Below are 41795 nucleotides of genomic sequence, written 5' to 3' on the forward strand. Positions count from 1 at the left end.
CCCTCGCCGTCGCGCCCTGGCTGCGCGCCGCCGCCCGCGTCAACCGGGCCTTCATGCAGCGCTCGACCCGGGCGCTCGCCGAGGCCGGCTTCGACCAGTTCCTCGACATCGGCACCGGCATCCCCACCTCACCCAACCTGCACGAGGTCGCCCAGAGCGTCCGGCCCGACGCCCGGGTGGTCTACGCCGACAACGACCCCATCGTGCTCTCGCACGCCCAGGCCCTGCTCACCGGCACCCCCGAGGGGCGCACCGCCTACGTGGAGGCCGATGCCACCGACCCGGCGCGGCTGCTCGCCGCCCCCGGCCTGCGGGAGACCCTCGACCTGTCCCGCCCGGTCGCGCTCTCCCTGAACGCCCTGCTCCACTTCGTCCCCGACAGCCACGGCGCGTACGGGCTGGTCGAGCACCTCAAGTCCGCCCTCGCCCCCGGCAGCGCCCTGGTGGTGACCCACGTCAGCCCGGAGTTCGCGCCCGCGGACATCGCCACGCTGACCAGGATCTACGAGGCCGCCGGCACCGCGGCCCAGGCCCGCGTCCGGCCGGAGATCGCCCGCTTCTTCGACGGCTGGACCCTCCTCGACCCGGGGCTCGTGCCCATCGCCGAGTGGCGCCCGGCGCCCGGCGAGGTTCCCGGCGCCGCCTCGGAGGTCTCGCTGTACGCGGGGGTGGCCGTCCGGCCGTGAAATCCCGGGCCAATTCGCGTTGCTGACGAACCATCGGCACCCGAACCGCGTCCCTCCGACCGAGAAGGCGGCTCACGCCGCGCCAGTCGATCGGAGGAGGAGCATGCACCCGCAGCCTTCGCAGACCCGTCACGGCCGCCGCGCCGTTCTCGGCCTCGGCCTGGGTCTTGGCCTGGGAGCGGCCGTCGCCGTCGCCGCGACCGGCGGACCGGCCCTCGCGGCCACGGCGACCGGCCCGGCCGTCGACCGCGCCGCCGATCCGGGACTCCACCAGGCCCTCGCCGCCCTCGAACGGGAGCACTCCGGCCGCCTCGGCGTCTACGGCCGCAACCTGGCCACCGGTCGCACCGTCCGCTACCGCGCCGACGAGCTGTTCCCGATCTGCTCGGTCTTCAAGACCGTCGCCGTCGCCGCCGTGCTGCGGGACCTCGACCGCGACGGCGAGTTCCTCGCCAAGCGGATCCGGTACACCGCCGCCGACCTCGTGCGGTCCGGCGGCGGGCTCATCACGGGCAAGGACGAGAACCTGGCGAACGGCATGACCGTCGCCGAGCTGTGCGCCGCCACCATCGAGTACAGCGACAACACCGCGGCCAACCTGCTGCTGCGCGAACTCGGCGGACCGACCGCCGTCACCGACTTCGCCCGCTCGATCGGCGACCGGGTCACCCGCCTGGACCGCTGGGAGCCGGAGCTCAACAGCGCCGAGCCCGACCGCCGCACCGACATCACCACCCCGCGGGCCATCGCCGCCACCTACGGCCGGCTCGCGCTCGGCGACGCCCTGCCGCCGGCCAAGCGGGAGCGGATCACCGCCTGGCTGCTGGGCAACACCACCAGCGTCCGCCGCTTCCGCGCGGGCCTCCCGGCGGACTGGGCCCTCGGCGACAAGACCGGCACCGGCGAGTACGGCACCACCAACGACGTCGGCATCGCCTGGACCCCGGCGGGCGCCCCCGTCCTGCTCGCCGTGCTCACCACCAAGCCCGCGGACCAGGCGGCACCGATGGACGAGCCGCTGGTCGCCCGGACGGCCACGCTGCTCGCGGGCGCGCTCGGCTGACCGAGCGCTCCTGCCACGGCCCGCCCCGGCGGCCGGAACAGTCGTCCCGTCACGCCTCCCACCCGGTTCACGCACCGCACGGTGCTCATGCCACTGATGCCCGTCACCCCGTTCGTCCCACCCGTGCGACCCCGTCCCGCCGGGCCCAGACTGGTGAGGGACGATGCTGCCCCGCCAGGCAGGGAGAGGCATGCTGCTAGGGCTCACCACCGCGCTGGTCGCGACCGTCTGCTTCGGCTTCGGGGCGGTCTTCCAGGCGCGCGGGGCGCGGTCCGCCCCGCGCGCCGACCGGGTGCGGGCGGGCCTGCTGGCCGCGCTGGCGCGGTCCTGGCAGTTCGTCCTCGGCACACTGCTGGACATCGTCGGCTTCGTGCTGAGCGTCGTCGCCCTGCGCACCCTGCCGCTCTTCCTCGTCCAGGCCGTCACCAACTCCGGTCTGGCCGTCACCGCCGTGGCCGCCGTCTGGCTGCTCGGCGCGCGGCTGCGCCGGAGCGACATCGCGGCCATCGTCGCCGTGGTCGTCGGCCTGACCCTGCTGGCGCTCGGCTCCGGCCGGGAGGGCCGCGACCACGCCGCGCCCGCGTTCCACTGGGCGCTGCTCGCCACCACCGCCGCCATGGTGCTCGCCACCCTGGTCCTGGTGCGCCGGCAGGGCAACGCGGCCGCGGCCGGCCTGGGGCTGCTCGCCGGGGTCGGCTTCGGGGTGACCAGCCTGGCGGTGCGGGTCCTGGACGTCTCCGGTCCGCTCGCCGTCCTCACCGACCCGGCCGCCTACGCCCTCGTCGTCGGCGGCCTCGGGGGCTACCTCGCCTACGCCCTGGCGCTGCAGCGCGGCACCGTGACGGCCGCGACCGCCGCCGGGACGGTCACCGAGACCTTCGGACCGGCACTGGTCGGGGTGACGGCGCTCGGCGACGCCGCGCGCCCCGGCTTCGAGTGGTGCGCGCTGGCGGGCTTCGCGGTGGCGGTGGGCGGCACCATCGTGCTCTCCCGCTTCGGTGAGCTGGAGGGCGAGTCCGCCGAGCTGTCCGCCCGGCACCGGGGCACCGAGCCCGCCGTCCCGCCCCGGTAGCCCGGACGGCACCGCCATGCGAAGGTGACTTGCCGGACAAAACGGACGGCGACACGGCCACAGAGCGGCAGGTGCCCGATGGCGGAGGAGCCCCACTCCCGACCCCGGCGGTCGGCCCCGAAGGGCCACACGGACCCGACGGACCCGACCGACCGCCCCGTCGCGCTGATCACCGGCGCTTCCTCCGGCATCGGCCGCGCCACCGCCACCCGCCTGGCCGACACCGGCTGGCACACCCTGCTCTCCGGCACCGACCGCCCCCGGCTCGACGAACTCGCCGAGCGCACCGGCGGCCGCGCCCTGCCCGAGGACCTGAGCAAACCGGACGGCCCGGCTCGCCTCGCCGAGGCCGCCCTGGCCGAGACCGGCCGGGTGGACGCCCTGATCGCGAGCGCCGGCCTGGGCTGGCGCGGCCCCTACGCCCGGACGCCCGCCGACACCCTGGACCGGATGATCGAGGTCAACCTCGCCTCCCCGCTGCGCCTGGTCCGCCTGCTGCTGCCCGGGATGCTGGAGCGCCGCCACGGCCGGATCGTGCTGATCGGCTCGATGGCCGGCCAGGTCGGCGTGCGCGACGAGTCGGGGTACGCCGCCACCAAGGGCGGGCTGACGATGTTCGCGGAGAGCCTCTGGTACGAGCTGCGCGGCACCGGGGTGGGGGTGCGCCTGGTCCTGCCCGGGGCGGTCGACACCCCGTTCTTCGACCGGCGCGGCACGCCCTACCAACGCGAGCGGCCCCGCCCGGTCCCGGCGGAGCGGGTCGCGGACGTCGTGGTCGCGACCATCACCACCGAGCGGGACCGGCTCTACGTCCCGCACTGGCTCGGCTTCCCGGCCCGCATCCACGGCGCGGCCCCGGGCGTGTTCCGCCGGATGGCCTCGCGCTTCGGGTGAGTGCCGCCGTCGGGCACCGCCCGGCCACCGTCGCCGCCACGGCCCTCGCCGTCGCCGCCGGGATCGAGTTCCTGCACCTCGCCCCGGCCGCCGTGCGCCTGCCCCCGCTGCGCCGCACCCTCGCCCGCCGCACCGCCGGCCACGGCACCGCGCCCGGCCACGTCGCCCTGACCTTCGACGACGGACCCGACCCGCGCAGCACCCCGTACGTCCTCGACGCGCTGGACGCACTCGGTGCCCGCGCCACCTTCTTCCTGCTCGGCGCGATGCTGGAACGGGCCCCCGCGCTCGGCCGCGAACTGGTGCTGCGCGGCCACGAGGTGGCCGTCCACGGCTGGCACCACCGGCAGCAGTGGTACCCGGCCCCCGCCCGCGACCTGCGCGAACTGCGTCGCGCCACCGAGGCCGTGACCGAACTCTGCGGTGCCCGTCCGCTCTGGTACCGCCCGCCGTACGGGGTCCTGACCGCCGGCCCGGCGCTGGCCGCCCGCCGGCTCGGCCTACGCAGCGTGCTGTGGACGGCCTGGGGCCGCGACTGGACGGCGCGGGCCACCGGCGAGTCCGTCCACGCGACCGCCCGCCCCGGCCTCACCGCCGGCGCCACCCTCCTGCTGCACGACTCCGACTGCACCTCCGCCCCCGACTCCTGGCGCGCCACCCTCGCCGCCCTCCCCCTGATCGCCGCCCACTGCCGCACCCACCACCTCACCCTCGGCCCCCTGCGCGACCACCGCGTCCCGGCGCCGGGCGGGGGCCGCCGGCCGTGACGGGCGCGCCACCCGCCCGGGCGGCGTCGGCGCGCACCGGACCAGCGGCTACCCCAGCCCGACCCGCCGCAGCGCCGCCCCGAACCCCGCCTGCCAGGCCGCCGGTGTCGCGCCGGCGGACGGCGCGGGCTCGGGGCGGCGGAGGGCGGCGAGGGCGTTGCGGACCACCTCGGCGGGGTGGGCGGTGGCGACGTCGGCGTGGCCGAGTTCCAGCTCGTGCTGGAGGTTGTCGCGCCCGTGCCCCTGCACCACGTCGAGGAGCAGCAGCCGCCGGCCCAGCGCCCTGGCCTCGCTGCAGGTGTCGCCCGAGCTGGTGACCACCAGGTCGGCGGCGGCCATCAGGGCGGGGACGCGGTCGGTGTAGCCGAAGGGGTGCAGCCGGGGCTCCCGGCGCGCGGCGGCCCGCAGCCGGCGCTCCAGCTCCGGGTTGCGCCCGGCCACCGCGAGCACGTGCGGCCCGGCGGCGGCCAGCGAGGCGGCGGTGCGGGCGAGCGGGCCGAGCCCCCAGGAGCCGGACATCAGCAGCACGCACGCGGCGCCCGCCGGCACGCCCAACTCCGTGCGCGCCGCGGCCCGTTCCGGCGGCCGGTAGAACGGCTGGCGCAGCGGCGCCGGGACGACGGCGATGTCGGCGTCCGGCCGGTACCGCCGCACCGCGCACGCGGCGACCTCCGAGGTGACCAGGAACAGGTCCGTCCCCTCCTGCACCCAGAGCCGGTGCGGCGTCACGTCGGTGCAGAACACGAAGTGCCGGAACTCCCGCTCCGGGGCCTGCCGCAGCAGCCGGTTGACGGCCGAGGTCGCGGTGGCGAACACCGAGACCACCAGCTGCGGCCGCTGCGCCGCGATCAGCTCCCGCAGCGCCGGGACCAGCCGGGTGCGGGCCGCCGCGTCGGCGAGCAGGGCGAGCCGGGCCCCGGGCCGCAGCGCCGAGAAGTGGAAGGCGTCGTACACCCCGGGCAGGTCGAGCAGCCGGCGGAACACCGCCTCCCCGGCCGCGCCCGAGCGCTGCCCGAGCAGCGCCATGGCGTCGACGGTGCGGGTGGTCCAGCCGCGTTCCCGCAGGGTGTCCGCGCAGGCCTGCGCCATCACGTCGTGGCCCTGCCCGAGCGAGCCGGAGACCAGCAGGGCGTGCGGCATCGGGCGGCCCCGTCAGGCGCCGGCGGCCGAGCCGACGGCGGCCCGGTACCAGTCCGCGTACCGCCGCACCCCGTCGGTGAAGTTGGTGTGCGGCGACCAGCCCAGCAGCCGCTTGGCCTGCGCCGAGGAGATCCGCCGCCCCGTGTAGTCGGCCTTGCGCCCGTCGATGTGCTCGATGCTGACGGGCCCCAGCAGGCCGTCCACGGTGTCGGCGATGTCCCGCACCGAGACGGCCGTCGAGCCCTCCAGTGCGAAGGTCTGGTCCTCGGCGGCGGGGGACAGGGCCCGGACGTGGGCGTCGGCGAGGTCCTCGACGTAGACGAAGTTGCGGCTCTGCCGGCCGTCCCCGGCGATGGTGATCGGCCGCCCGGCCAGCGCGGCCTGGACGAACCGGGCGACGACCAGCTCGTCCCGCATCCGGGGGCCGTACGGGATGCCGTAGCGCAGGATGGTGAAGTGCTGCCCGTAGAGCTCGCGGTAGCTGTGCACCAGCATCTCGGCGGCCAGCTTGGTGGCCACGTAGAGATGGCCGCTGTGCTCCAGCTCGATCGGCACGTGTTCGTCCAACTCCTGTTCCCCGCCGTCGAGTTGGCCGTCGGCGAGAGCGGCGCCGTAGACCCAGACGGTGCTCGCCAGCACGATCCGGCTCAGGCCGCCGCGCCGGGCGGCCTCCAGGACGGCCTCGGTGCCGTCGATGTTGGTCCGCACCGCGCGGACCGGGTCGGCGGACACCTGCTCGACGTCGGCCATGGCGGCCAGGTGGTAGACCACCTCGCTGCCGGCCAGGGCCGCGGTGAGGGCCTCGAGGTCGAGGACGTCGAGCCGCGCGTGCTCGGCGTCCGGGTTGAGGTACTTGTCGGTGGTGTCCACCGCGAGGACGTCGTGGCCGGCCGCGATCAGGTGGTCCACGACGTGTGAGCCGATGAACCCGCAGCCCCCGGTGACGGCTATCCGCACGATCTTGCTCCCTTCGCTCCGGCTATCCGGCCAGTCGCCGGTACACCGTGGAGACGGCGTCGACCACCTGCTCCGTCTCGTCCTCGGTCATGTCGGAGTGCACCGGCAGGCAGACCTGCCGGGCGCAGACGTCCTCGGCCACCGGCAGCGGCCCGCGCCGGTACGGGGCGAGCACCGGCTGGAGGTGCAGCGGCAGGTCGTAGACCTCGCCGGACAGCCGCACCCCGTGCTCCTCGGCCAGCGCCCGCTTGAACTCCGCGCGGTCCACCCCCGACGGCAGCAGCGCCACGTACTTGTAGTAGTTGCCGCGGCAGCCGGGCGGTTCGAGCACCGGGTCGAGGCCGTCCAGCCCGGCCAGCGCTGCGTCGTAGCGGCGGGCGACGGCCCGGCGGGTCTCGATGAACTCCTTCAGCCGGCGCAGGTGCACCGTACCGATCGCGGCGTGCGGCTCGCTCATCCGCCAGGAGTAGCCGAGCTCCACGTGGTGGTTGGTGGTGAAGGACCCCTTCCCCTGGTCGCGGTGGATCCGGGCCGAGTCCCGCAGCTCCGGCGACTCGGTGAGGATCATCCCGCCCTCGCCGCTGGTGGTGACCTTGGTCGGGTAGAAGGAGAAGGCCCCGGCCAGGCCGAAGGTGCCGGCGGCGCGGCCGTCGAAGCTGCTGCCGTGGGCGTGCGCGGCGTCCTCGACCAGTGGGATGCCGCGCCGGTCGCAGAGCGCGCGCACGGCGTGGACCTGCGGGCCGACCAGCCCGCCGATGTGCACCAGGACGACGGCGGCGGTGTCCGGGGTGAGCGCCGCCTCCAGGGTCTCGGGGGAGAGCGCGAGGGTGGCCGGGTCGACGTCGGCGAAGACCGGACGGCCGCCCGCGTGCACCACCGCGCCGGCGGTCGCGTAGAAGGTGACGGCGGGGACGACCACGTCGCGGCTCTGGACGTCGATGCCACGCAGGATCACCTCCAGCGCCGCCGTGCCGCTGCTCACCGCGACGGCGTGCGAGGCGCCGTGCTCGGCGGCGAAGGCCTGCTCGAAGCGCTCGGTCCACGGGCCGAGGGTGAGCGCGCCGGTGGTGAGCATCTCGGTCACCGCTTCGGCGACCGCCGCTCGGTCGCTCTCGTCGAACACGATGCGGGCGGCTGGAACGCCCATGGGGCACCTCCGGCGGCGGGCTGCGAAAGCAGCACCGATCGGGTCGGATCATCCCGAACCGCACGTCAGCGGACGGGTCAGGCACATCACGCTACTTCGCCCACCGGTCCGCGGCCCGCCGTCGCGGCCCGCACGGGTGACCGAATCTGCTTCCGCCGCAGGTCCGGGCGCTGCTTCCGGTGCGGGGCGAGCGCTCCTCCGTGCGGGGGAGGGCACTACTGCGTCCGCAGTACGCAAACGGCCTGCGCAGGGACGACGACGGAGCAGGGGTCGGCGATCAAGGATTGGTCATGCTGCGGCGGACCGCGTCCACCAGGACGTTCCGGTCGGCCGCGGCACGTTCCGTACCCGAGAACCGCATCCGAAGGAGTCCGCTCTCCCGTGGCCACGTTCCTCTACCGTCTGGGCCGATGGACCTTCGTCCGGCGCCGCCTGGTGACCTTCCTCTGGGTCGCCGTGCTGGCCGCCGTCGGGGTCCTGGCGGCCAAGGCGCCCGCCGCACCCGACGACGGCTTCTCGATGCCCGGCACGGAAGCGCAGAAGGCCTTCGACCTGATGAACGAGCGCTTCCCCGGCGGGCACGCCGACGGGGCCTCGGCGCGCCTGGTGTTCGTCGCCCCCTCCGGCCAGAAGATCACCGCCGCACCCAACCAGCAGGTGGTCGAGCGGACGGTCGACGAGGTCGCCCGCTCCGAGCAGGTCACCGGTGCGGTGAACCCGTTCAAGATGCAGGGCGCCGTTTCCGCGGACGGCACCACCGCATACGCCACGGTCAACTACTCCGCCAAGGCGGGTGAGGTGTCCAAGGGCGCCACCGACGCCCTGGAGCAGGCCGCCCAGCACGGCCGGGACGCCGGGCTCAAGGTCGAGATCGGCGGCAACGCGCTGATGGCCAAGCCCGAGGCGGGCGGCAGCAGCGAGGCGATCGGCATGGCGCTGTCCGCCGTCGTCCTGGTGATCACCTTCGGCTCGCTGGTCGCGGCCGGCCTGCCGCTGCTCACCGCCGTCGTCGGCGTCGGCCTCGGCATGGCGCTGATCGCCGCGCTCGGCAGCACGCTGGGGCTCTCCACCACCACCGGCACGCTCGCCATGATGCTCGGCCTCGCGGTCGGCATCGACTACGCGGTGTTCATCGTCTCCCGCTACCGCGCAGAGCTCTCCGAGGGCCGCACGCCCCAGGAGGCGGCGGGCCGGGCCGTCGGCACCGCCGGGTCCGCGGTGGTCTTCGCCGGCCTCACCGTGGTGATCGCGCTCGCCGGCCTCTCCGTGGTCGGCATCCCGATCCTGGCCAAGATGGGCATGGCCGCCGCCGGTACGGTCGTCATAGCCGTGCTGGTCGCCCTCACCCTGGTCCCCGCGCTGCTCGGCTTCCTCGGTCGCAAGGTGCTGCCCCGCAAGGCCCGCAAGGCCCGTACGGACCAGGGCGAGGCCTCGGGCGGGAAGGAGAACGGCGGTGCCCGCTGGGCCCGCTTCATCCTGCGCCGCCCGCTCGCGGTGCTGCTCGGCGGTGTGATCGGCCTCGGCGTGCTCGCGGCCCCCGCGCTCGACCTCAGGCTCGGCCTGCCGGGCGACGAGTCCAAGCCCACCTCCACCACCCAGCGCCGCGCCTACGACCTGCTCTCCGAGGGCTTCGGCCCCGGCTTCAACGGCCCGCTGACGGTCATGGTGGACGCCAAGGGCGTCGCCGACCCGAAGGCCGCCGCGGCCGAGGTCGCCAAGAAGGTCTCCGGTCTGCCCGGGGTCGTCGCGGTGACGCCGCCGATGTTCAACCCGGCCGGCGACACGGCCCTGCTCAACGCCGTCCCGGCGACCGGCCCGAGCGAGGCCGAGACCAAGGACATCGTGCACGCCATCCGCGGCGACGCGGCCGGCCTCAAGTCGGCCACCGGGGCGACGGTCCTGGTCAGCGGCACCACGGCGATGAACATCGACGTCTCGCAGAAGATGTCCGACGCGCTGGTGCCCTACCTCGCCGTGGTCGTCGGCCTCGCCGTCATCCTGCTGATGGTGGTCTTCCGCTCCGTCCTCGTCCCGCTGAAGGCGGCCCTGGGCTTCCTGCTCTCCGTGGTCGCCGCGCTCGGCGCCGTGGTCGCGGTCTTCCAGTGGGGCTGGCTGGCCGACCTGATCGGCGTGGAGCAGACCGGCCCGGTGATGAGCATGATGCCGATCTTCATGATCGGTGTGGTCTTCGGCCTCGCCATGGACTACGAGGTGTTCCTGGTCACCCGGATCCGCGAGGGCTTCGTCCACGGTGAGGAGCCCGGCGAGGCCATCGTCACCGGCTTCCGGCACAACGCCCGGGTGGTCACCGCCGCCGCGTTCATCATGATCGCCGTCTTCGCCGGCTTCATCGGGATGAGCGAGCCGATGATCAAGATGATGGGCCTGGGCCTCGCCGCGGCCGTCGCCTTCGACGCCTTCATCGTCCGGATGACGGTCGTCCCGGCCGTCCTCGCCCTGCTCGGCCGACGCGCCTGGTGGCTGCCGCGCTGGCTCGACCGGCTGATACCGGACGTGGACGTCGAGGGCAGCAAGCTGGAGACCGCAGCCCCCGAGCCGACCCAGGCCCGGGAGTCGGTCACCGTCTAGGCCGGTACCGTCCGGGCCTGGCCCGGCACCACCGAGGCCAGGCCCGGTCACCACCCCGGGCCTGGCCTCGGTGGTGACCGTCCGGTCCGCCGCCGATCGGCTCGGACACCGGTTCGAACTCCAACCGTTACCGTTGCTGTCGGGGGCCACCGCCCGTGCGGAGGCCCCCTGCCCGGCCCGCCGCCCCCACCGCGGCCGGCGCGGCGCGAACTGGCGTGGCCCGGCGAGGGTGCGGCCAGGGCACCCCGACCCGGAGACCACGACCATGAGTGACACCTGGCAGCGCCTGCGCCGCGACCACCCCCGGCTGCTCGACTTCGCCGGCGGCCTGGCCCTGATCGCGGTCACCGCCCTCGGCGCCACCACGGACCAGAGCGCCGGGCGGTTCGTCAAGGCCGACCCGACGACCTGCGTCCTCGCGCTCATCGCGGCCGTCGCCGTCTTCTTCCACCGCCGCCGGCCGCGCGGCGTGGTCGCCGTCACCCTGTTCTGCACCATGCTGCTCGCCTGGAGCACCCCCCGGCTCACCCCGATGCTGGCCGCCCCGCTGCTGCTCGCGCTCTACTTCCTCGCCGTCCGCAGCGACCGTGCCACCGCCTTCCGCGCCTCCATCCTCACCGCCGTCCTGCTCAGCGGGATCTCCCTGCTGCTCGGCCCCAGCGGCCCGCTCGGCGAACGGATCGGCGTCCTGGCCTGGGCCCTGCTGCCCGGCGCCCTCGGCGACTCCATCCGCAACCGCCGCGCGCACCTCGCCGCCATCGAGGAACGCGCCGAACGCGCCGAGCGGACCCGCGAGGAGGAGGCCCGGCGGCGGGTCGCCGACGAGCGCATCAGGATCGCCCGCGACCTGCACGACGTCGTCGCCCACCACATCGCCCTCGCCAACGCCCAGGCCGGCATCGCCGTCCACCTCATGGACAGCCACCCCGTCCAGGCCCGCGAGGTGCTCAGCCACATCACCGACGCCACCGGCTCGGCCCTCCACGAACTGCGCGCCACCGTCGGCCTGCTGCGCCGCGCCGAGGAGCCCGCCCCGCTCGAACCCGCCCCCGGCCTCGACCGGCTGCCCGAGCTGATCACCACCTTCGAGCGGGCCGGCCTGCCGGTGCGGCTCACCGTCGAGGGCGAGGCCCGCCCGCTGTCGCCCGGCGTCGACCTCACCGCCTTCCGGATCGTCCAGGAGTCGCTGACCAACGTGGCCAAGCACGCCCACGGCGCCGACGCCGAGATCACCCTCGCCTACAGCGGCAGCCGGGTCGCGGTCAGCGTCGCCAACGGCCGCCCGACCGTCACCGGCCGACCCCGCGCCGTGTCCCCGCCCCGGCAGGCCTCCAGCGGGAGCGGCTTCGGGCTGATCGGCATGCGCGAGCGGGCCGGCGCGGTCGGCGGCCGGCTCAGCGCCGACCGGCGGCCCGGCGGCGGCTTCCTGGTCACCGCCGAACTGCCGCTGCGCACCGGCGCCCGCGACGACGGCCCCGAGACCGCGGGCGCCTTCACCGCCGAGGACGTCGCCCGGGCGGCCCGGGCCGTCCGCACCGTCCGTGGCGATCGTCCGACGACCGACCGCCCGACGACCGACCGCCCGACACCAGCCGAAGGACAGGAGCGCGCCGCCCGAGCGGACGGCGCCGTTCGAGAGGACATGGACCACGCATGACCATCCGGGTACTGCTCGCCGACGACCAGGCCCTGCTGCGCGGCGCCTTCCGCCTGCTGATCGACGCGGAGGAGGACATGGAGGTGGTCGGCGAGGCCGCCGACGGCCGGGAGGCCGTCGCGCTCGCCCGGGCCACCAGGCCCGACCTTGTGCTGATGGACATCCGGATGCCCGGCGTCGACGGCCTCGGCGCCACCGCCGAGATCTGCGGCGACGAGGAGCTGTCCGGCACCCGGGTGCTCATCCTCACCACCTTCGAGATCGACGAGTACGTGGCCCAGGCGTTGCGCGCGGGCGCCGGCGGCTTCCTCGGCAAGGGCGCCGACCCCAAGGAGCTGCTCGCCGCGATCCGCACCGTGGCGGCGGGCGAGGCGCTGCTCTCGCCCGCCGCGACCCGGGCGGTGATCGACCAGTTCCTGGCCCAGCCCGAGCCGGCGTCCGGAACCCCGACCAGTGAGCGGCTCGCCGTCCTCACCGCCCGCGAGCGCGAGGTGATGTCGATGGCCGCCACCGGCCTCACCAACGAGGAGATCGCGGAGCGGATGTTCGTCAGCCCCTTCACCGTCCGCACCCACGTCCACCGGGCGATGAACAAGCTCGACGCTCGCGACCGCGCCCAGCTCGTCGCCATCGCCTACCAGAGCGGCCTGGTCCCGCCCGGCCGCCCGGCCTGAGTCGCCGGGGACCGGGTCAGGGCTCGATCGGCTCAGCCCGCGTTCGGCTCAGCCCGCGATCGGGCCCGGTCGCGCCTCGGCCCGCTCCGCGCCTGGGCGCGGAGCCCGGACGCGGGGGAGACCGAAGGCGGACATCTCCTTCTCCTCGTAGGAGAGGAACCCCAGCGAGCGGTAGAAGGCGTGGTTCCGCACGCCCTCCGGGGTGGACTCGTGGTCGGTCGAGAGCAGGAAGAACCGGCAGTGGGCGTAGCGGTCCATCAGGTGCTCCATCAGTGCGCGCCCCACGCCCTTCCGGTGGTGGCGCGGGTGCACCAGCACGTCCTGGACGTAGCAGACCGCCTCGTCGTCCGAGACGGTGCGGGCCAGCCCGAGCAGTTCCCCGGACTCGTCGCGCGCGGTCACGACCAGGTGGGAGTTGGCCAGGCCGCGCAGCAGCTTGTCGACGTCGCCGGTGTAGCCCTCCCACCCCACCGCGTCGTACAGCTCGAACATCTCGTCGCGGTCGAACTCCACCTCGCGGGCGATGATCACATTGCCTCCCCGATCATGCGGCTCTCCCCGGAGCCGCCGTTCCTGACGTCCTCGAACCGCCCATCCTTCATCGGACGCCCCGCTCCGCTCAAGGTGGTCTGGACCGCTCGGACCACAGCGTCTGCGGGCCACCCCGTCGTACCTGCCGACGTGGTCGGCGCCGGGGCCCGTGGGCCCGTCGTGCGCCCCCGTCGCTCCCGGCGGAGGATGGGGGGATCCGGGCCGTGGAAGAGCCGGAGGCGGGAGGCCGGGCCATGGGCATCGCAATGGCGGACATCCGGGAGTGGCGCGGCCACGCCGTGGTCGACGAGAAGAGCCGCCGCATCGGTTCGCTGGAGTCGGTCTACGTGGAGACGGCCAGCGACGAGCCGTTCTTCGCGACCGTCGCGGTCGGGTTCGCCGGCCGTCGCCGCCTGGTGTTCGTCCCGCTGGAGGGGGCGGTGGCCGGACCGGACTACCTCCGGGTGGCGTACCCGCGCAACGTCGTCAAGCAGGCTCCGGCGATCGGCACCGACGACGTGCTGCCCGCCGTGGACGAGCCCGCCGTGTTCGCGCACTACGAGCTTCCGTACGCGACCGGCGCCGGCGGGGAGCGCCGCCTGGCCCGCCGCTGACCGGTCCCCGGTTCCGCCGCTGACCTACCCCAGGCCGGGTACGACTTTCGCCACCCGGGAATGAATACCCCGCCGGGTACACTTGTCCATCGACAGTCGATATGAAAGGCGGCCCCGACATGCAGGTGGACGAGGAGGCGGTCGGCGCGGTCCTGAACCGGCTGCGCCGCGCGCAGGGCCAGTTGGCCGGAGTGATCGCGATGATCGAGGCGGGCCGGGACTGCAAGGACGTGGTCACCCAGCTCGCCGCCGTCTCGCGCGCGCTCGACCGGGCCGGGTTCAAGATCGTCGCAAGCGGCATGCGCCAGTGCATGGCCGCCGCCGACGAGGACGCCCCGCCGATGAGCGAGGCCGAGCTGGAGAAGCTCTTCCTCGCCCTGGCCTGACCGGCGGCGCACGCCCGGGGAGCACGGAACGGCGGGGGGGGGGGGGGGGGGGGGGCCCCCCCCCCCCCCCCCCCCCCCCCCCCGGGGGGGGCGGGGGGGGGGCGGGGGGGGGGGCCGCCCCCCCCCGCCCCGGGGCCCCCCCCCCCGGCGCCCCCCCCCCCGGCGCCCCCCGGCCCCCCGCGCGGGGGGGCGCCCGCGGGGGGGGGGGGGGGGGGGCGCCCCCCCCCCCCCCCCCCCCCGCCGCATGCCCGCGGAGGTGTCCGAGGAGGCGTCCGAGGAGGCGCTCGAAGACACGTCCGCGGAGGCGCCCGCAGGCGCGCCCACCGAAGTTCCCGCTCCGCCCGATACTCCGTCACGCGTCGTTCACGTGCTGGTCGCTGACCTTCGGATGAATGAGGGCGCCAGCAGTTGTACAGCCAACTGCGGCACTACCCTCTCTCAGCCTCCGTGACCAGCCCTACCCGGCCCCGGTGCACCGTCCCCCGGCGGGCCCCGGCCCCGGGCGGCGGACAGGAAAACCGTGGCCGCAGGCAGCGCCCTGACGCTCAGCTCCTCCAGCAACCCCACCGAAGGCGACCGGCTCACCTTCCACTGGACCACCGACGCCCCCGACGCCAAGAACTGGGTCGGCATCTACGACGGCGGCCGCCAGCCCGGCACCGGCAGCTCGCTGCTGTGGAAGTACACCCCGGGCACCTCGGGCGACGTCCAGCTCGACACCTCCGCGCTGACCGGCGGCCCGTACACCGCCTACCTGCTCGCCAAGGACGGCTACGGCATCCTCGCCCAGACCGAGCCGTTCGCCTTCCGCCCCAAGCCCGCCGTCGTGCGCCCGCACGCCGCCGTCGACTCCTTCACCGCCACGCCGGTCGCCCCGGGCGCGGCCGTGACGGTCCGGCTCGGCGGCCTCTGGTCCCGTCCGGCCGGAAACCCGGCCGGCTCCGCCACCTTCCGCAAGGTCGCCGGCCCGGCCTGGGCCTCCGTCAGCGCCGACGGCATGCTCACCGGCACCGCCCCCGCCGCCCCCGGCAAGGCCCCCGAGCCGGTGGTCGTCGGCGTCAAGGACAGCACGGGCGCCACCGACACCGTCACCGTCCTCGTCCCGGTGGTCGATCCGGCCGCCGCACCGCGCCTCAAGGCCGCCGGCTGGAACCTGCAGGACGCGGGCTCCGCCCACACCGACGCGCTGGAGAAGCAGCTGCGCGTGGTCCTCGCCCAGGGCCTGGACGTGCTCGCCCTCCAGGAGACCGCGGGGGAGCGGGCCAGTACCCTGGCCGACGCCCTCGGCTGGTACGCCTACCAGAGCCCGGGCAGCATCGGCATCCTCAGCCGCCACCCGCTCGGTGACGTCACCCCGCCGACCGCCGAGCTGCCCGCCGCCGCGGTCACCCTGCGGCTGCCCGGCGGCCGCAGTGTCCGCTTCTGGGCCGCCCACCTGGACGAGGCGGGCTACGGCCCGTACGCGGTCCAGGACGGCCGGACCGCCGCCGAGGTGCTGGCCGCCGAGAAGGGTTCGCTACGGCTGAAGCAGGCCGAGGCGCTGGCCGCCGCCGTGCGCGCGGACATCGCCCGGCGCATCCCGGTGGTGCTGGCCGGCGCGCTCTCCTCACCCTCGCACCGGGACTGGACGGCCGCCACCGCCGCCGCCCACCAGGGGGTCGGCGCGCTCGCCTGGCCGGTCACGGTGGCCCTCCAGGGCGCCGGCCTGACCGACGCCTTCCGCGAGGAGTGCCCCGACCCGGTCAAGGCCCCGGGCAACACCTGGTCGCCCACCCGCAAGCGGCGCGGCGACCGCCCCGAGCCGCAGGACCGCATCGACTACGTCCAGTACGCGGGCCCGCTGAAGCTGGTCGAGGCGCACACCCTGGTCGCCGACTGGCCGCAGCCCGAGCCCGGTGCCGCCGCCAACGAGTGGCCCTCCGACACCGCCGCCGCGGTCGCCACCTTCCAGCTCTGAGCTCCCAGGCTCCCCGACTCCCAGCTCCGAGAGGCCAGTTCGTCATGCCCGAGCTCTCCCGCCGTACCTTCGTCGGCGCCACCGCGGCCGCCGGCGCCACCGCCCTGACCGGTCTGACGGCCACCCAGGCCGCCGCCGCCCCGGCCCCCGCGCCCGCCGCCGGTGCCAAGCCGGCCGTCCCGCTCACCGGCACCGTCAAGGACGTCAGGCACGTCGTCGTCCTGATGCAGGAGAACCGTTCCTTCGACCACTACTTCGGCACCCTGGCCGGCGTCCGCGGCTTCGGCGACAAGCAGGCGCTCCAGTTCCCGGACGGCACCGACGTCTTCCGCCAGCCCGACAGCCGGCGCACCGACGGCGGCGCGATGCTGCCGTACCGGATGGACACCGCCAAGTACAACGCGCAGAACGCCGGCGGCCTCCCGCACGACTGGGCCACCGGCCACCAGGCCATCAACAACGGCGCCATGAACAAGTGGATCGCCGCCAAGGGCGAGCGCACCATGGGCTACTTCACCCGGGACGACATCCCCTACCAGTACGCCCTGGCCGACGCGTTCACCGTCTGCGACGCCTACTTCACCTCGCTGGCCGGCCCGACCGACCCCAACCGCCTCTACCTGTGGACCGGCACCTCCGGCCCCGGCCGCGACGGCACCACAGGGCCGTGGATCGACAACACCCCGGTCACCGACAACCCCGTCGCCGACTGGACCACCTACGCCGAGCGCCTGGAGGCGGCCGGCGTCAGCTGGCGCGTCTACCACAACCCCAGCAAGGACGACCGCACCGGCGACTACGACGACAACGCGCTCTCCTACTTCAAGCAGTTCCACGACTTCCCGCACGACGACCCGCGTTACGTCAACGCGATGACGAAGTTCGACCCCGCCGACTTTGACCGCCACTGCAAGGACGGCACCCTGCCGACCGTCTCCTGGCTGGTCGCGCCCTACCTGTTCTCCGAGCACCCGGAGGCCGGCCCGGCCTACGGCGCGCACTGGGTCGACCAGGCCCTGCAGTCGCTGATGTCCAACCCGGAGGTCTGGCGACACACCGTCTTCCTGGTGATGTACGACGAGAACGACGGCTACTTCGACCACATGGTCCCGCCCACCCCCGAGCCCGGCACCCCCGAGGAGTTCACCCAGGGACGGGCCATCGGCCTCGGCAACCGGGTACCGCTCTGGGTGATCTCGCCCTGGTCGCGCGGCGGCTGGGTCAACTCCCAGGTCTTCGACCACACGTCCGTGCTGCGCTTCATGGAGCTGGTCACCGGGGTGGCCGAGCCCAACATCTCGGCCTGGCGCCGGGCCGTCTGCGGGGACCTCACCAGCTGCTTCGACTTCGCCGCCCCGGAGCACTCGATCCCGGCGCTGCCCGACACCAAGGCGCTGATGGCCAGGGCCGACGCGGGCACCAAGCTGCCCGGTGTCGCGCTGCCGGCGGTCGGCGCCCAGGCGATGCCCGTCCAGGAGCGCGGCGAGCGCCCGCACCGCCCGCTGCCGTACCAGCCGTGGGCCGACGTCGAGGTGGACCGGAGGACCGGCAAGGTCACCTGCACGATGAGCAACGACGGCTCGGTGGCGTTCCCGTACACCGTCTACCCGAACATCCTGCTCCCCTTCGCCGGCACCCCGTACACCGTCGCCCCCGGCACCACCGCCCGGTACGTCTGGGACGCCGCCACCACGGGCGGCCGCTACGACTTCACCGTGCACGGCCCGGACGGCTTCGTCCGCCGCTTCGCCGGCACCGTGGTGCGCGACGGTCAGGACGGCCAGAACGACATCGGCGTGCCGATCGTCACCGCCGACCTGCGCGGCAACCGCAAGCTCACCCTGCAGCTGGCCAACGACGGGATGACCGACGTGGCCTTCACCGCCGCGCCAAACGACTTCGCGGGCACCGCGCAGACCGTCTGGGTCAAGCCCGGCAAGCAGGCCAACCTGGCCTGGCCGCTGGACAAGCAGGGCCGCTACGACGTCGTCGTGACCGCCCACACCGGTCAGCGCTTCGTCCAGCGCTACGCGGGCTGGGTGCACTGACGTGAGGCCGGCCGGGGGCGCCGATCCGGTGACCCCCGGCCGTGGCTCGGCCGCCGTACCGGACCCCGCCGTTACCGTCGGGCGCATGCAGAAAATCACCACCGTCCTCTGGTTCGACGACCGGGCCGAAGAGGCCGCCGCCTTCTACACCTCCCTGCTCCCGAACTCCCGGATCACCAGGACCACCCGCTACGGCGAGGCCGGCCTCCGCCCGGCCGGCTCGGTGATGACCGTCGAGTTCGAGCTCGCCGGCCGTGAGTACACGGCCCTCAACGGGGGCCCCGAGTTCCACTTCACCGAGGCGATCTCGCTCCAGGTCGAGTGCGAGGACCAGCAGGAGGTCGACGCACTCTGGGCGGGACTCACCGCCGACGGCGGTCAGCCGGGCCCGTGCGGCTGGCTCAAGGACCGCTACGGCCTCTCCTGGCAGATCACCCCCCGGGTGCTGCTCGACCTGGTCGCGGGCGAGGACCGGGCCAAGGCGGACCGCGTCTTCGCGGCCATGCTGCGGATGCAGAAGATCGAGATCCGGCCGCTGCTCGCCGCGGCCGGGGGGTGAGGCCGTGACCGCCCTCAGCCACCGCGGCATCACCTACCTGCGGGCCACCCCCGAGCGGGTCTGGCACGCGCTCACCAACGCCGACGAGTCAGGCCTCTACTGGGGCCACCGCAACGTCTCCACCTGGCTGCTCGGCGCGCCCTGGGAGCACCAGCGGACCGACGGCTCCGGCATCGCCGACGTCACCGGCACCGTCGAGGCGGTCGACCGCCCGCACCGGCTGGTCACCACCTGGGCCGGGCCGCAGGAGGACCGGGCCGGCTGGCCGTCCCGCGTCACCTTCGAGATCCAGGGCTGGCAGGACCTCACCCGGCTCACCGTCATCCACGAGAACCTCGCCGACGAGGCCGCGCGGGCCGACGCCGAACAGGGCTGGTCGGCGGTGCTCGCCAATCTCAAGACCTACCTGGAGACCGGCCACCCGCTGCCGCAGCAGCCCTGGCTGATGCCCTGACCGCAGCGCTCCGGGGAACGGCGCCGGGCGGGACACCCCGGGGAACGGCACCGGGCCCGCCGGCCCGGACCCGGCGTCGGGCGGGACACCCCGGCGACGGCGCCCGGCCTACGCCGCCGGGCGCTGCGCCTTGACGGAGGACCGCCCGCCGCGGGCCCGCTCGCCCCGCAGCAGGCGGCGCAGCGCGGCGTAGCGGGAGAACCGCTCCCGGTTCGCCACCGAGGCCCGGTCCAGCTCCTCCATCAGCCGCCGGCCGCGGTGCTCCAGGTCCATCTCGTCCAGGATGCGGTCCACCTCGGCCAGTATCGATCCGTGCAGCTGCCAGGCCTCCGGGTGCTCCTGGACCTTGCGCAGCAGCACCTGGGCGACGTTCTCCCGGCAGGTCCACGCGGCCGCCAGCTCGGCGGTCAGCCGCTCCTCCGCCTCCTCGGCGTTGCGGCTCACCTGAGTGGTCACCAGCACCGCGTAGCTCACCATCGCGCCGCCCACGTGCGCCAGCAGTTCCTCGAGCCCCACCGCGACGTCCGGCGGGAAGAGCCGTTCATCGGGCCCGCGCCGCTTGGCCAGGTCGGTCAGCGAGCGGGCCAGCACCCGGATCACGACGACGCAGATCTCCAGCGTGTCCAGCCCGGTGCGCAGCACCAGCCGGGACAGCAACCCCTCGCTGATCCGCGGGTTGAACCGCAGGCTGTCCTCGGCCTGGCGCAGCGCCGCGTCCACGTCGGCGATCGCCTGGTCCAGCCGGCGGGCCTCGTGCAGCCGCTCGGCGGCCCTGGCCACCGGGGTGGGGCGGCCCAGCTCCTCGGAGATGTCCAGCAGCAGCTGGCGGGCCCGCCGGGCGAGGTCCTCGATCGACTCCCCGGCGGTGTCCACCCAGAGCGGTGGCGCGAACAGCAGGTTGAACAGCAGGCCGACGGCGGCGCCGATGAGCGTCTCCAGCACCCGGTCCCAGGCCTGCGAGGCCAGCTTGGTCACGCCCAGGATCAGCATCGCGCTGATCGCGACCTCCTGGACGAACTCCTCGACCCGGACGAACCGGCCGACGACCAGTGAGGCCAGGATGATCAGTCCGAGGCTCCACCAGGAGAGCCCGACCACGGCGCTGAAGCCGATCGCGATCAGCACCCCGACCACCACCGAGTTGACCCGCCGGATGCTGGTCTTGAGCGTCGAGTAGACGGTGACCTGGACGACCAGCAGCGCGGTCAGCGGCGCCGTCAGCGGGGCGGGCTCGCTGCTCAGCTGCGTCGCCACCGCGTAGGAGATGGTGGCCGCGACGGTGGCCCGGATGGTCTGGACCACGAACGGTTCTCGGGCGCTGCGGCGGACCAGGTCCTTGAGGGTCTCCGGGAGAAGGGCCATGTCGCCCTTCTTTCCCCGAAGCCGCCGTTCACACCGCTCCCGGGACCTTCCGGCACCCGTACGCCCGCATCGGGCCGGGCCGGTGCGGGCCGGGCCCGTGCCGTGCGCCGCCGCCGGTACCCGCTAGTTGTCGCGGTTGAAGCGCAGCTTCCAGGGCGCCAGCGCGGACTCGACCTGCACGCCCATGCTCATCTTCGAGGCGCCCTCGATCCGCTCCTCGAAGCGGATCGGCACCTCGCGGATGGTCATGCCCTGCTTGACGACCCGGTAGTTCATCTCGACCTGGAACGAGTAGCCGTTGCTCTGCACGGTCGGCAGGTCGATGGCGCGCAGGGCGTCGGCCCGCCAGGCCTTGAAGCCGGCCGTGGCGTCCCGGACGCCGAGGCTGAGGATCGCGTTGACGTAGAAGTTCGCCCAGGCGGAGAGCGCCTTGCGGTGCCAGGGCCACTCCTCGGCGGTGGAGCCGCCCGGGACGTAGCGTGAGCCCAGCACCACGGCGGTGCCGTCGGTGAGCAGCGTCTCGACCATCGCGGGTATCGCGGAGGCCGGGTGGGAGAGGTCGGCGTCCATCTGCACCACGACGTCGGCGCCCTCGTCCAGCGCCTTGGCCATGCCGGCCAGGTAGGCGCGGCCGAGGCCGTCCTTCTCGGTGCGGTGCAGCACGCTCACGGTGCCGCCGGAGTCCGCGGCGAGCTTGTCGGCGATCTCACCGGTGCCGTCGGGGGAGTTGTCGTCGACCACCAGCAGGTGCAGGTTGGGCACCGGGAGCTCCGCGAGCAGGCCCGCGAGGACCGGGAGGTTCTCCCGCTCGTTGTACGTGGGGACGACCACAACGACCTTGGGGGAGGCCTCGACCATGTTCTGTTTCCCTCGTGCCTGCTCCGGATGGGACCGTGCGAGTGTACCGGGGGTGTCGGGCGCCGCCGGCCCCGGCTCAGGGCGCGGGCATCCGCACCGCCGCTCGCGGCCGTTGAGCCGGGCCCGCTACGCCGTGCCGTAGACGGCCGCGAGGTTGTCCTGGGCGGGGTGGGTCCGGCCGGCCGGTCCGGCCGCGAAGGCGCGCAGGACGTTCTCGGTGACCTGGCGGACCAGGTCCCCGGCGTGCGAGTCGATGCCGTGGTCGGCCTTGCCGCCGCCGGGGCCGCGGGCCTCCAGCGCCTCGACCCAGCGCATCGTTCCGGTGGCGAACACCCCGGCGCCGCTCGGCACGGTGTGGTAGGCGGTGTCGGAGTGGGAGCGGCGGCCGTCGCAGACCACGGGGGAGTGGGCGATCACCTCGATCGGCCGCGGGGTGGGGAAGCCGGTGTCCACCCGGTCGTACTCCACCCCGACCAGGTGCGGGAACGACGCGCCCGCCGCGACGCCCGTCCCCTCGAAGGCCCAGTGCCCGGGCGAGGTGACCACGTACGGGGCGTCCACCGGGTAGCCGTCGTAGATGACGCCGAGCATCGAACTCTCCGGGTCGGCGCCCGGGCCGACCCGGAAGTCGGTGGTCGCCGGGGCGCCCGACCGGTGGCCCGGATCCTGCGCCCACGCGTCCTTGTAGCAGACCACCGAGCGGTCGGGGCCGAGCTCGGTCGGCTCGAAGCGGACCCGGCGGAAGCAGCAGTTGGCGCCGAGGATCGCCAGGTTGGTCCCGGCGTCCCGGGCCGCGACCACGTTGGCCCGCTGCTCGGGCGACCAGTACTCGTCGTGGCCCAGGGACAGGACGGCGCTCGCCCCGGTCAGCAGGCCGGGCTCGCGGGCCACGTCGATGCCGGTGGTGTACGCGAGCGGCAGGCCGAGCCGCTCGGCGAGGGCGACCAGCGGCGCCTCGTAGACCAGGAACAGCCCGGCGCCGTGGTCGTAGTCGTACGGCCGGTCGAAGACGACCTGCAGCGAGCGGGTGGCCAGGCCGCCGGTCGGGCCGTTGTAGAGGCTGTAGCCGCCCCACTCGTTGTAGGCCTGCCAGGTCGCCGGGGCGCTCATGATCACGGTCCGGCCGGCGGTGCTCGCCGAGCGGACGGTGAGCGGGACGTAGCGCCGGCCGGAGCCGTCCTCGGCGTCCAGGCGCAGCAGGTAGGCGCCCTCGGGCCAGCCGGCGGTGTCCACCGCGAGGGTGCGCTGCCAGCCGGTCAGCACGGTGCGGGTCGCCGGGTCCACGTGCGGCGCGGCCTGCTTGCCGCCGGGGACGTGCTCGCGGCGCCAGACCAGCCGGGCGCGGGCGCCGTCGTACCAGCCCATCCGGTAGGCGGAGACGGTGAAGGCGGCGGCGGGGGTGGAGACGTGCAGGCCGAAGGACTCCCCGGGCAGGACGCTGACCCGGTCGGCGAAACCCTCGATGGCGCCGTCCGGGCCGGGGTCGGTGATCTCCCAGTCGGGGTTGCCGGGCAGGGAGCGCTCGCTCGTCGGGCCGGTGTGCCCGTCGGCGACCGGGCCGCCGGTGGCGGGGGCGGTGGCGCCGGGGGACGAGGCGCCGGGTGCCGAGGCGGCTGCCGGGGTGGAGGGGTGCGGGTCGGCGGCGGGGTCCGGGCGGCGGGGGCCGCAGGAGGTGACGGCGGCCGCCATCAGGCCCAGGCCCAGAATCCTCCGCCGGCTCGGCTCCACCACCGCGACCTCCCTGTTTCCCTCGTCCGTGCCCGTGCCCGTGCCCGTGGCCGCCCCGGCCGGGCGTGTCGGGTGCGCGGACATCCTCGCGCGTTTCGCGAGGCCGGTGTAGGCCGCCGCGCCGGACCACGGGGTGCCGCGGGGGTGCCGCTCTGTGGGGGGTGGGGCCCGGGACGGCCCGCCACCGGGGAGGGCCGTACGGGCGCACCCGGGTGTGTCGGCCCGCGCGCTTGCCCGGCCCCGGCGATCACGTCCCCTAGCCTGACCAGGCCCGCCGTCCGGCGGCCGCAGGGGGCCCGGAGCCGCGCGCCCGGCCGAGTCGTGGACAGGGGTGGCACGTGGTGTCGTCGGGGTCGGCCGAGCAGGGGGCGGCGCCTTCCTCCCGGGGTGGGCGGTTCCGGGCCTGGCTGCTGGAAGGCCTGTCCGACATGGCCAAACAGCACCCCGGCCCGCACGCCGAGCCGCAGCAGGAGAAGGGCCAGCGCTGGTGGCGGGTCATGTGCCTGACCGGCCTGGACTACTTCTCCACGCTCGGCTACCAGCCCGGCATCGCCGCGCTCGCGGCCGGGCTGGTCTCGCCGCTGGCCACCATCGTGCTGGTGATCGTCACCCTGCTCGGCGCGCTGCCGGTCTACCGGAGGGTCGCCAAGGAGAGTCCGCACGGCCAGGGGTCGATCGCGATGCTGGAACGGCTGCTGTCGTTCTGGCAGGGCAAGCTCTTCGTGCTGACCCTGCTGGGCTTCGCGTCCACCGACTTCATGATCACCATCACCCTGTCCGCCGCCGACGCCAGCGCCCACCTGGTGGAGAACCCGCACCTGCACAGCGCCCTGACCGGCAGGCAGATCTCGCTGACCATGATCATGATCGCCCTGCTCGGCGCGGTCTTCCTCAAGGGGTTCAGCGAGGCGATCGGCCTGGCCGTGGTGCTGGTCGCGGTGTACCTCTCGCTCAACGTCGTGGTGGTGGCGAACGGGCTGTGGCACGTGCTCAGCGCCCCGCACCTGTTCAGCGACTGGACGGACGCGCTGACCGCGGAACACGGCAACGCCATCGCGATGATCGGCGTCGCCCTGATCGTCTTCCCGAAACTGGCGCTCGGCCTGTCCGGATTCGAGACCGGCGTCGCCGTGATGCCGCACATCGAGGGGGACCCGGACGACACCGAGGAGAAGCCCACCGGCCGCATCCGCGGCGCCCGCAAGCTGCTGACCACCGCCGCCGCGATCATGAGCGTGTTCCTGATCACCACCAGCTTCATCACCACGCTGCTCATCCCCGAGGACCAGTTCAAGACCGGCGGCCAGGCCAACGGGCGGGCGCTCGCCTACCTCGCCCACGAGTACCTGGGCAGCACCTTCGGCAGCGTCTACGACCTCTCCACGATCGCCATCCTCTGGTTCGCCGGGGCCTCCGCGATGGCCGGGCTGCTCAACCTGATGCCGCGCTACCTGCCGCGCTACGGCATGGCCCCGCACTGGGCCCGCGCGGTGCGGCCGACCGTCATCGTGCTCACCCTGATCGCCTTCCTGGTGACCTGGATCTTCGACGCCAACGTGGACGCCCAGGGCGGCGCCTACGCCACCGGCGTGCTGGTGCTGATCAGCTCCGCGGCCATCGCCGTCACCATCGCCGCCCACAAGGCCGGGCAGCGCCGCTGGCGGGCCGGCTTCGGAGTGATCTCGGCGGTCTTCCTCTACACCACGGCGGTGAACATCGCCGAGCGGCCGGACGGCGTCAAGATCGGCGCCTGCTTCATCGCGGGCATCATGCTGGTCTCCTTCCTCTCCCGGCTCAAGCGCGCCTTCGAACTGCGCGTCACCGACGTGGTGCTGGACGAGGTCGCGGGGCGGTTCGTCCGGGACTACACCCACCGCCCGCTGCGGCTGATCGCCAACGAGCCGAACAGCCGGGACCTCGCCGAGTACCGTGACAAGATCCACCAGATCCGGCGGGACAACGACATCCCGGCCGAGGACGACCTGGTCTTCGTCGAGGTCACCGTGCTCGACCCGTCCGACTTCGAGGCCGAGCTGACCGTGCGCGGCGAGGTGCTGCACGACCGCTACCGGGTGCTGTCGCTGGAGAGCTCCAGCGTGCCCAACGCGCTGGCCGCCCTGTTGCTGCGGGTGCGCGACCTCACCGGGCAGCAGCCGCACATCTACTTCGAGTGGACCGAGGGCAACCCCTTCGCCCAGTTCCTGCGGTTCTTCCTGTTCGGACAGGGTGAGATCGCCCCCGTCACCCGTGAGGTGCTGCGCGAGGCGGAACCGGACCGGGCCCGCCGCCCGGCCGTGCACGTGGGCTGAGCGGGCCCGGCCGGGCGGCGGCTGAGCGGGGTCGGCCCGTCGGTCGGCGGCCGAGCCGCCCCGGCCACCCGCGTGGGCCGGGCCGTCCCGGCCGGTCAGCGGCTCGGGCGCGACCTGCTCCAGGCGGGGGCGACGATGGCGACCAGGGCGACGGCGAAGGCGAGTTGCAGGATGTGGCGGATCCAGTCGATGCCCGAGGTGTGGCGGACGCCGATCCAGCCGGAGACGGCGTTGCCGAGCCAGGCCCCGGCCGCACCGAGCAGCATGGTCAGCCACCAGGGGATCGACTGCGGTCCCCGCAGGATGAGCTTGGCGATCACGCCCAGTACGAAGCCGATGAGCAGGATCCACAGGAGTTGGAACATCGCGGTCCACCTTCCGGGCGCTCCCCGGGCCGACGGCCGGGTACGCCGAATCGCCGATGACGCGGTTCGTCCCATGATCACCCGGATCGGGTGAACGGGCACCTCGGCGGGGGACCGCGCAGGTCAGCGGCATCTCGCCGGGCCGCCCTCGGCGGGGATGGGCGAGAACGAGCCGCAGGCGGGGCCGGAAAGTCGCTGTCCGCCGTCCTGGCCGTACGGATAGGAATGGGCGGGACGCGGACGGGCCGCGTCACCGAAAGGAGCCGACCCTCGTGACACGCCTTCGTTCCGCCGTCCTGGCCCTGGGCTGCACCGCCGCCGCGCTGACCCTGACTGCGGGGACGGCCCAGGCCGCGCCCGGTGACACCAGCACCATCTGCTCCTCCTCGCTGACGCCGGGCGGCTACGTGGACGTCCAGTGGTGGAACAGCGCCGGCTGCGGCTCCGGCTTCAACCCGAACACCAAGAAGATCATGCAGCTCACCGGCTACCCGGTCGGCACCGTGGTCAACGCCTGCGCCTCCACCTGGCCGCCGGCCGGCTGGACGATCGTGAGCACCTTCTACGGCTCCGGCTGCAACTACTCCGCGGTGCCGAGCCTGGAGAAGAACTCCTGGCAGCTCAAGCGCGTCTCCTGACGGAAACGCCCGACCTGTTCCGATCCGACGGCGGCCGGGGCCTCAGCGGTCCCGGACCGCCGCGACGGCCTCAGCGGTTCCGGACCGCCGCGACGGCCTCGCGGACGCCCGGGGTCGGGTCGTCCGCCAGGCCGTCCAGCAGTTCGGCGACACCCGGGGTCGACCAGCGGCAGACGGCCCAGACCAGGTCCCCCCGTACCGCCGGGTCCGGGTGGGCGGCCAGCGGGGCCAGGCGCTCCAGCGGGCCGCGCCGGCGCAACTCGAACCAGTGCAGCACCGAGCGCAGTTCGGCCGGATCGCCCGGTACGCCGGCCGCCGCGATCCGCGCGAGCAGTACGGCGACGGGCGGCGGCGGGCCGTCCAGCGGGTGCGGGTGGCGCTCGCGCAGTCGGCGGGCGCCGTACTCGCCGTAGATGCGGCAGCCGAAACAGGTGCACGGCCGGGTGCCGTGGGCGCCCGGGAGGTAGCGCCAGCCGGTGACCTGCGGTACGGCGCGGACCCGGTGCACCTCGCGGGCCCCCACCGCGCGCGGCAGGAACACCTCCCAGCCGCGCGGGTCGGCCAGCGTGCCGATCCGCCGGACCGCCTCGGCGGCCCGCAGCGGCCGCTGGTTGCCCCGGTCACGGTCGCGGTAGTGCCCGGCCAGGACCTCCTGGTCGTCCTCCAGCCGGAGGTGCACCGCGACGAGCGCGCCCTTGGGGTGGAACCGGGCCAGTTCGCGCAGCCACTGGTGGGTCAGCGTGTACGAGGGCAGCACGGGGAAGCAGTACACCCCGCGCGCGCCGCCCTGGCCGTGGCTGTCGGCGCGGATCCCGGCGCGGCGGATGCGCGGCGCGTTGGCCGCGGCGGTCAGGTGCACGAACATCGCCATGAGGCGCGATGGTAGCGAGTGAACGGGCGGCGCTCCGAACGGTTTTCGGGGAGCGGGGCGGGCGAGGGCGGGTCGGTCCGGCTCGGCGGGTCGAGGGTGGGCGGGCCGGTCCGGCGGGTCAGCCCGCGTTCGCGCGGCGCTCGACTCGGGGCCCGGTCCGGCGCTCGATCAGGGCGGCCAGGCCGTCCAGGATGCGTTCCAGGCCGAACTCCAGCGCCTGGTCGCGGCCCTCCGGGTCGGCCATGGCGGCGGCGACGGCCGGGAAGCGGTCGGCGTGCTCCCGGACCACGGTGCCGAGGGCGGCGAGGAGTTCGGCCTCGGGGGTGCCGGCCGGTCCGGCGGCGCGGGACTGCGCGGTGATCCCGCGCACGTGCCCGGTGAGCAGGACGGCGGCGTCCATCCGTTCGGGGCCGGTCAGCCCGTGGCCGTCGAGCGCAGCCACCGCCCGCTCCAGCCAGGCGAGTTCCCTCGGGCCGAGCGCCCGGGCTCCGACGGTGGCGTCCAGCAGCCACGGGTGCCGGGCGAAGGACTCGGCCAAGTGGTGGGCCCAGACGGTGAGTTGTTCCCGCCAGTCGGCTCCGGTCGGTGCGTCCGGAGGTGCGCCGACGGCCGACTCGACCATCAGGGCGATCAGTTCGGCCTTGCCGGGGACGTACCGGTAGAGCGACATCTTGGTGAAGTCGAGCAGCCCGGCCACCTTCTGCATGGAGACCGCGTCGAGCCCCTCCGCGTCGGCGACCTCGACCCCGGCAGCGGCGATCCGCTCCAGACTGAGGGCCGGCTTCGGCCCCCGGGTGGGCCTGGCCGGAGGACCCCAGAGCAACCGCACGGTGCCGCTCACCGACTCGACCATCATCCACTCCCGTCCTGGGCCCCTGCGGGGCGTGCCGCCCCGGGCTTCCGGCCGGGTGTCCGTCCATGCCGCGACCTGGGGGGTTGCCCATCCGATGCAACTGTGTCTACCGTACACAGCAACGAACAGTGTCCGCCAGACACAGTTTCTCGTTCCTCGGACGGAGTGGTTTCCATGAGCACCAGGGTCCTGATCTCGGGCGCGAGCATCGCCGGTCCCGCGCTGGCCCACTGGCTGGGCCGGTACGGCTTCGAGGTGACCGTGGTCGAGCTGGCGCCCGCCCTGCGCGACGGCGGCCAGGACGTCGACTTCCGCGGCCGCACCCACCTGACCGTGCTCGAGCGGATGGGCGTCCTGGACGAGCTGCGCGCGCTCGGCACCGGCGGCAGCCCGATGACCTTCGTGGGCCCCGACGGGCGCGGACTGCTGCACCTGCCCGTCGAGTTCGCCGGCGGTGACCTGGAGGTCCCGCGCGGCGAGCTGGCCCAGTTGCTCCACCGGCACAGCAGCGCCCGCGCCGAGTACGTCTTCGGCGACTCGATCACGGCGCTGGAGGAGACCCCGAGCGGGGTCCGGGTCGCCTTCCGGCACGCGGCGCCGCGCGAGTTCGACCTGGTGATCGGCGCCGACGGCCTGCACTCCAACGTCCGCCGGCTCGCCTTCGGCCCCGAGCGGCACTACGTCCGCCACCTCGGCTACTACGCGGCCACCTGGCGGCTGCCCAACGAGCACGGGCTGCCGGTCGGCGCGGTCGGCCTCAACGTCCCCGGCCGGCTGATGTCCGTCGGCGCGGCCCACCGCGACCCGGCCCGGGCCGGCGCGTTCTGCCTCTTCGCCTCGCCCGAACTGCGCTACGACCGCCACGACCCGGCAGGGCAGAAGGCGCTGGTCCGGGCCGCCTTCGCGGGCCTCGGCTGGCGGGTCCCGCAGCTGCTGGAGAGTCTGGACGCCGCCCCCGAGCTGTACTTCGACTCGATCAGCCGCGCCGACGTGCCCGCCTGGTCGACCGGCCGGATCGCCCTGATCGGCGACGCCGCCTGTGGCGCGACCATCGGCGGCATGGGCACCGGGACGGCGGTGGTCGCCGCGTACGTGCTGGCGGGCGAGCTGGCCCGGGCCGACGGCGACCACCGCGCCGCCTTCGCGCGGTACGAGCGGCTGCTGCGCGGCTACGCGCAGGGCTGCCAGAAGGGCGGGGACCGGACCGGGCCGTTCCTCGCGCCGCGGACGGCCACCGGGCTGCGGCTGCGCAACGCGCTGCTCAACCGGCGCTGGGTGCTGGAGCGGATGCTGGAGCTGGGCAAGCAGGTCAGCAGCGTCGAACTGCCGGACTACGAGCGGGAGTCGGCCCGGCGGCCGTTGGTCACGGGCTGAACGGGGCGGGGCCTCAGGTACGGACGGGGCCTCGGCGTGGACGCGGCCCCGGGGGCGGACGGGCTGCTGACGGGCTGCGGACGGGCTGCGGACGGGCTTCAGTGTGCTGGGCTGATGCGGGTGCCGTTGTCGAGCAGCGCCTCCACCTGGACGGCGGCCCGGGCGGGGCGTTCGACGGCCAGGGTGCGGTCCGGCGTGGAGCGGTCGGCGGACCAGTCCGTGCCCTTGACGGCGAGCCGGGTGACCCGGCGACTGCCCGCCGCGAGCAGGAACTCCGAACCGCGTGGGGAACGCCACCAGGCCCAGGACACGGCGTCCCGTTCGAAGCGGCTGCACGTCCGGCCCGATCCGCCGCCGGTACGCTGCGGGCGGCCGGAGCCCGGCAGCAGGACGGCGGTGGCAGCGCTGCCCGCGCTGCCCGCGCCGTCCCAGCGGTCGGCGCGCAGGCAGACCCAGGAGGCCGAGCCGGCGTCCTGCGGCAGCGGCTGCACGGCGAAGGCCCGGAGGTCCAGTTGCCTGACGCCCGGTGTGCCGTCGGGGGCGGCGCAGCCGGCCCGGGACCAGGCCCGCAGCGCGTCCTGGGCGGTGGCCTCGCGCGGCTCGGGGTCGGGCAGGGCGTGGTCGGCCTGGGTGCGGTCCGGTGGCGGGGCGTAGGTGAGGTGGGTGGGGATCAGGCCGCCCAGGTCGGGTCAGCAGGAAGGCGTGCCGGTCGGCGACCACGGGGGAGGAACGCAGTTGGAGCAGGGTGGCGCCCCGGCAGTCGGCGGGGCCACCGGCCGGGGTCGGGGCGGTGAGGCCGTCGGGGTGGGCGGCGAGCACCTGGGTGTGCCGGTCGCGGTCGGCGGGCAGCGCCAGGTGCGGGAGCCGGACCAGTCGCCGGTAGTGGCGCACCAGCGCGGCCTCCGCCAGGGCCACCGGGCGTGCCCTGACGCCCCGGCGCAGCACGGCCGCGCTCACCGTCCGTCCTGCCAAGGAACCCTTCCGGGAGCCGTGGTGCCGTCGTGGTGGACAGTCCAACGAGTCGATCATGTGATGGTTGCGCCGCCCGGGGAGACCGGCGGTCATATGACGGGTGTGCGGCGGGCCCCTGAGGCAAGGACGTCCGGCGTGTGCCGGCGGCTCTCCCGCCGACGAGCAGCGGTGGATGCTCCGCCGGTCTGGTCGGCGTGGGTTCCCGAGCCGTCGACACGCTCGTCGACCGGCTCGCGGCGGACCGCAACGTCTCGCTCGCGGCGGTCGGGGAGACCACCTCGCCCCGGCTGTACGGCCGGGACTCCCGGGGGTCCGGCACGATCACGCCCGCGTGACCTCCGGTGTCGGGGCGGACCACGGGAGGAGACGCGGTCCCTCCACGACCCGAACGCCGTCGTCCCGTACTCGGTCGGCCGCCGGCTCGGCCGGGTGACCGGCGGGCACCGGGAAGCCGGGCGGCGACCCCGGCGTGCTCGTGCCGCGGGCCCTGGAGAGGGTCGTCCCCACGGCCGGCGGCAAGATCGCTGTGACCTTCGCGGCGAGCCCGTACGGTCGGGCCCGCTACTCCGAACGCGGGGCGCCGGGTGGACGGGCCCGATGTGCACGGCCAGGTCCTGCGGACACGTACGGCCGGAACGGCTGGTTCTGCGGTTCCGCCACGGCCTCCGGCCGGTGCCCTCCCCGTCTGTGGGGCGACCGTCCGCCCCTGACCGTTGTCGGGAACGCGTTCGCGGGCCGAGGCCCAAGGTCCCACCCGTTCGGCCCCTTGGCCCCTGGCGATCGCGGCCGCCACGAGCGATGCTGCCGGTACCGGCCGGGACGACCCGTGCCCGGTCGGACCAGCATCGTTGGACGAGGTGAACCGGCGTGCGGCATGCCACCGTCGAATCCGTGATGACCAGCCCCGTGGTCCTGGTCTCACCCGAGACCGGATTCCGGGAGATCGTGGCGCTGATGAGCGAGTACGACATCACCGGCGTACCGGTGGTGGACCCGGAAGGGCGGCCGCTCGGCGTGGTCTCGGAGGCCGACCTGCTGCGCACCCTCGCCGCGCAGGAGGACCCGGCCAGCCTGCTGCCGGCGCCCGAGTCGGCCCAGGCGGGCCCGGACGGCGAGGTGACCGCGGCCGACCTGATGACGGCGCAGCCGGTCTGCACCACGCCGGACACCAGCGTGGTCGCGGCGGCCCGGCTGATGAGCCGGCACGGCCTCAAGCGGCTGCCGGTGCTGGACGAGGAGGGGCGGGTCATCGGCATGGTCAGCCGTGGCGACCTGCTGCGGGTGTTCCTGCGCGAGGACGCGGTGATCCGGCGGGAGATCGTCGAGGAGGTGCTGGGCCGGATCGACGGGGTCAGCCCGGCGGAGATCGGGGTGGAGGTCAACCAGGGGCGGGTGGTGCTCAGCGGGACGGTGCCCGAACCCCACCTGGTGCCGATCGTGCTCAACCTGTGCCGCTCGGTGGACGGGGTGGTCTCGGTGACCGACCGGCTCGGGGCCGGAGGCGCGGCGCCGGTCGGCTGACCGGCCGCGCCAGCGCCGAATCGCACGTTCGTCCCGGGCTCGAACTATCCGCTTCGCATACTGCGGAGGGTATCGGGGAACTCACCCTGTGTGCCCGGCGTGCGGACTGCCGGGACGCCGGAGCTTCGGGGAGGCGGCCGTGACAGTCGTGTTCGACGCGGACTTCACTTCGACCAGCCAGTGGACCGCCGGGCGCAGCAGCGCCTATCCCCGGATGGGGCCGACCAACAGAAGTGACCACAAGCTCGACTACCTCAGCCGCGACTACTGCCCCGGCGGGGTGTTCACGGCGGTCAGGCGGCACAGCGGCGGGCTGTGGAGCTGCAGTCTGCTGACCACCGAGGGAAGTCCGGAGGGCTTCCAGCTCCGCGCCGGGGACGTGCTGTCGGCGAGCGTGACGCTGCCCGTCGAGCTGGGCGCCTGGCCGGCGATCTGGACCTGGCGGGACGGCGGCAACGAGGTGGACGTCTTCGAGTACCACCCCGACAACCCCGACCTGCTGGAGATCTCCAACCACGTGCGGGGCGGCTTCCGTTACTGGCACGGCGCGAGCGCCGGGATCGGGCCGGGAGCGACGTTCGACCTGCGGGTCGTGCTCGGCGCGAACTCGGTGGACTGGTACGTGGCGGACGAGCTCGTCTACGCGGACCTGCACGGGGTCGGGTCGACGTGGCACGCGTACCTGATCGTCAACATGTCGGTGGCGGACGGGACTTACCACGACCGGCCGCCGTACGGCGGGCCGGACCGGCTGAGCTGGGTGTGCCACAGCCTCCAGGTCGAGCGTTGAGCGTCCGGCGGGGGCGTGCGGTTCGGCGGCTGAGTGTGCGGCGGGGCGTGCGGCGGGGCGTGTGATTCGGCGGCTGAGCGTGCGGCCGGGTGCGTGGCCCGGCGGGTGTGCAGGGTGCGGCGCGTGTGCGGCGCGGGGTGCGGGTGCCTACGGTTCGCGGGGTGCGAAGAAGGCGGTGATCGGGCCGCGAGGGGTGTACCCGCCGAGTGGGTCGAGCGGGGTGAGCAGGTTGTGCGGGTCGCGGGGGCCGCGCGGGCCGGAACGCTGGAACCAGACCGCCCGGCGGCGCGGGCCGATGTGGGCGGGGTCGGTCACGTACAGGTCGTCGCGCGGGGCGCGCTCGTTGCCCGGGGCGAGCGCCGCGTCCACGGCGCGGTCGGCGATCGAGTTCAGCAGCGCGGTAGCGGTGGTCTCGGCGGCGGTGGGTGCGATGGCGAGGGCGGTGAGCTCGGCCCAGAGTTCGGTGCTGACGTAGCCGATCGGGGAGTGGCCGAGCGCGGGGTGGGGGCGTGGGTCGGGATGGTGCCGCAGCACCCCGGCGGCGACGAGCTGCTCGGGGGAGCGGTCGTCGTCGGGTGCGTGGCCGCCCGTGAGCGGTGGGACGGCGGACATGGGCGGCGGGTGGTGGGTCACGAGCGGCACGCTACCCGGGGCGCACGTCGGACCGGGCACCGGACCGTCGTCCCGGACTTCCCTTACGTCGCTTTCACTGTCGACGGGCGCACGATGGTGGTAGGCGCTGCTCACCTCGGCGGGCCCCGGCGGGGCCGGAGGAGGAGGTCCTGATGAGGTACTGGCACGGACACAACCACGTCGGTGGCTGGGGCACGGGGCTGATGGTGTTCGGGATGCTGGTGATTCTGGTGATCCTGGTGCTCCTCGCGGTGGCCCTGTTCCGTTACGTGTCGCACACCCGGCAGCCGATCCCGCCCGGACGGGCGGCTCCGGGCGCCGGTGGGCCGGGGGTGGGCGGAGCACAGGGCTGGGGCCAGGTGGGGCAGGGGGGCCAAGGGGGCCAGAGGCCGGCCCCGGAACAGCTGCTCGCGGAGCGGTTCGCGCGGGGTGAGATCGACGCGGAGGAGTACCGGCACCGACTGGACACGCTGCGCTCGGCGAACGGGCCGGGCGGGGACTGATCCGGGGCGGCTCGGGAAGCGGGCCTCGGGGAGGCATGACCTGGGGGCCTTGGGGATACGAGCCTCGGGGTACGGAAGGGCCCGCCGCACTTCGCGTGCGGCGGGCCTCGTCCGTCGGCGGGGGTGTCCGGGGTGTCCGACCGGTTACTCGACGACCAGCTCGACCGGGATGTTGCCCCGGGTGGCGCGGGAGTAGGGGCAGACCTCGTGCGCCTGCTTGACCAGCAGCTCGCCGGTCTCGCCCGCGAGGGACTCGGGCAGCTCGACGCGCAGGACGACGGCGAGGGCGAAGCCGGCCTCGTCCTTGCCGATGGACACCTCGGCGGTCACCGAGACCTCGCTGGTGTCCACCCGGGCCTGCCGGCCGACCAGGCCGAGGGCGCTGGCGAAGCAGGCGGCGTAGCCGGCGGCGAAGAGCTGCTCCGGATTGGTGCCCTGGCCGCTGCCGCCGAGCGCGGACGGCATGGCCAGCGTGAGGTCCAGCTGGCCGTCGGAGCTGACGGCACGACCCTCCCGGCCGTTGGCGGTGGCGGCTGCGGTGTAGAGCGCGTCCATGGTGGCTTCCCTTCGGGTCCTGGGTGTTCCTGCGGTCGGTCGTCCGGGCGGTTGCGGGCCCGGACCGCTTGGCGGCGGCCGCTCGGTCGTCGCTGCGTTGCGACAAGTAGAGCACGCAATTCAATTGCGTACAACTCAATCGCGCGATGGCGATCGGTACCATGGGTCCATGACCACCAATCCCGGCCTGGCGGACGAGGAGCTGCTCCGCCTCGACCAGCAGATCTGCTTCTCGCTCAACGCGGCCTCCCGTGCCTTCGGCGGTGTGTACCGGGTGTTGCTGCGGGATCTCGGGCTCACCTATCCGCAGTACCTGGTCATGCTGGTGCTGTGGGAGGAGGGCGAACTGCCCGTCAAGCGGATCGGCGAGCGGCTGCGGCTGGACTCCGGAACGCTCTCCCCGCTGCTCAAGCGCCTGGAAGCGGCCGGGCTGGTGCGCCGCGAGCGGAGCCCCGAGGACGAGCGGTCGGTCACCGTCCGCCTGACCCCCGAGGGGTCGGTGCTGCGCGAGCGGGCCGGGCAGGTCCCGCGCCGACTGCTCGCGGCGACCGGGCTGCCGCTCGAGGACCTGGCGGCGCTGCGCGGGTTGCTGGACCGGGTGACCGCCGCGCTGGACGCCGCCGAGGTCGAGCCGGCTCCGTAGGGGCGTGGTCGGCTGAAGCGGGGGCTGTTGGGGCGGGATGGCCCTGGGGTGGCCCTGGAGGGCTTGTCAAGCCATCCTTCCGTGGGCTTGTGATCTGGGTCACGTTTCGGGCGCGTCCGTTGGGTTCGCGAGGGTGAAGCGGCAGGTCAGCGGCACTGGCCGAATGTGAACGGAATCTTTCGGCAATTGTCCGCCCGATCCGGTCAACATCGCGGAGCTCCCGGACGGTTACACCACGAGCCCCAAGGGGCCGTCGGCGTGCCACCAGGTGGGCCGGCCAGCTGACCGACGAAAGGGGGGCCGCGTGAGCACTCCCGGGCCGGGCGAGGAGCGGGGGCTGCGAGCCGACCCGCTCGGCGACCTGCCGAACGACTTCGAGGCCTTCTTCACCCGAGAGAACTCCGGGTACCTCCGCTACGCCCAGCAACGCCTGCGGCACCGTGAGGACGCCCAGGACGCCGTCCAGAACGCGGGCACCACGCTCTACAAGAACTGGCGCCGGGCCCTGGCCAGCCCCGATCCGCAGGCCTTCGCCTTCAAGATCGTCAAGGATGCCGTGGTGGACGTGCTGCGCGAGCGCCGCCGCACCGAACGCAAGCGGCTGCGGGTGATCGCCCAGCGCCGTCCCGACACCAGCCAGGACGAGCTGAACGAGCTCGCCGAGCTGGACGCGCTGGACTGGGCGATGGAGGAGCTCGCGCGGGCCGCCCCGGTCCAGGCCGACGTGGTCCGGCTGCGTCAGGCAGGACTGTCCTACCCCGACATCGGACGCTCCCTCGGCATCGCGCACACCACCGCCCGCACCTACTACAGCCTCGGGCGGCGCCACCTGGAGTACCTGCTGGAGCACCCGGACGACGGCGGGGCGCGGACATGAGGGTCGCGGACCTGCTGCACGCGCACGCCGTCGAGCTGGAGCGGGAGTTCGACGACCACGATCCGGTGGCCTTCACCCGCCGACTGGCCGAGCGGCTCGCCGTCGTCCGGCGACCCGCCCCGGCGGCGCGCGAGCGCCCCGCCCGGCCGCCCGCCGGCGCCCGGCCCCCGCATGCTCCGGCAGCGGGGCCCAGCCCGGGCGCGTCCGTGGCGGCGGGCTCCGGGACCGGCGCCGGGGTGGGGGTGGGGGTCGTCCCCGGGGTGCGGTCGGGCTTCGGGGCGGCGGCGGTTCCGGGACAGCTCAGGTGGGCCGGGGGACGGGCGGAGCTGCGGCGCGACCTGCGGCACCTGTGCGCGGGGGTGGCGGGCGCGGTGGAGCCGGGGGAACTGGCCCTGGACCTCGAACTCGCCGAGAAGACCGCCTTCCGGACCCTCGGCTGCCTGTTGTACGGCATGGGCCGCACGGCGGACGGCGTCTTCTGGTGGCGGATAGCCGCTCAGTACGGGGATCAGCTGGCCGTGCACTGCCTGGCCGTGCACTACACCGCCGAGGGCGAGCGGCGCGACGCGGCCCGCTGGGCCGCCCAGGCCCAGGACCTGAGCGCCCCGGGCCGGTTGCCGGAGCTGGCGCCCGACGTCCGGCCCGGCGGGGCGGCGGAGCTGGCACGGCTGCTGGCTGAGCGCTACGACGGCGAGATCCTGCTGACGGTGCGGGAGGCTGTGGCGGCGCGACCGAGGGCGCACCCCGGGCGGTTGGGGGTCCGGGCGGTGCGGGGGCGGGGGGTGGTCCGGATCCGGTGACGGGTGCGGCGATGGGTGTGGGGACGGCGGCGGCGATGGGTGCGGGGACGGGTGCGGCCGGTCGGGGTTCAGGCGAGCCCCGAGACGGCGGCGCCCAGGTACTCGGCGCCGAGCAACAGCGGAACGGCGGTCATGATCGCCGCGTTGTGCGTGGCCGTCCAGGCCCGCCACTCGCCGAGGGTGTGCCGCGCGTGGTCGTTGCCCACGAGGTGGACCACGAGCGGCAGCAGGGTGCCCAGCGAGCCGAGGAGCACCATCAGGGTGGCGGCCACCGCCTTCCCGCCGATACCGATGCCGATGCCGGTAGTGATGCCGACCCCGACCCCGACCCCGGTGCCGGTCGGCGCGGCGGCGATGGAGGCGGCCCCGCCGACGGCCGGGATCAGGGTCTTGGGGTGGGCGACGATCAGGACCACCGCGAGACCGGCGGACCGGGCGGCGGTCAGTCGGTCGATCGAGAGCAACCAGGCCGGTGGCGCGGTGACCCGGCCGGGGCGGGGCCGTTCGCGCCACTGCCGGGCGGCCAGCAGGAGGAGCGCGGTGCCGAGGCCGAGCTTCAGCCAGGAGGACCAGGTCGGCGTGGTGCGGGCCGGGTCCAGCGCGGTGCCCGCCGCGACGACGGAGGCCACCACCGCGGCCAGGCCGAGCAGCCAGCCGGCCGTGAAGGCGATCCCGTTGGCCCGTCCGTGCGGTGAGGCGAGGATCAGGAGGACGGCGATCAGCGGCAGCGGGCTGAGCGCGACCGCCACCGCGGAGGCCAGCATCGGGCCGATCGCCTCACCCATCTCCCGACCCGCCTTCCCGTCGCCGGGTACCGTCCGCCATTCAGCTACCGACGGGCGGTCGGCGCACGGCCGGTGCCGCCGTTCGGGTGAGGTCGGGTGGGGAGAGCGGGTGGGGGACGGACGCGGAGTCATGGGGGAGGGCCGGGGTGGGTCGAGAGCGGCGGAGGGCCGCCGCACCGCTGGGGTGCGACGGCCCTCCGCGAGCGCGGAGCGTGTCAGTCGTTGCCGGACTCGATCGCCGCGTGGTCGAGTGCGGTGGGGTCCTCCTCGTCACCGGTGCCGGCCGCGATGGGAGCCGCACCGCCCGGGGCGAGCTCGCCGATCAGGCCGCTCCACGGCGCCAGCTGGCCGTGTACCGCGTACTGCTCCAGCTTGCTGCGCGAGTCGGCGATGTCGAGGTTGCGCATGGTCAGCTGGCCGATGCGGTCGTCCGGGACGAACGCGGCGTCGACGCTGCGCTCCATCGACAGCTTCTCGGGGTGGTAGCTGAAGTTGGGGCCCTGGGTGTCGATGACCGAGTAGTCCTGGCCGCGCCGCAGCCGCAGGGTGACGGTGCCGGTGACCGGGTGGCCGATCCAGCGCTGGATGCTGTCCCGGAGCATCAGCGACTGCGGGTCGAACCAGCGGCCCTCGTACAGCAGCCGTCCGAGCCGCCGACCCTGGGTGTGGTACGTCGCGATGGTGTCCTCGTTGTGGATGGCGTTGAGCAGCCGCTCGTAGGCGATGTGCAGCAGCGCCATGCCGGGGGCCTCGTAGATGCCGCGGCTCTTGGCCTCGATGATGCGGTTCTCGATCTGGTCCGACATGCCCAGACCGTGCCGGCCACCGATGGTGTTGGCCTCGTGGACCAGGTCGACGGCGCTGGCGAACTCCTGGCCGTTGATCCGGACCGGGCGGCCGAACTCGAACTCGATGGTGACGTCCTCGGTCTGGATCTCGACCGCCGGGTCCCAGAAGGCCACGCCCATGATCGGGCTGACGATCTCCATGGAGGCGTCCAGGTACTCCAGCCGCTTGGCCTCGTGGGTGGCGCCCCAGATGTTGGCGTCGGTCGAGTAGGCCTTCTCGGCGGAGTCCCGGTACGGGAGGTCCCGCTCGGCGAGCCACTCGGACATCTCCTTGCGGCCGCCGAGCTGGTCGACGAACGCCTGGTCCAGCCACGGCTTGTAGATCCGCAGGTTGGGGTTGGCGAGCAGGCCGTAGCGGTAGAACCGCTCGATGTCGTTGCCCTTGTAGGTGGAGCCGTCGCCCCAGATGGAGACGCCGTCCTCCTGCATGGCGCGCACCAGCAGCGTGCCGGTCACGGCGCGGCCGAGCGGGGTGGTGTTGAAGTACGTCTGCCCGGCGGAGCGGATGTGGAAGGCGCCGCAGGCGAGGGCGGCCAGGCCCTCCTCGACCAGCGCGGCCCGGCAGTCGACCAGCCGGGCCTGCTCGGCGCCGTACGCGCGGCCCCGGGCCGGGACGTCGGCGAGGTTCGGCTCGTCGTACTGGCCGATGTCGGCCGTGTAGGCGTAGGGGAGGGCACCGTGTTCGCGCATCCACGCGACGGCGACGGAGGTGTCCAACCCACCGGAGAATGCGATGCCGATCCGTTCACCGACCGGCAGCTTGCTCAAGACCTTCGACATGGATGCACCCTCTGACCCGCGAGGAGCGGGCCCCTGATCTAGCGATGTGTGACGGGATTCGGCGTAATCGATCCGATGCCCGAACTCTGGCATAGATTTGCAGAGTAATGCAAGGGCATACGGAATCCCGGGTGGCGAGGGTGGCTCGCCGGGCCATCGCGTGCGGGTCCTGTGCCCGGCCAACTCCGTTGTTTAGTCCGGTGGTTGGCGCTGATCAGAGCGCCTGGGCGGGCCGCCGGGTGCGCAGCCAGGCGGTACGGGAGGCGAGTACGCCCAGCCCGAGGGCGACCAGGTGGCCGGCGTCGGCCAGCTGCTGGTCCAGCGCCCAGGCGGTAGCCAGGGCCAGCGCGAGCGCCGACAGGCCGTAGCGGCGCAGCGGGAGCGGGCCGAGGGCGAGCAGACAGGCGCCGGTGGAGACCAGGCCGTAGCTGATCCCCACGTCGCGGGCGTGGGAGAGCGCGCCGGGGATGCGGGCGGTCACCATCACCCACATGGCGCCCTCGGTGAGCAGGGTGGCGCCCAGGTGCCCGAAGACGAAGACCGCTCCGGCCCGGGCCGGACCCCAGCGCCACTCGGCCAGGCCCAGGACGGCGGCGACCGCCGCGATGCCCGCCCAGGCCGGGACGCCGTCGACCACCAGGCCGCTGGTGAACAGGGTCCACCACTTGCCCAGTTCCAGGTGATGGACATTGCTGCTGTTGTGCCGGACGAACCGGGCCCGCTCGGCATGGCCCTGGCTCGCCAGCCAGGCTGCCGTCACGGTCAGCAGCAGGACGTACGCCGCGGTCAGCCGCAGCCGGGCGGCGGCTCCCAGGGCGGAGAACCTCGGGGCGGCGGCTCTCGGGGCCGGGCGCCGGGAAGCATTGGGGCCGGTCGGTGTCCTCGTCGTGAGGCGATCGCTCATCGTGCCTGGTGCCCTTGTTCGGCGGTTCCCGGTGCGGGCTCGCCCGGTGCGCGGCCGGGAAGCCCGTGGCCGGACGGTCCGAGCGCCAGCGTACGCGAGCGGCCGGAAGGCAGTGGGGGCCGGAGGCGGGCGTGCGGTCCGGGGCCGGGAGCCCTCGTGCGGTCGCGCATCGGCTTCGGCCGTGGCGGGTGGTGGGTGGCGGCGGAGCCGGGTGGGGGCGAGGGTGAGGGGAGCAGTGTCGAGGAGGCGTCGATGGCCGGTAGCACCGCCAGGGGCTCCGAAGCGCACCGGCGGCCCTGGTGGGCGCGGGCAGGCCGCGCGGTGTGGGCCTACGTGCGGCGCGCGCCGGGCACCTACATCTGGCTGGCGATCCTGCTCGTCACCACGCAGGTGATCCGGCACGTCGATCCGGCGACCGCGGACCGCGTCCTGCAGCGGCGCTCGACCAACCTCCACCATCTCCAGGTCTCACCGGCGCGCGTCCTGGTGACCAGCGCCCTGTGGATCGCGGGCGGTGGCTGGCCGTTCTACTTCCTGCTGTACAACCTCTTCCACGTGCCGGCCGAACGGTGGCTCGGCACCCTGCGCTGGATCTCCGTGGCGGCCCTCGCACACGTCGGTGCGACCTACCTCAGCGAGGGCGTGCTCGGCTGGGCGATCCGCCGCGGGGTGGCCCCGCCGAGGGCCGTCTACACCCTGGACTACGGCGTCAGCTACGCGCTGGCCGGAGTGGTCGCGGTACTCGCCTACCTGATCGTGCCGCCCTGGCGGTACCTGTACGCGGCAGGGGTGCTGGTCGTCTACGGACTGGGTGTGCAGCAGAGCCGGGACTACACCAGCATCGGTCACTTCAGCGCGGCGCTGATCGGATTCGCCTGCTATCCGCTGACGCGGGACCGCCCGGGATCCTTCGACCCGGTCGCCTCGACCCGGGCGCTCTGGCGGCGGGCACGCGGGCGGTGGGCGCGCGGGCGGGCCGTGACCGGACGCTCGTGACGGCAGAGGCTGGCCGACCGGCCCGCCGCTGCCCGGTCCGCTCCGTACGAGCGGGCAGGGCAGCGGTGGCGCATATGACGGGCGCGGGGCGGCTACGCGCCGACTCGCTGGGACACGCAGAGGATGTTGCCCTCGCTGTCCTTGAACCAGGCCGCGCGCATGCCCTCGCCCTCGGCGACGCCGTTGACGGTCCGCAGGCCGGGGAAGTCGTACTCCTCGAAGGTGATGCCGCGGCCGCGGAGGCCGGTCATCTCGCCGTCGAGGTCGGCGACCTTGAAGCTGGCGAGGGTGTGGGCTGCCTGACCACCGCTGGGGTGCGGTAGACGGTGAACTGGGTGCCGCCGCTGTCGCAGACGAACTCCTCCTCACCCTCCTCGGTCAGCTTGAGGCCGAGGGTGCCGGTGTAGAAGCCCTTGGCGCGGGCGAGATCGGTGGCGGGGACGACTGCTTGTAGCGGAGCGTCTCCAAGCATGGTGCTTCGCCTCCTCCCTGTCACCAGGCTAGGGACGCGCGGGCTGTGCCGCCCGGTGAGCGCAGGACCTAGGGCATGTATTTGGTCGTGATCAATGGGCCCTGGTGAGGTCCTTGATCCAAATCATCGCGCCGCGGAGGTGAAGGCCGGCGAGGTAGCTTTC

At 74.3% G+C, this 41795-nt stretch carries 43 protein-coding genes (1 of these 43 cut by a window edge); 25 read left to right on the forward strand and 18 right to left on the reverse strand.

Features of this window, described 5'->3' with window-relative positions:
• The 5 genes from ACGF0D_RS24440 to ACGF0D_RS24460 all read left to right on the forward strand — a co-directional run.
• A protein-coding gene (locus ACGF0D_RS24440; protein ID WP_392877787.1) for an SAM-dependent methyltransferase crosses the window boundary here: on the forward strand, positions 1–686 show its 3' portion. Its footprint begins 118 nt before the window's first position; 686 of the gene's 804 nt are visible here — the last part of the coding sequence; its start codon lies off the left edge, out of view; it ends in the stop codon at positions 684–686.
• A 103-nt stretch (positions 687–789) separates the two neighbouring features.
• A complete protein-coding gene (gene bla / locus ACGF0D_RS24445; protein ID WP_392919550.1) occupies positions 790–1749 on the forward strand; it encodes a class A beta-lactamase in 960 nt (319 codons plus the stop codon).
• A gap of 190 nt (positions 1750–1939) precedes the next feature.
• Complete coding sequence (locus tag ACGF0D_RS24450) at positions 1940–2821, forward strand: hypothetical protein (protein WP_392919552.1); 882 nt, start codon at positions 1940–1942, stop codon at positions 2819–2821.
• A gap of 78 nt (positions 2822–2899) precedes the next feature.
• The gene (locus ACGF0D_RS24455) at positions 2900–3715 is read left to right on the forward strand and encodes an SDR family NAD(P)-dependent oxidoreductase (protein ID WP_392919555.1); all 816 of its coding nucleotides are present in this window, start codon (positions 2900–2902) and stop codon (positions 3713–3715) included.
• On the forward strand, positions 3712–4482 hold the full coding sequence (locus ACGF0D_RS24460; RefSeq protein WP_392919558.1) for a polysaccharide deacetylase family protein: 771 nt from the start codon (positions 3712–3714) through the stop codon (positions 4480–4482). The genes ACGF0D_RS24455 and ACGF0D_RS24460 overlap by 4 nt, the downstream gene beginning before the upstream one ends.
• Positions 4483–4530: 48 nt before the next feature.
• Here the strand turns inward: ACGF0D_RS24460 and ACGF0D_RS24465 are convergent, their stop codons facing one another.
• From ACGF0D_RS24465 to ACGF0D_RS24475, 3 genes are read right to left on the reverse strand one after another with little or no spacing between them, the layout of a single operon-like run.
• A complete protein-coding gene (locus ACGF0D_RS24465; protein ID WP_392919561.1) occupies positions 4531–5622 on the reverse strand; it encodes a hypothetical protein in 1092 nt (363 codons plus the stop codon).
• A gap of 12 nt (positions 5623–5634) precedes the next feature.
• Positions 5635–6579, reverse strand: a complete 945-nt coding sequence (locus ACGF0D_RS24470; RefSeq protein ID WP_392919563.1) for an NAD-dependent epimerase/dehydratase family protein — start codon at positions 6577–6579, stop codon at positions 5635–5637.
• A gap of 22 nt (positions 6580–6601) precedes the next feature.
• The gene (locus tag ACGF0D_RS24475) at positions 6602–7726 is read right to left on the reverse strand and encodes a DegT/DnrJ/EryC1/StrS family aminotransferase (RefSeq protein ID WP_392919565.1); all 1125 of its coding nucleotides are present in this window, start codon (positions 7724–7726) and stop codon (positions 6602–6604) included.
• Between the two features lie 381 nt (positions 7727–8107).
• Between ACGF0D_RS24475 and ACGF0D_RS24480 the strand changes: the two genes are divergently transcribed.
• The 3 genes from ACGF0D_RS24480 (at position 8108) to ACGF0D_RS24490 (ending at position 12646) form a co-directional block, all read left to right on the forward strand.
• Positions 8108–10315, forward strand: coding sequence for an MMPL family transporter (locus ACGF0D_RS24480; RefSeq protein ID WP_392919568.1), 2208 nt, complete (start codon positions 8108–8110; stop codon positions 10313–10315).
• Between the two features lie 265 nt (positions 10316–10580).
• Positions 10581–11972: a sensor histidine kinase gene (locus tag ACGF0D_RS24485; protein WP_392919570.1), complete on the forward strand. Its 1392-nt coding sequence runs from the start codon at positions 10581–10583 to the stop codon at positions 11970–11972.
• Complete coding sequence (locus tag ACGF0D_RS24490; RefSeq protein ID WP_392877769.1) at positions 11969–12646, forward strand: response regulator; 678 nt, start codon at positions 11969–11971, stop codon at positions 12644–12646. The genes ACGF0D_RS24485 and ACGF0D_RS24490 overlap by 4 nt, the downstream gene beginning before the upstream one ends.
• Before the next feature lie 48 nt (positions 12647–12694).
• On the opposite strand, the gene ACGF0D_RS24495 is transcribed toward ACGF0D_RS24490, so the two are convergent.
• Positions 12695–13177, reverse strand: coding sequence for a GNAT family N-acetyltransferase (locus ACGF0D_RS24495; protein ID WP_392877767.1), 483 nt, complete (start codon positions 13175–13177; stop codon positions 12695–12697).
• Between the two features lie 254 nt (positions 13178–13431).
• Between ACGF0D_RS24495 and ACGF0D_RS24500 the strand changes: the two genes are divergently transcribed.
• The 6 genes from ACGF0D_RS24500 to ACGF0D_RS24525 all read left to right on the forward strand — a co-directional run bounded on the left by ACGF0D_RS24500 (position 13432) and on the right by ACGF0D_RS24525 (position 19195).
• Positions 13432–13791 carry a PRC-barrel domain-containing protein gene (locus ACGF0D_RS24500; RefSeq protein ID WP_392877765.1) on the forward strand — a complete coding sequence of 120 codons (360 nt, stop codon included), beginning with the start codon at positions 13432–13434 and terminating at the stop codon, positions 13789–13791.
• A gap of 119 nt (positions 13792–13910) precedes the next feature.
• A complete protein-coding gene (locus tag ACGF0D_RS24505; protein WP_392877763.1) occupies positions 13911–14177 on the forward strand; it encodes a metal-sensitive transcriptional regulator in 267 nt (88 codons plus the stop codon).
• 520 nt (positions 14178–14697) lie between these two features.
• Positions 14698–16134: an endonuclease/exonuclease/phosphatase family protein gene (locus tag ACGF0D_RS24510; RefSeq protein WP_392919573.1), complete on the forward strand. Its 1437-nt coding sequence runs from the start codon at positions 14698–14700 to the stop codon at positions 16132–16134.
• 44 nt (positions 16135–16178) lie between these two features.
• Entirely contained in the window at positions 16179–18182 is a 2004-nt protein-coding gene (locus ACGF0D_RS24515) for a phosphocholine-specific phospholipase C (protein WP_392919576.1), read from the forward strand.
• 85 nt (positions 18183–18267) lie between these two features.
• Positions 18268–18741 (forward strand): VOC family protein, encoded by a 474-nt coding sequence (locus ACGF0D_RS24520; RefSeq protein WP_392919579.1) that lies wholly within the window; start codon positions 18268–18270, stop codon positions 18739–18741.
• Between the two features lie 4 nt (positions 18742–18745).
• Positions 18746–19195, forward strand: coding sequence for an SRPBCC domain-containing protein (locus ACGF0D_RS24525; protein WP_392877756.1), 450 nt, complete (start codon positions 18746–18748; stop codon positions 19193–19195).
• Between the two features lie 108 nt (positions 19196–19303).
• Here the strand turns inward: ACGF0D_RS24525 and ACGF0D_RS24530 are convergent, their stop codons facing one another.
• The 3 genes from ACGF0D_RS24530 to ACGF0D_RS24540 form a co-directional block, all read right to left on the reverse strand.
• The gene (locus ACGF0D_RS24530) at positions 19304–20557 is read right to left on the reverse strand and encodes an aromatic acid exporter family protein (RefSeq protein WP_392919581.1); all 1254 of its coding nucleotides are present in this window, start codon (positions 20555–20557) and stop codon (positions 19304–19306) included.
• Between the two features lie 123 nt (positions 20558–20680).
• Positions 20681–21415: a polyprenol monophosphomannose synthase gene (locus ACGF0D_RS24535; RefSeq protein WP_392919584.1), complete on the reverse strand. Its 735-nt coding sequence runs from the start codon at positions 21413–21415 to the stop codon at positions 20681–20683.
• 126 nt (positions 21416–21541) lie between these two features.
• Entirely contained in the window at positions 21542–23146 is a 1605-nt protein-coding gene (locus tag ACGF0D_RS24540) for a N,N-dimethylformamidase beta subunit family domain-containing protein (RefSeq protein WP_392919587.1), read from the reverse strand.
• 425 nt (positions 23147–23571) lie between these two features.
• Here ACGF0D_RS24540 and ACGF0D_RS24545 point away from each other — a divergent pair, with 425 nt between their 5' ends.
• Positions 23572–25452, forward strand: a complete 1881-nt coding sequence (locus ACGF0D_RS24545) for an amino acid transporter (RefSeq protein WP_392877748.1) — start codon at positions 23572–23574, stop codon at positions 25450–25452.
• A 95-nt stretch (positions 25453–25547) separates the two neighbouring features.
• Here ACGF0D_RS24545 and ACGF0D_RS24550 read toward each other — a convergent pair whose 3' ends face one another.
• Positions 25548–25817: a GlsB/YeaQ/YmgE family stress response membrane protein gene (locus ACGF0D_RS24550; RefSeq protein ID WP_392919589.1), complete on the reverse strand. Its 270-nt coding sequence runs from the start codon at positions 25815–25817 to the stop codon at positions 25548–25550.
• A gap of 272 nt (positions 25818–26089) precedes the next feature.
• Here ACGF0D_RS24550 and ACGF0D_RS24555 point away from each other — a divergent pair, with 272 nt between their 5' ends.
• A complete protein-coding gene (locus tag ACGF0D_RS24555; protein WP_392877744.1) occupies positions 26090–26455 on the forward strand; it encodes a hypothetical protein in 366 nt (121 codons plus the stop codon).
• A gap of 70 nt (positions 26456–26525) precedes the next feature.
• Here the strand turns inward: ACGF0D_RS24555 and ACGF0D_RS24560 are convergent, their stop codons facing one another.
• Both ACGF0D_RS24560 and ACGF0D_RS24565 read right to left on the reverse strand, forming a co-directional pair.
• Positions 26526–27326, reverse strand: coding sequence for a HEAT repeat domain-containing protein (locus ACGF0D_RS24560; protein WP_392919592.1), 801 nt, complete (start codon positions 27324–27326; stop codon positions 26526–26528).
• A 118-nt stretch (positions 27327–27444) separates the two neighbouring features.
• A complete protein-coding gene (locus ACGF0D_RS24565) occupies positions 27445–28182 on the reverse strand; it encodes a TetR/AcrR family transcriptional regulator (protein WP_392877740.1) in 738 nt (245 codons plus the stop codon).
• 171 nt (positions 28183–28353) lie between these two features.
• Between ACGF0D_RS24565 and ACGF0D_RS24570 the strand changes: the two genes are divergently transcribed.
• A complete protein-coding gene (locus tag ACGF0D_RS24570) occupies positions 28354–29553 on the forward strand; it encodes an FAD-dependent monooxygenase (RefSeq protein ID WP_392919595.1) in 1200 nt (399 codons plus the stop codon).
• 98 nt (positions 29554–29651) lie between these two features.
• Here the strand turns inward: ACGF0D_RS24570 and ACGF0D_RS24575 are convergent, their stop codons facing one another.
• Positions 29652–30044, reverse strand: coding sequence for a hypothetical protein (locus ACGF0D_RS24575; RefSeq protein ID WP_392919598.1), 393 nt, complete (start codon positions 30042–30044; stop codon positions 29652–29654).
• A gap of 675 nt (positions 30045–30719) precedes the next feature.
• Here ACGF0D_RS24575 and ACGF0D_RS24580 point away from each other — a divergent pair.
• The 3 genes from ACGF0D_RS24580 to ACGF0D_RS24590 all read left to right on the forward strand — a co-directional run bounded on the left by ACGF0D_RS24580 (position 30720) and on the right by ACGF0D_RS24590 (position 32836).
• Entirely contained in the window at positions 30720–30860 is a 141-nt protein-coding gene (locus ACGF0D_RS24580; RefSeq protein WP_392919601.1) for a hypothetical protein, read from the forward strand.
• A 559-nt stretch (positions 30861–31419) separates the two neighbouring features.
• Complete coding sequence (locus ACGF0D_RS24585; RefSeq protein WP_392878197.1) at positions 31420–32046, forward strand: CBS domain-containing protein; 627 nt, start codon at positions 31420–31422, stop codon at positions 32044–32046.
• 139 nt (positions 32047–32185) lie between these two features.
• Positions 32186–32836 carry a beta-glucanase gene (locus tag ACGF0D_RS24590; protein ID WP_392877734.1) on the forward strand — a complete coding sequence of 217 codons (651 nt, stop codon included), beginning with the start codon at positions 32186–32188 and terminating at the stop codon, positions 32834–32836.
• Between the two features lie 147 nt (positions 32837–32983).
• On the opposite strand, the gene ACGF0D_RS24595 is transcribed toward ACGF0D_RS24590, so the two are convergent.
• Positions 32984–33469 carry a hypothetical protein gene (locus ACGF0D_RS24595; RefSeq protein WP_392919603.1) on the reverse strand — a complete coding sequence of 162 codons (486 nt, stop codon included), beginning with the start codon at positions 33467–33469 and terminating at the stop codon, positions 32984–32986.
• Between the two features lie 152 nt (positions 33470–33621).
• Here ACGF0D_RS24595 and ACGF0D_RS24600 point away from each other — a divergent pair, with 152 nt between their 5' ends.
• A complete protein-coding gene (locus tag ACGF0D_RS24600; protein WP_392919606.1) occupies positions 33622–33972 on the forward strand; it encodes an SHOCT domain-containing protein in 351 nt (116 codons plus the stop codon).
• A gap of 144 nt (positions 33973–34116) precedes the next feature.
• Here ACGF0D_RS24600 and ACGF0D_RS24605 read toward each other — a convergent pair whose 3' ends face one another.
• Complete coding sequence (locus tag ACGF0D_RS24605; RefSeq protein ID WP_392877728.1) at positions 34117–34527, reverse strand: organic hydroperoxide resistance protein; 411 nt, start codon at positions 34525–34527, stop codon at positions 34117–34119.
• 169 nt (positions 34528–34696) lie between these two features.
• On the opposite strand from ACGF0D_RS24605, the gene ACGF0D_RS24610 reads away from it, so the two are divergent.
• From ACGF0D_RS24610 to ACGF0D_RS24620, 3 genes are all read left to right on the forward strand, one after another.
• Positions 34697–35170, forward strand: a complete 474-nt coding sequence (locus tag ACGF0D_RS24610) for a MarR family winged helix-turn-helix transcriptional regulator (protein ID WP_392877726.1) — start codon at positions 34697–34699, stop codon at positions 35168–35170.
• Between the two features lie 304 nt (positions 35171–35474).
• On the forward strand, positions 35475–36047 hold the full coding sequence (locus ACGF0D_RS24615) for an RNA polymerase sigma factor (protein ID WP_392877724.1): 573 nt from the start codon (positions 35475–35477) through the stop codon (positions 36045–36047).
• Entirely contained in the window at positions 36044–36847 is an 804-nt protein-coding gene (locus ACGF0D_RS24620; RefSeq protein WP_392919609.1) for a hypothetical protein, read from the forward strand. The genes ACGF0D_RS24615 and ACGF0D_RS24620 overlap by 4 nt, the downstream gene beginning before the upstream one ends.
• Before the next feature lie 68 nt (positions 36848–36915).
• Here the strand turns inward: ACGF0D_RS24620 and ACGF0D_RS24625 are convergent, their stop codons facing one another.
• From ACGF0D_RS24625 to ACGF0D_RS24635, 3 genes are all read right to left on the reverse strand, one after another.
• Complete coding sequence (locus ACGF0D_RS24625; protein WP_392919612.1) at positions 36916–37632, reverse strand: GAP family protein; 717 nt, start codon at positions 37630–37632, stop codon at positions 36916–36918.
• 215 nt (positions 37633–37847) lie between these two features.
• Positions 37848–39260: an argininosuccinate synthase gene (argG, locus tag ACGF0D_RS24630; protein WP_392877718.1), complete on the reverse strand. Its 1413-nt coding sequence runs from the start codon at positions 39258–39260 to the stop codon at positions 37848–37850.
• Positions 39261–39474: 214 nt separating this feature from the next.
• Complete coding sequence (locus ACGF0D_RS24635) at positions 39475–40164, reverse strand: rhomboid-like protein (RefSeq protein WP_392919614.1); 690 nt, start codon at positions 40162–40164, stop codon at positions 39475–39477.
• A 252-nt stretch (positions 40165–40416) separates the two neighbouring features.
• Between ACGF0D_RS24635 and ACGF0D_RS24640 the strand changes: the two genes are divergently transcribed.
• Positions 40417–41160, forward strand: coding sequence for a rhomboid-like protein (locus tag ACGF0D_RS24640; protein ID WP_392877714.1), 744 nt, complete (start codon positions 40417–40419; stop codon positions 41158–41160).
• 92 nt (positions 41161–41252) lie between these two features.
• On the opposite strand, the gene ACGF0D_RS24645 is transcribed toward ACGF0D_RS24640, so the two are convergent.
• Positions 41253–41411 carry a hypothetical protein gene (locus tag ACGF0D_RS24645; protein WP_392919617.1) on the reverse strand — a complete coding sequence of 53 codons (159 nt, stop codon included), beginning with the start codon at positions 41409–41411 and terminating at the stop codon, positions 41253–41255.
• On the reverse strand, positions 41408–41632 hold the full coding sequence (locus tag ACGF0D_RS24650) for a VOC family protein (protein ID WP_392919620.1): 225 nt from the start codon (positions 41630–41632) through the stop codon (positions 41408–41410). The genes ACGF0D_RS24645 and ACGF0D_RS24650 overlap by 4 nt, the downstream gene beginning before the upstream one ends.
• Between the last annotated feature and the right edge of the window lie 163 nt (positions 41633–41795).

The sequence above is a fragment of the Kitasatospora sp. NPDC048298 genome, assembly GCF_043201465.1.
GTDB lineage: Bacteria > Actinomycetota > Actinomycetes > Streptomycetales > Streptomycetaceae > Kitasatospora.

Bases quoted from the DNA above. Each gene is read 5' to 3' on its own strand.
- ACGF0D_RS24600 (WP_392919606.1), top strand. From the start codon at position 33,622: ATGAGGTACTGGCACGGACACAACCACGTCGGTGGCTGGGGCACGGGG.
- ACGF0D_RS24475 (WP_392919565.1), bottom strand. From the start codon at position 7,726: ATGGGCGTTCCAGCCGCCCGCATCGTGTTCGACGAGAGCGACCGAGCG.
- ACGF0D_RS24545 (WP_392877748.1), top strand. From the start codon at position 23,572: ATGGCCAAACAGCACCCCGGCCCGCACGCCGAGCCGCAGCAGGAGAAG.
- ACGF0D_RS24640 (WP_392877714.1), top strand. From the start codon at position 40,417: ATGGCCGGTAGCACCGCCAGGGGCTCCGAAGCGCACCGGCGGCCCTGG.
- ACGF0D_RS24620 (WP_392919609.1), top strand. From the start codon at position 36,044: ATGAGGGTCGCGGACCTGCTGCACGCGCACGCCGTCGAGCTGGAGCGG.
- ACGF0D_RS24450 (WP_392919552.1), top strand. From the start codon at position 1,940: ATGCTGCTAGGGCTCACCACCGCGCTGGTCGCGACCGTCTGCTTCGGC.
- ACGF0D_RS24645 (WP_392919617.1), bottom strand. From the start codon at position 41,411: ATGACCGGCCTCCGCGGCCGCGGCATCACCTTCGAGGAGTACGACTTC.
- ACGF0D_RS24625 (WP_392919612.1), bottom strand. From the start codon at position 37,632: ATGGGTGAGGCGATCGGCCCGATGCTGGCCTCCGCGGTGGCGGTCGCG.
- ACGF0D_RS24610 (WP_392877726.1), top strand. From the start codon at position 34,697: ATGACCACCAATCCCGGCCTGGCGGACGAGGAGCTGCTCCGCCTCGAC.
- ACGF0D_RS24585 (WP_392878197.1), top strand. From the start codon at position 31,420: ATGACCAGCCCCGTGGTCCTGGTCTCACCCGAGACCGGATTCCGGGAG.
- ACGF0D_RS24650 (WP_392919620.1), bottom strand. From the start codon at position 41,632: ATGCTTGGAGACGCTCCGCTACAAGCAGTCGTCCCCGCCACCGATCTC.
- ACGF0D_RS24505 (WP_392877763.1), top strand. From the start codon at position 13,911: ATGCAGGTGGACGAGGAGGCGGTCGGCGCGGTCCTGAACCGGCTGCGC.
- ACGF0D_RS24465 (WP_392919561.1), bottom strand. From the start codon at position 5,622: ATGCCGCACGCCCTGCTGGTCTCCGGCTCGCTCGGGCAGGGCCACGAC.
- ACGF0D_RS24500 (WP_392877765.1), top strand. From the start codon at position 13,432: ATGGGCATCGCAATGGCGGACATCCGGGAGTGGCGCGGCCACGCCGTG.
- argG (WP_392877718.1), bottom strand. From the start codon at position 39,260: ATGTCGAAGGTCTTGAGCAAGCTGCCGGTCGGTGAACGGATCGGCATC.
- ACGF0D_RS24490 (WP_392877769.1), top strand. From the start codon at position 11,969: ATGACCATCCGGGTACTGCTCGCCGACGACCAGGCCCTGCTGCGCGGC.
- ACGF0D_RS24605 (WP_392877728.1), bottom strand. From the start codon at position 34,527: ATGGACGCGCTCTACACCGCAGCCGCCACCGCCAACGGCCGGGAGGGT.
- ACGF0D_RS24550 (WP_392919589.1), bottom strand. From the start codon at position 25,817: ATGTTCCAACTCCTGTGGATCCTGCTCATCGGCTTCGTACTGGGCGTG.
- ACGF0D_RS24535 (WP_392919584.1), bottom strand. From the start codon at position 21,415: ATGGTCGAGGCCTCCCCCAAGGTCGTTGTGGTCGTCCCCACGTACAAC.
- ACGF0D_RS24455 (WP_392919555.1), top strand. From the start codon at position 2,900: ATGGCGGAGGAGCCCCACTCCCGACCCCGGCGGTCGGCCCCGAAGGGC.
- ACGF0D_RS24560 (WP_392919592.1), bottom strand. From the start codon at position 27,326: ATGGCGATGTTCGTGCACCTGACCGCCGCGGCCAACGCGCCGCGCATC.
- ACGF0D_RS24520 (WP_392919579.1), top strand. From the start codon at position 18,268: ATGCAGAAAATCACCACCGTCCTCTGGTTCGACGACCGGGCCGAAGAG.
- ACGF0D_RS24635 (WP_392919614.1), bottom strand. From the start codon at position 40,164: ATGAGCGATCGCCTCACGACGAGGACACCGACCGGCCCCAATGCTTCC.
- ACGF0D_RS24570 (WP_392919595.1), top strand. From the start codon at position 28,354: ATGAGCACCAGGGTCCTGATCTCGGGCGCGAGCATCGCCGGTCCCGCG.
- ACGF0D_RS24485 (WP_392919570.1), top strand. From the start codon at position 10,581: ATGAGTGACACCTGGCAGCGCCTGCGCCGCGACCACCCCCGGCTGCTC.
- ACGF0D_RS24565 (WP_392877740.1), bottom strand. From the start codon at position 28,182: ATGATGGTCGAGTCGGTGAGCGGCACCGTGCGGTTGCTCTGGGGTCCT.
- ACGF0D_RS24515 (WP_392919576.1), top strand. From the start codon at position 16,179: ATGCCCGAGCTCTCCCGCCGTACCTTCGTCGGCGCCACCGCGGCCGCC.
- ACGF0D_RS24530 (WP_392919581.1), bottom strand. From the start codon at position 20,557: ATGGCCCTTCTCCCGGAGACCCTCAAGGACCTGGTCCGCCGCAGCGCC.
- bla (WP_392919550.1), top strand. From the start codon at position 790: ATGCACCCGCAGCCTTCGCAGACCCGTCACGGCCGCCGCGCCGTTCTC.